Raw genomic sequence first — 53,528 nt, 5'->3', positions numbered from 1 at the left:
TTATTCTGTAGGCCTTTATATACCAGCCTCTGGATCGGTCAACTGATCTGAAAAATTCTTATCTGATCGGCATTAGCACTAAGTGCGGTTTTTTTTATTCGCTAAAGTACCAGTAAGCCTGATTTATCAGGTTGGTCATTAACATAAGGCGCTGTTCAGAGCTGATAAAGTGACGGTTTTGACTGGCGATCAGTTCGGTATGGTCGCATAACAGCTGGGCTGTCATTAGCTCATCGGCTGGCAAGGTTATTTGATCGCCATTGATAAACAGCAGTATATCGCTGGCAGGATCTTGCTGATAGTAACAGCAACGCAGGCCACCGGTGCGCGACAACACTGAGCCTTCTTCCAGATACTCTGCTATTTCATCACTGCCATAATGTGGATCAGGTTCGTTTAAATCCAGCTCATGCTTCGCCCGGGTGATCAGGCCGCCGAACCAGGCGGGTAGCTGTTGGCGATCGGCAATCAGCTGTTGTAGCAGCTGTTGTATGCTATCGAGCTCAGAATCGGTGATTTTGCCGGCGGAAATAGCGGCAGACCTGCCTGCGTCGGTAAAGCGCTGACCGGTAACATCGTGGTCAATCAGATAGTCTGCCAGGCCGGTAACCAGGTCTTTTTGCGCCGGGGCACGAAAACCTACCGAGTAATTCAGGCTGTTTTCAATACTGACGCCATCATGCGGACAACCTGGCGGAATATATAAAATGTCGCCTGGCTCGGTTATAACATCAATACAGTCGGTAAAGGGGCTAACCTGCAGCAAGCGTGGATGTGGACAAAGTTGTTGCAAACTGCTGTCAGGCATGCCAACGCGCCAGTGTCGCTTGCCTTCACCCTGAATAATAAACACATCATACTGATCCAGATGTGGACCGACACCGCCGCCGGGAGCTGAAAAGCTCACCATCAGATCGTCAATGCGCCAGTTGGGTATAAAACGAAACGGATCGAGCAGCTTGGCCGCGCCGGGGTGCCAATGATCAACAGCCTGCACTAACAGTGTCCAGTTTTTGTCACCATAGCTGCTAAAATCGGTGAACGGGCCGGTTTGCATGTCCCATTGTTGCGCCTTGCAGCTGACGATTCGGGATTCGATATCGTCTTCTGTGGCAAGGCCAGCCAGCTCGTCGGCCGTTAATGGATCAACAAAATTTTTAAAGCCGGCTTTAATCAGTAAAGGCTTTTTTTGCCAGTATTGATTGAGAAAGTCAGTGACCGTAAGCTTGCCTAAGTTCAACTGATACATAACATATTCCTGAGAAAAAAGGCGCTGATTTCAGCGCCTTGTTGTTAAGCCTTACTGCAGTGTATCGGTGATTTGTACCGCTGCACCAATGTAATTAGCCGGTGTTAGTAACTTAAGCTGCTGCTTAACCGGCGCGGGTAATTCCAGCTTATCAATAAACAGATGTAAGTCTGCCTGGTTAATACGCTTGCCACGGGTCAGCTCTTTTAATTTTTCATACGGTTGCTCTATGCCGTATTTACGCATTACGGTTTGTACCGGCTCAGCCAGTAGCTCCCAGTTTGCATCCAGCTCAGCTAACAGGTTTGCTGCATTTACTTCCAGCTTGCTGATACCTTTTAACGTTGCCTGGTAAGCAATCAGCGTATACCCAAAACCCATGCCCAGGTTTCGCAGCACGGTCGAGTCGGTGAGATCACGCTGCCAGCGTGATACCGGTAATTTGGCCGATAAATGGTTAAATAACGCATTGGCAATACCCAGGTTGCCTTCAGAGTTTTCAAAGTCGATAGGGTTTACTTTATGCGGCATGGTAGAAGAGCCAATCTCGCCGGCGATGGTACGCTGCTTAAAGTGACCCAACGCGATATATCCCCAGACATCGCGGTCAAAATCGAGCAAAATAGTGTTAAAACGCGCTATGGCATCAAACAGCTCGGCGATGTAATCATGTGGTTCAATCTGGGTGGTGAAGGCATTCCAGCTCAGACCCAGGCTGGTAACAAATTGTTCAGACAGCGCATGCCAGTCCAGTTGAGGGTAAGCAGATAAGTGCGCATTGTAGTTACCAACAGCACCATTTAATTTGCCTAATATTTCGACGTTGGCAATTTGCTCGCGTTGGCGCTTTAAGCGCATATAAACGTTAGCCATTTCTTTGCCCATAGTGGTAGGCGAAGCTGGCTGGCCATGGGTGCGGGCCATCATCGGTACTGTTTTGTGTGCTTCGGCTAACTGCTTAATGGCGTCGAGTAAGGCATCACATTGCGGCAGCAACACGGTATTGCGGGCTTCGCTTAACATCAGGCCATGCGACAGGTTGTTGATGTCTTCTGAAGTACAGGCAAAATGAATAAACTCACTTATTGCTGACAGCTCGGCGTTAGTTTGTACTTTTTCTTTTAGCAGGTACTCTACCGCTTTGACGTCGTGATTCGTGGTGCGTTCTATGTCTTTAACGCGTTGGGCATCTTCTAAACTGAAATTGTCGACAATATTATTTAACAGCTGATTGGCTTCAGCGGACAGTGCCGGTACCTCAGTGATAGCTGCAGTAGCGGCAAGCTGCTGTAGCCAGCGCACTTCAACCGTTACCCGGTATTTAATCAGGCCGAACTCACTGAAATACTGACGTAAATCGGTGGTTTTGCTGCCGTAGCGGCCATCTACAGGTGAAATGGCGGTAAGGGCGTTCAGTTGCATACGAGCTCCTATAGGCCTGGTGAGGGCAGTTGGGACAACATCTGTTGTGCCTGCGCCACCAGCTTGCGACGTTTAAAAATAAAGTTAAGACGGCTACCACCAGCCTGACGCCATAGTACGGCGCTACGAATAGCGGCTAACAACAAAGCGCGTACCTTATGCTGTACGGCGGTTTGTTTCAGTAAATCGGGTTGGCCATAAATCTGGATACGACTGCCCAGGCTGCTAATGCATTCGCTATAAATATCAGCCAGATTGGCTAGCATGTTGTCGTCGGTAATAGCAAAATGCTGTAACTGACGCTGCAAATGCTGCAGCTTATCACCGAGGGCTTTCAGCCGGGCCGGCGTTTTGTTTAATCTGCGCTCTAAAGCCAGCACGCCGACAACGTAGCGGGTGAGTTCGACATCCTTTTGTGGCTTGTCACCAAGCTGGTCGACTATCAGTTTTAAACCTGTAGTCAGGTTTTCAGCCTGGTTACCATAAATTTGTAGTGGCTCGTCAGCGCTTAATACTGCCACGCTGCTTAGCATAGTGGTTAAGGCTTCATTGCTGGTTTCAGCGCTACGTGCGACTTTTTGCACCAATTGTAACGCCTGGCATAAGCCGGCCAGGGCAATTATCTGGGTCGAAAGTGAATACTGCATAATCAGCTTATTGCCTCATCAATAATGCCACCACCCAAACAGACATCATCCAGGTAAAATACGGCTGACTGACCGGGTGTTACCGCTTTTTGCGCGCTATCAAACATCACCCTAATGCTGCCATCGGAATTTGGCGTAACTAAACAGGGAATATCGGTTTGCCGGTAGCGGGTTTTTACGCTGCAACGTAGCGGTTTAACTGGCCCGTTGCGGTCAGTCCAATGTAATTGGCTGGCAACCAGGCCTTGAGACAGCAGGCTGGGGTGGTCGTGGCCTTGCGCTACTACAAGCTGATTAGTGTCGACCTTTTTTGCAACCACATACCAGGGCTCTTCACTGCCATCCTTAGTTCCGCCGATGCCTAAGCCTTTACGCTGGCCAAGGGTGTGATACATCAACCCTTCGTGCCGGCCAATAATATCGCCGTCAACGCTAATGATATCGCCGGGCTGCGCCGGTAAATATTGCTGCAGAAAATCTTTAAATTTACGTTCACCGATAAAACAGATACCGGTGCTGTCTTTTTTATTTGCAGTCACTAAACCCTGTTGCTCGGCAATAGCGCGTACGGCGGGCTTTTCTAATTCACCCACCGGAAACAGCGTTTGCGCTACGTGTTCTTCACCTAGCGTGTAAAGAAAGTAACTTTGATCTTTATTGTTATCCAGGCCACGCAATAATTGCCAGTGACCATCCTGAAAGCGGCGGCGCACATAGTGGCCGGTAGCAATGTAATCTGCGCCCAATGCTTCGGCGGCAAATTCCAGAAAAGCTTTAAATTTAATTTCTTTGTTGCACATGATATCGGGATTGGGTGTGCGTCCGGCCTTGTATTCCGCCAGAAAATACTCAAACACATTATCCCAATATTCTGCGGCAAAGTTGACCTTGTGCAGCACTATGCCCAGTTTATCGCATACCTGCTGTGCATCGGCCATGTCTTCAGCTGCAGCACAGTATTCGTCGTTGTCGTCTTCTTCCCAGTTTTTCATAAACAGGCCTTCAACCTGATAACCCTGCTGCAATAGCAGGTAAGCAGAGACAGAGGAATCTACGCCGCCGGACATACCAACGATAACTTTTTTACTGCGATTTGCACTGATAGGATCTGACATAGCACCTTATTCAACAGGGCGAAAAAACAAGGCGCGGATTATACACTACTTTTACGCTCTGCGCATGTTATCGCGGCGGTTGAATAAGCTTAAGCGGCAAGCGAATACCTTGCTGATATAATGCTATCGCATCGCTAACCAGTTGACTGCGCAGTGGCAACGTCGATTTGGCAATCTGCGCACTGTCGAGCCAGTGTAGCGCCAGAATATCACTATCCTGTGGCGCATAGAAATGCGGCAACGCTTGCGGTTCAAAGACAAAATTGATCCTGACATAGCGGTGGCCATTGGCTGCCTGTAGCTGAGATAACCCCAGCCAGGCACAAGGTTGCAACTGCAGCCCGGTTTCTTCCTGTAATTCACGCGCCACGGCTGTAAGCAGATCTTCATCCGGCTCAACATGGCCGGCTGGCTGATTAAGCACTCGTTTACCGGTTAATTTATCGATCTCTTCTACCAGCAAAAAACGCTGCTGGTAGCAAACTATTGCTGCGACGGTAAGATGTAACGTATCCCTGCTCAATGCTATTTACCTTATAAGTTTGTCAGCGTGATAGTTTGGTATTCACCCGGTGCCAGTGAGCCCAGCTGCCACTGGCCGATTTGCGCCCGGATCAGACGCAGTGTTGGAAAGCCAACGGCAGCGGTCATGCGCCGAACCTGGCGGTTGCGTCCTTCTGTGATGGTAAGACTAAGCCAGCTGACCGGAATATTGGCACGTTGGCGAATGGGCGGAGTGCGTGGCCAAATCTCAGGCTCCTCAATACGACAGGCTTCGGCTGGTGCCGTAATACCGTCCTTTAACACTACGCCAGTGCGCAGCTGCTGCAGAGCAGCTGTACTGATATCACCTTCAACCTGTACCCAGTAGGTTTTTGCCATTTTATGCTTGGGATCGGCAATGCGGTGTTGGGTTTTGCCGCAGTTGGTTAACAGCAGTAAACCTTCACTGTCGCGATCCAGCCGGCCAGCGGCATAGACATCGGCTACCGGGATATAATCGGCTAATGTTACCCGTGGCGTTGGGCTGTTATCGGTGAACTGGCACAGTACGTCATAAGGTTTGTTAAACAGTACCAGTAGTGGCTGTCCGACTTTGGTCGTATTGTGTTTTTTCGTATATGGATTATTTTGCCGATTGTCTTTAACGCTACGGGAATTCACTGTTATTTGTTCTCTAAAATTTATAGCATTGCCCGGCTGAGCGCCAGCTGTCAGCCAGAGTGAACACTAAGCTGGATTTAAGCAGTTTTACTGCAACTATGACCAGTTTATTGTAGCGGGAAGTTGCCTATTTTATTCAATGTCATGCTGCTATACTACCGCCGCTTGCAACAAATGCGTTTAAAACATACACATCGCACGATCTCAGGTGCGACTGGCGCCACGCGTCAGCTGTTCGCAAACACTTTACAGGAATAAACATGTCAAAAGAAATTGCAAAAATTATTTACACTGAAACTGACGAAGCGCCGGCGCTGGCGACCTACTCATTACTGCCTATAGTTCAGGCGTTTTCTCAAGCTGCTGGCATTGCCGTTGAAACCCGCGATATTTCGCTGTCAGGTCGTATTATTGCTAACTTTCCGGACTTCCTCACGAGCGAGCAACGCATTGCAGATGCTTTGGCTGAACTGGGTGAGCTGGCTAATCAGCCAGAAGCCAACATTATTAAGTTACCCAATATCAGTGCATCTATTCCGCAGTTAAAAGCCGCAATTAAAGAATTGCAGCAACAAGGTTATGCATTGCCAGATTACCCGGCCGAGCCCAAAGATGACAAAGAACGTGATGTTAAAGCACGTTATGACAAAATTAAAGGCAGTGCGGTTAACCCGGTATTGCGCGAGGGTAACTCAGATCGCCGCGCGCCGGCATCAGTTAAACAATACGCGAAAAAGAACCCACACAGCATGGGAACCTGGTCTGCAACGTCCAAGTCTCATGTTGCCCATATGCAAAGTGGCGATTTTTACGGTAGCGAACAGTCAGCAACTTTTGCTGCTGCCGATACATTAAAAATTCAGCACGTTAGTACTGATGGCTCCATCAAGGTGTTAAAAGACAAAGTGGCGGTATTGGCCGGTGAAGTTATCGATGCTGCTGCAATGAGCAAAAAAGCGTTGCGTAGCTTTTATCAGCAGGAAATTGCTGCGGCCAAGCAGCAGGATGTGCTGTTATCACTGCATTTAAAAGCGACCATGATGAAGGTCTCTGACCCCATTATGTTTGGCCACGCGGTACTGGAGTTCTTTAAACCGGTATTTGATAAGCATGCCACGCTGTTTGCTGATATCGGTGTTGATGTAAACAATGGCGCCGGTGATATTTTTGCCAAGATTTCAGCGTTACCACAAGCAAAGCAGGATGAAATCCGTTCAGACATTAATGCCTGTTACGCTGCTCAGCCTGCGTTGGCCATGGTGAATTCAGACAAAGGTATCACCAATTTGCATGTGCCAAGTGATGTTATTATCGATGCATCTATGCCTGCGATGATCAGAAGTTCAGGCCAGATGTGGGGACCGGACGGCAAGTTAAAGGATACAAAGGCGCTAATCCCGGACCGTTGCTACGCCGGTGTGTATCAGGAAACTATCGACTTCTGTAAGAAAAATGGTGCTTTTGACCCGCGCACCATGGGCTCTGTGCCCAATGTTGGCCTGATGGCGCAAAAAGCCGAAGAATATGGCTCGCACGATAAAACCTTTGAAATTGCCACAGACGGTAAAGTACAGGTGCTGAACAATAACGGCGACGTTGTGTTTGAGCATGTAGTTGGCCAAGGCGATATCTGGCGTATGTGTCAGGTAAAAGATGCGCCAATTCGTGACTGGGTAAAACTGGCGGTAAACCGTGCCCGTTTAAGCGCCACGCCGGCGGTATTCTGGCTGGATAGCGCCCGGGCTCATGATGCTCAGCTGATCAGCAAGGTACAGGCGTACCTGAAAGAGCATGATACCAGCGGTCTGGATATTCAGATCCTGTCTCCGGTTGAAGCTACACGTTTGTCATTACAGCGGATGAAGCAGGGACTGGATACTATTTCTGTCACCGGTAACGTACTGCGCGATTATTTAACCGACTTATTCCCCATTCTTGAACTGGGTACCAGTGCAAAAATGTTGTCGGTTGTGCCGCTGATGAATGGTGGTGGCTTATTTGAAACTGGTGCCGGTGGTTCAGCACCTAAACACGTTGAGCAGTTTATCGAAGAGAACTACTTACGTTGGGATTCACTGGGTGAATTTTTAGCACTCGCTGCGTCTTTAGAGCACTTAAGCCAGGTAACAGGTAATGCCAAAGCCAAAGTGCTGGCTGATGCACTGGACAATGCGACGGCAAAATTCCTCGACAATGATAAATCACCACGGCGTAAGCTGGGTGAGCTGGATAACCGCGGCAGCCATTTTTATCTGGCGTTGTACTGGGCGCAGGCATTGGCAGCCCAAACTGCCGATACCGAGTTACAACAGCGCTTTAGTAAATTAGCCAACACTTTACAGCAACAGGAAGCAACGATAGTGGCTGAGCTGATTGCGGCTCAAGGTAAGGCGGTGGATATTGGCGGTTACTTCCGGCCAAATCCGGCACTGGTTTCAGCTGCGATGCGGCCAAGCAAGGTGTTTAATCAGGCCTTAGCTGACGCCTAATGCTAGTTAGCGGTACATAAACAAAAGCAGGCTTAAGCCTGCTTTTTTGTTTTTTGCGTCACACTGAGTGAAATTTACTCTGACAGATCACCGGGCAATTTAATATTCACAGCGTGTAAGCCTTTAGGGCCTTCTGACAAGTCGAACTCGACGTCTTGTCCTGCCTTTAGCGTGCGGTAGCCATCCATACTAATGGTTGAATAATGTGCAAAAATATCTTCGTCACGGCCATCTTCACGGATAAACCCAAATCCTTTGGCATTATTAAACCATTTTACTTTACCGGTAGCCATACAACTTACTTCCTTCTCTAAGTTAGCTAAATTCTGTATTCTTTGTCATGATAGTGGGAATGTTGCGTATCCCAACAACTACTGTAGATAATTTGTCCAGACAGTCAAGTTATTTGCAAAATTAAACTTAAAATTTACCTATAATTAACCGAAAGCTCCTTTGATGGAATACACAGGCATGGCTATAGTTTATGAGTGGCAATAAAGAATCGAACGTACAACATGGTGATTTGGAACAGCTGACCCGGCAAAAGGTCACGCCGCCACCCATGTATAAAGTAGTGTTGCATAACGATGATTACACGCCGATGGATTTTGTCATTGATGTGTTAAGCCGGTTTTTTAACATGCAATATGAACAAGCTACAGAAGTGATGTTAAAAGTGCATTATGAAGGTAAGGGCGTATGTGGAGTTTTTACTGCAGAAATTGCTGAAACTAAAGTGCAGCAGGTGACGCAGTACGCCAAAGAGCATCAGCACCCCTTGCTATGTTCGATGGAACGCGCATAAGGTTGTTACTGGCATGATTCTGGTGTCGTTACTCAGGTGGATTAGGAGTAGTGTATGTTGAATAAAGATCTTGAGTTAACTCTGAATTTGGCTTTCAGATTTGCGCGTGAGCGGCGTCATGAGTACATGACGGTAGAGCATTTGTTATTGGCTTTGCTGGACAACCCGGCAGCAGGCGAAGCTTTGCGCTCTTGCGGCGCCAATATAGAAAAGCTGCGCCATGAACTGGCCAGTTTTATTGATTCGACTACGCCGGTGTTACCAGAAGGCGAGATTGAGCGCGACACACAGCCTACGTTGGGGTTTCAGCGTGTGTTACAACGTGCGGTGTTTCATGTGCAATCATCCGGTAAGTCTGAAGTAACCGGCGCTAATGTATTGGTCGCTATTTTTAGTGAGCAGGAATCGCAAGCAGTTTATCTGCTGAAAAAAATTGATATTACCCGATTGGATGTGGTGAATTTTATTTCGCACGGCGTCACCAAAACAGAAAAGCTGGATCAGCACGACGAGCATGCGCAGGAAGAGGGCACCGAATCAGTTGCAGACGACAGCAAATATCTGGAAAACTTCACTGCTAATCTGAATATTCAGGCAAAGAATGGCTTTATAGATCCGCTAATAGGCCGCGAGCATGAAGTAGAGCGTGCAATACAGGTGTTATGCCGGCGTAAAAAGAATAACCCGCTGTTGGTAGGCGAAGCCGGGGTTGGTAAAACTGCCATTGCCGAAGGGCTGGCCTACCGGATAGTGCATAACGAAGTACCTGAAGTGATAGCCAATGCCACAATTTATTCGTTGGATATGGGAGCGTTGCTTGCTGGCACCAAATACCGCGGCGATTTTGAAAAACGGCTGAAGTCGTTGTTAAAAGAACTGGAGCGGGAAAAAGACGCCATCCTGTTTATTGATGAAATTCATACCGTAATTGGTGCTGGTGCGGCCTCGGGCGGTGTAATGGACGCCAGCAATCTGATAAAGCCATTGTTATCAAATGGCAAACTACGTTGTATGGGCTCAACCACCTACCAGGAATTTAAAAGCATTTTTGAAAAAGACACCGCACTGGTGCGCCGCTTCCAGAAAATTGATGTGGCTGAACCCAGCGTAGAGGATACCACCCGTATTCTGTTGGGGTTAAAAGAACGTTATGAGCAACATCACAACGTGCGTTACACACAAAAAGCCATACGTGCTGCGGCAGAGTTGTCGGCTAAATACATTAATGAGCGGCATTTGCCCGATAAAGCGATAGATGTTATCGACGAAGCCGGTGCCAGCCAGCGATTGTTACCCAGCTCAAAACGGAAAAAAGTCATTAATGTACCGGAAATTGAGCATGTGATTGCCAAGATGGCGCGTATTCCGGAGAAATCGGTATCGGCTTCAGACAAAGATGTACTGGCTAATCTGGATCGTAATTTAAAACTGGTGGTGTTTGGCCAGAACGAGCCCATTGAGGTGTTAACTTCGGCAATCCGGCTATCGCGCTCTGGTTTAGGCAACGAAGAAAAGCCGATTGGTAATTTCCTGTTTGCCGGCCCAACCGGGGTAGGTAAAACAGAAGTCACCAAACAGTTGGCTAAGGCTTTGGGTGTCGAACTGCTGCGGTTTGACATGTCAGAATATATGGAACGGCATGCGATCAGCCGGTTGATTGGGGCACCACCTGGTTATGTCGGTTTTGAGCAGGGCGGCTTGCTAACCGACGCGGTGTCTAAACACCCGTATTCAGTGGTGTTGCTGGATGAAATCGAGAAAGCCCACAGTGATATTTATAATATTTTACTGCAGGTGATGGACCACGGTACCTTAACCGACAATAACGGCCGCAAAATTGATTTTCGTAATGTGGTGCTGGTGATGACGACTAATGCCGGCGTGCAGGAAACCATCCGCAAATCGATTGGCTTTAAACAGCAGGATCATAGCCATGATGCCCTGTCTGAAATTAACCGCACCTTTAGTCCGGAGTTCAGGAACCGGCTGGATGGCATTATTTGGTTTCAACATTTGGCCGCTGACATTATTCTGCAAATTGTGGATAAGTTTGTTTGTGATTTGCAGGTACAGCTGGATAAAAAACAGGTGTCTATGGAACTGAGCAGCGCGGCAAGACAGTGGCTGGCAGATAAAGGCTATGACCATGCTATGGGAGCCCGTCCGATGGCAAGGGTTATTCAGGAGCAACTGAAAAAGCCGCTGGCAAACGAAATTTTATTTGGTCGTTTACTGCACGGTGGTGATGTTCGGGTAGAGCTGGTCGATGATCAGTTAAGTTTTGAATATCAAACCACAGAAGAAGCCGCGTTGGCAGACTAACCCGCCTATTGTTGCCCAATACAAAACACTAAACCCGGCATATGCCGGGTTTGTAATATTAACAGGTTATTTGAGCCGGCTTAACGCTGGCGGAACACGATACGGCCTTTGCTTAAATCGTATGGTGTTAACTCTACGGTTACCTTATCGCCGGTTAAAATACGGATATAGTTCTTACGCATTTTACCTGAAATATGAGCGATAACGACATGGCCGTTTTCCAGTTCAACTTTGAACATGGTATTTGGCAGGGTATCCAAAATGGTACCTTGCATTTCAATTACGTCTTCCTTCGCCATTCAGCGCACTTGCCTCTTAAATTTGGGTGAACCATAAAAAAACTGCGCAGATTGTGCCGAAATCGTCAGCATAAGTAAAGCGGCAAGCGCTTTTTTAGCCAAATGAGTGCCATTGTCCCTGAATAAAACGCTGTTGGGGTAAAAAAGCGGCCTTATATGCCATCTTGCGGCATTCATCAATTTGGTAGCCCAGATAGACCCACTGTTTTTGCTGCGCCGCCGCACACTGTATTAAGTACAAGATAGCCAGCAATCCGGGCGAGTAAGCTTGGACATCGGGGTGGAAAAAAGTGTAGACCGCTGAAAAGGCGTCAGCAGTGTCGTCCACTATGCTAACGGCCACCAGTTGCTGCTGATGGTATTGCTCCAGATAACGTACTGTTAACCAACTGCAATCAAGCATCGCCTCAAGTTGTGACCGCGTAGGGGGGAACATACTGCTGTCATGGTGTTTATAGTTGATATAAGCTGAAAACAGCGCAAAATAATCGCTACTGGCGCTGTCGCACAGTTTATAGTGCCAGCCGTCACGCGCAGCTTTATGTAGCAAACGGCGTTGGCTGCGGCTGGCGTTGAAGTCAGCATGGCTAATGCGCACAGACTGACAGGCACGGCAAGCCGGGCAGTGCGGTGTATAAACTTGCTCTCCACTGCGGCGAAAATTCAGTTGCAGTAATTGCTGGTACAGCCCTGCGTCAAGCGGTTGCTCAGGCAGTAAAAATACCAGTTGCTCCTGTTGCTCTGGCAGATAGCTGCACTGCGCAGGGGCTGTAAGGCCGAAACGCAGCTCATGCATCGAGCAGCTCCGGTGCCAGCGGGCCGGCCCGCCAGTGCGAAGCCGGTACCTGCTGCTTAGCACAAGCTTGCAGCAAAACAATATAATCTGGACGTGGCAAAGGGGTAGCGCCCAGTTGTAACAAGAACGGATTCGGCATCTGGCAATCAATCCAGCCTGGCGCAACCTGTTGTAAATGTTGTTGCAACACTATCAATGCCAACTTGGCCGTATCAGGCAGCCGGTTAAACATTGATTCACCACAAAACAGGCTGCCTACCTGCACACCGTATAAGCCGCCAACCAGTTTATCCTGTTGCCATACTTCAATACTGTGAGCATAGCCCTGCAAATGCAGTTGCAGATAGGCCTGCTGCATTTTCGGCAAGATCCAGGTGCCAGGTTGTTTTGCCCTGGGGGCAGCACAAAGCGCTATCACCTGAGCAAAGGCGGTGTTAACACTAAAATGCAGCTGATAGCGGTGCAGTTGTTTTTTTAACGTACGGTTGAGCTTGAGGCTGTCCGGAGCAAAAACGGCGCGTTGTGACGGGCTCCACCACAACAGGGGATCACCCTGGCTAAACCAGGGAAAAATTGCCTGTGAGTATGCGTTAAGCAGGCGCGCCGGTGATAAGTCGCCCCCCATCGCCAACAGACCATCAGGTTCTGTCAGCGCACTTTGCACAGCGGGAAAGCTGACATCGTGCGCGGATAACTCAGGTAGATAAATGGCCATAGCCGAAACAGTTTACTTGCTCAGTGCATCCAGATAACGTTCAGCATCCAACGCAGCCATACAGCCGGTACCGGCTGAAGTTATCGCCTGACGATAGATATGATCAGAAACATCACCGGCAGCAAATACGCCCTCAATGCTGGTTTGTGTCGCATTGCCGTCGCTGCCACTGTGCACTTTTAAATAGCCGCCATTCATATCCAGCTGGCCTTTAAAAATGTCCGTATTGGGTTGATGGCCGATGGCAATAAACACGCCCTGCAGAGCAAGCTGTTCATCAGCTTCACCCTTGGTCGATTTCAAACGTACACCGTTTACTCCCATATCATCACCAAGTACTTCGTCAAGTTCGCGGTGGGTATGTAACACGATATTGCCGTTGGCCACTTTTGCCATTAAACGATCAACCAGGATTTTTTCAGCTTTAAAGCTGTCACGGCGGTGCACTAAATGTACTTCGGCGGCGATATTAGACAAGTACAGCGCTTCTTCAACGGCGGTATTACCACCGCCAACCACGGCTACTTTCTGATTGCGGTAAAAGAAACCGTCACAAGTTGCGCAGGCCGATACACCGCGACCGCTATACGCCTGTTCAGAAGGTAAACCTAAATACTTGGCCGAAGCGCCGGTACAGATAATTAATGCATCACAGCTATATACGCCATTGTCACCGGTCAGGGTAAAAGGACGTTGCTGCAGATTAACGGTATGGATGTGATCAAACACAATTTCGGTATTAAAGGTTTCAGCATGTATGCGCATGCGCTCCATTAAGTCCGGGCCGGTTAAGCCGTGCGCATCACCTGGCCAGTTTTCCACTTCCGTAGTGGTAGTAAGCTGTCCGCCTTGTTGCATGCCCGTAATCAATACCGGGTTCAGGTTGGCGCGGGCAGCATAAACCGCTGCGGTGTAGCCTGCCGGGCCTGAGCCTAAAATAAGCAGGCGGCTGTGTTTTACATCTGACATTAAATTCTCCGAGAACATCACAATTAAGCCGGTTATGGCGCCGATTCTAAAGAATTGCAACCCCAAGCGAAAGTAGCAACAGATATTTAGTGCCGTGAATAATAGTCAAGATTAAACAACGGCAGCTGTAATTGGCCGCTAAATGCCGATTAAAATCTGCGCGAATGTAAAGGTGAGAGGCTTAATTTTGTTAACAAGCGTGATTTGTTGTAATTTACCTTAAGGTGAGTTCCTATAAAAGTTATTTTGTTTCTGATAGTTATATATATTTCCTGCAACAGGAAACTATCTTTAATTTATAATAAATTTGTAATTGATTTGTAATGTCAATCTGCAGTGGTTGGTTATTTTTTGTACCGCAGGATGCAAACGTATAACAAGGACAATAATAATTAACCTAGGGTAACATAATGAAAAAAATCACCACTTTGCTGGCTGTTGCGTCTGCCGGTTGCTTTGCATTAAGCCTCACCTCTGTAGCTGTCGCCGCAGGTATTAAAAAATCCGATCCTGCTGTGGATATTGCTGCACTTAATAATGATGACAGCGAAACGCAGTACATCATTAAATATAAGGATGAGATTATTCAAAATTCGGCGGGCGATAAAGCAGAGCCTGCACTGTTCTCCACTTTAAAGGCCGAAGGCGTATTGCGCAAGGCCAGCATTAAAGCGTTATCACATCTACCTTCCGTGAATGCCAGTGTGGCAAAGCTGACCGCGAAACAGCGGGCCTTACTGGCCAATGATCCGCAGATAGAGTACATCGAAGAAGACTCGAAGCGCTATCTGTTAGATGTCATTACACCGCTGGCGCAAACGACGCCTTATGGCATAAACATGGTGCAGGCAAATCAGGTTAGTGATTCCAGCGCCGGCAACACTAAAGTCTGTGTCATTGACACCGGTTGGACTTCAGGCCACGAAGATTTACAAAATTCAGGCGTAACCGGTTATTCGTTTTCCGGTCATGGCAACTGGTATCAGGACGGCAACGGCCATGGTACCCATGTGGCCGGGACTATGGTGGCACTTAACAACAACAGCGGTGTAGTGGGTGTTATCGGCTCTGGTCAGGCCGGCGTGCATATTGTTAAAATTTTCAATAACTCAGGAAACTGGACCACCGCATCAAACCTGATCACAGCAATTCAATCCTGTAAGGATGCCGGCGCCAAAGTGGTAAATATGAGCTTGGGTGGTGGTTCGTCTAACCAGACTGAAAATACTGCCATGACCAACTTTTATAATGGCGGCATGTTGTTAGTAGCTGCGGCAGGTAATGGTGGCAACACCAGCTTCTCTTACCCGGCGTCGTACAATGCGGTAGTGTCAGTAGCCGCGGTGAATTCCAGTGCCAGTCTGGCTAGCTTTTCGCAGCGTAACTCACAGGTAGAACTGGCAGGGCCCGGAGTAAGCGTAAATTCAACCTGGAATAACGGTGGCTACAACAGCATCAGCGGTACATCGATGGCGTCGCCTCACGTTGCCGGTGTTGCGGCACTGGTATGGAGTAACCATCCGCAATGTACTGCTGCGCAAATTCGTAGCGCTTTAAATGCTACTGCCGAAGATCGTGGCACTGCCGGCCGTGATACATCTTACGGCTGGGGTATTGTAAAAGCCAAAGCTGCGCACGATTATCTGACCAATAATGGTTGCGACGGTGGTGGCGGTACGAATCCTCCACCAACTGGCGGCGCGACCTTCCCGAACTTGTCTGGTACAACCGGCCAGTGGTTAAGAGGCAGCTATACCATTCCATCTGGAGTGTCTTCAGTTACATTCCAAATTTCCGGCGGTAGTGGTGATGCTGACTTGTATGTGCGCTATGGCTCACAACCAACGACCAGCAGCTATAACTGCCGGCCTTATTTGGACGGCAACAATGAAATTTGTACCTTTAACAACCCACAAGCAGGTACCTGGCATGTTGGTATCCGGGCATACAGTGCCTTTAGCGGCGTAACGTTCAGCTATCAATACTGATAAAACCAAACAGGCCGGAGTTATCCGGCCTGTTTTTTATAACGTTAGCTCAACCTAAGCGGACAGAACATAGTAGTAGATTGCAAAAAAGTGCAGCACGCTACCGCCTAGCACAAACAGGTGCCAGATAACGTGATGCAGGTATAACCGTTTCCAGATATAAAAAATGACACCCAGTGAGTAACATAAACCACCAGACAGTAATAACAATAAACCGCCGCTGGCGACATGGTTTAACATTGGCTGAATAGCGACAATCACCAGCCAGCCCATGCCAAGATACAGGCCTAACGACAGCTTTTTGTATTTCAGTCCGGTGGCCAGTTCAATAATAACGCCGGCAATGGCTATCGCCCAGATCAAGCCAAATAATGGTAAACCCCAGTTATCGCGCAAATTTATCAGCGTAAACGGCGTATAGGTACCGGCAATCAGAATAAAAATGGCGGCATGGTCTAACTGACGCAACCGGCGTTTTATGGTGGCATCACGCATAGCATGATACAAAGTAGAGCTGCTGTATAACAGTATCAGGCTACTGCCGTACACCAGGCTGCTGGCAAGATACCAGCTATCGCCGTGTTGCACTGACAAGGTTAACATTAACACTAATGCCAAGATGCTAAGTAAAGCGCCTATGCCGTGGCTTAACGCATGCAATAGTTCTTCAAAGTGAGAATAGGGCGTACTGGTCATATTGGCCGACTTCAGCTTGTGTCTGGAAACAGGTAGCGGCTAAAATAGCAGTTTTTCAGAAGAAGCGCTTGTTGTGCAGCAAAAACCGTTATTAGTAGTACTGGGGTATGTCTGGCCTGAACCCAATTCGTCGGCGGCCGGTTACCGAATGTTAAGTTTGCTGCAGCTGTTTTTACAACAAGGCTGGCAGGTGATCTTTGCCAGCGTGGCCGAACCTGGCCCGCATCGATACCCGCTGGCTGAACTGGGCATCTCAGAACAACGCATTGAGCTTAATGACAGCAGTTTTGAGCACTGGCTTAGTGTTCAGGCGCCCAGTGCTGTGATGTTTGACCGTTTTATGCTGGAAGAGCAATTCGGCTGGCGGGTTGAACAAGCCTGTCCACAGGCATTACGTATCCTGGACATGGAAGATTGCCATGCATTGCGGGATGCCCGCCAGCGCTGTTTTAATGCAGATAAAGCTGTCGATGCCCAGGCGCTGAATTCTGAGTTGGCACTGCGCGAAATAGCGGCAATTTACCGCTGCGATCTGACATTGGTGATCTCTGACTATGAAATGCAACTGTTGCAGCAGCACTATCAGGTACCGGCAGCATTGCTGTGTTATTGCCCGTTTTTAATCGATGCCAACCTGGCATCACCCCTTCCTGATTACACAACACGACGTGATTTTATTGCTATCGGCAATTTTCGCCATGCGCCTAACTGGCATTCTGTATTGTGGCTAAAGCAGCAGATCTGGCCACTGATTCGTCAGCAGTTGCCGCAGGCAGAGCTACATATTTATGGTGCCTATCCGCCGCCTAAGGCGACAGCCTTACACAATGCACGGGAAGGATTTCTGCTCAAAGGCTGGGCCGAAGATGCGTTAGTTGTTATGCAACAAGCCCGGGTATGTTTGGCACCGCTGGCCTTTGGTGCCGGTTTAAAAGGCAAGTTGCTTGATGCGATGCGCTGTGGCACACCTAATGTGACAACTGATACAGGCGCAGAAGGTATGACACTCAATGGCGAGTGGGGAGGCCTTATTGCGAAAGACAGCCAGGGTATTGCTGAAGCAGCGGTAGCCATATATCAGCAGCCTGAACTGTGGCAACGCTTGCAGATTACCGGTTTTAAGATAGTGCAGGAAAAATTTGCTCAGACCCAACATAGTGCGCGCATTTGGATGCAGCTAAGTCAAATACAGCAAGCGCTCGACAACCATCGCCAGGCAAACTTTACCGGCTTAATGCTGCGGCATCATGCTTATCGCAGTACAAAATTTATGGGGCAGTGGATAGAAGCGAAAACACGTCTGGCTGAACAGAGCAGCCAGACCCGTGTTGATTAGCGGCAACCTCTGGGTTGACGCTGGGCACCGGTGCGCTCGGCCCATACTGCAGATGCAGACTTACCGCCATCACCTTTGCTTTTCGGCGTTTTAGCAGCTTTAGTGCTTTTGGTTGCACTCTTGGCAGCTTCAGCTTTGGCTGCAGTAGCCGGTTTTTTAGCACTGGCGTAACTGGCGCCTAATTCAGCCAATTCAGCTAAACGGATATTTTTACCACCATCTACACTGAACCAGCCGGGCTTTTGCTCCAATTGCGGCGCTTTACCAAAGGCGGCAGTGTAAGCTGCGGTAAAATCGGCAACAACCTGATCTTTGTCCAATTTACTCATAAGGGTCCTTAACTGACATTATTTGCGCATGTAGCTCGCTATTTATACAACATTTTATAGCCATAACACAAATGTGCCGGATTTTTTTGCCGGTTGCAGTACAATAGCGCTATTAAAAACAGTGGAAAATCAGTCAATGATAGAACGCGACCAGCTAGTTAGCTTTCTTAATTCCGAGTTACAAAGTGACAAAATCCGTGATTATTGCCCCAATGGTTTGCAGGTAGAAGGTAAAACCAGCATTAACCGCCTGGTGACAGGTGTCACCGCCAGCCAGGCCTTGCTGGATGCGGCAGTTGCAGCTAATGCTGATGCAATACTGGTGCACCACGGCTATTTTTGGAAAAACGAAACCGCACAGGTAACAGGGATAAAAAAGAAGCGTTTACAAACGCTGTTGCGCCACGATATTAATCTGCTGGCTTATCATTTACCGCTGGATGTGCACCCAAAGCTTGGCAATAATGCCCAGCTTGGGGTGTTACTAAACGCCCAACATATCAGCGCCATAATGGCGGCAGAGCCGACCGGTGTGTTGCTGCAGGGCGAGCTTGCAGCCGGGCTGAATGTTGAGCAAATAGCACAGCAACTGGAAACGACCTTGCAGCGTAAGGTACTGCTGCACACTGCTGATATTAGCCTGACGGTTAGTAAATTGGCCTGGTGTACCGGCGGTGGTCAGGGTTATATCGAGCAGGCAGCGGCGGCCGGTGCGCAATTGTTTATCAGTGGTGAAGTGTCGGAACAAACCATTCATTTATCGCGTGAGTTGGGTATTCATTTTATTGCCGCCGGTCATCATGCAACAGAGCGATATGGCGTAAAAGCCCTGGGCGAGTTTATTGCCCAACAGTTTGGTCTTGATGTGCAATTTATTGATATTGATAACCCGGCATGAAACAAAAAACCGACCGTAGCTTTGACGGCATAGCCGCAAAATTCAGCCGCAATATATACGACAACAGCAAAGGTAAGTTGCGCCAGCACGTGTTGTTACGCGATCTTAATGAACTTGAGCTGCTGCGTCAGCCTTGCAACATACTCGATGTCGGTGCCGGGCAGGGCCAGTTGGCTTTGGCGTTGGCAAAACAGGGGCACAGTGTGCACCTGTGTGATATTTCCGCCGAGATGCTGCAAATGGCCAGACAACAGGCTGACGCTCAGGGCCTGTCCACAGCCAGCTTTCAGCAAATATCCTTGTCGGAGCTGGCCAGCAGCCAGGTGCAGCAGTATCGCTTAGTGCTGTGTCACGCTATGTTGGAGTGGCTGGCCGAACCGCAACTGGCACTGGCGCAGTTAAAACAACTGGTGGCACCGGCGGGCGTACTGTCGTTAATGTTTTACAACAAAGATGCCAAACGCTTTGCCAATATGGTGTATGGCAACTTTGACTATGTTGCTGCCGATTTACAGGTAAAAAAGAAGGTTAGTTTAAACCCGCAACACCCGTTGCAGCCTGCTGAGGTGTTGCAATGGTGCCAGCAGGCCGGCTTTACACTGCTTGGCAAAACCGGCGTGCGCTGCTTCCATGATTATTTGCGTGAACCGCAGCTGCAGCAAAGCCACTATCAGCAAATACTGGCGTTGGAGCTGCAGTACAACCGTACCGAGCCTTACGCTTCTTTGGGCCGCTATCAGCATTTACTGCTGAGGGCAGACTAATCAAACTCAAATTTGTACAGTAAATCAACGGCGTTATCCAAACTGTTTACCGCCTCCAGATATAAATTGCGCATGATCCGGTAGCGCAGGGTAAATTCGCCGACAGCATTAAAAATGCCATAACCATATTTAACCTGCAGATCGCGTGATAAATAACCGCTTACCGTAACCTGTGATTTGTCACCGGCGCCAGCCGTGTCCAGCGTCAGATCACGTACGCCAAAGGCTTCGCCCAGTTCGCCAATGACAGCACCGGTTGAAGATATAGACATGCCAATCAGGCTGGTCGTCAGGGCTGAACCGGCATTACCGGAGTCGCTGCCAATATCGCGGCCCATCAGTAAGTAGGCCAGCGCATTAGCCTGTGGTTTCGCCGGCTCGGAAAACAGCGTGATATTAGGCTGATCGGCCGGGCCGGTAACACGGATACCGGCAATCACATCGTCTTCCATATTGGCCGGATTGCGTATGGCTTCGACATTTAAAAAAGGTTGATCGGCCGGGCCGTTAAAGCTCATTTTTCCCTGACGGATCAGTAAATCCTGGCCATAAGCCCTAAAGGTACCGTCCTGCAGGCTGACATCGCCATTTACGGTGGGGTGTTGTTGGGGTTGCTGGCGCACTCTTAAATTACCGCTGAGACGGGTTTGCAGGCCAAAGGCTGATAATTGCACACGCTTGCCAAGTATGACATTAATATCGGTTTGCAAAGCAAAGGCCGTTTTTTCGGCGGTCGCTATCGGCTGTAGTTTGTTATCCAGCAATACCAAATCATCAGACAGCCCGACAGCAGTTTGCGGCAGGCTGTCAATGCTGATGCGGGCAAAAGGAATGCGCACTGTACCGCTAAGAGTAGTTAGCCCAGGCCTGGCGCTAACAATTAAATCCGGTGCAATTTGCAATCTGGCCTGCGGCACTTGCAGGCTTAGCTCATCGCCGGTGATGTTAAGCGTGGCTCGCCAGTCATCAGTTTGTGGCCAGAGTGCTTCGCCGTTTAAATGGATTTGGCCTTTACTGGTGCTGGCTAAACCTTGCAAACTGGCCTGCTGGCCGGCAAATTTCAGCTCCAGATTGGCATCAGTAACATCCACTGGTGCCTGTTGCCCGGCCAGTTTAAAGCCGCTTAGCGCCACGCTGCCATTAAGATCCGGCTTTGTTAAACTGCCTTTAAAGCGTAAGTCGCTGTTCAGCATGCCGGCAAGGTTGCTGTTTTGCTGCAGCAGTGGTTGTAAAAAGGCCAGGCTGAACTGTTGCAGTAACAGTCTGCCTTCTACATTACGCGACGACGATTGAACATCGCTGATGGTGGCATCAGTTTGCAAGCTGGCGTTGTTATACAGCTGTAGTTGCAAAGCACTGGTTAAGGTGTCTTTGGCCAGTGCTGCATTCAGGCTCCAGTTTTGCCAGCCAAGTTCCAGCGGTTGTTCAGTGTGATATTGCCATCTGCCTGTGCTGCCACTGAGTTTAAGCTGTGCTTGAGGCTGTTTGCCCTGCTGCCAATTAACAGCCACTTGTGCATCGGCGCTGCCTTCCAGCGCCATCAGCGGAGGCAAAAAGTGATCCAGTGTTGACAGGGTAAACTGCTGCAGAGCCAGGTCCAGTTCTATATGCTCTGCGCTGAGTTTGACTGCTTTAACCGCACATAAACTAGTCGGTTGCTGCTGCCAACAGTGTGGTTGGATAGTTAAACGTGCGTTAGCAAAGCGGTAATCCAGAGCAGTGCTGTCAGCCAGCTGCCAGGGTCCCAGCAGACTGTCAAGTTGCGCCGACTCCAGCGTGCCCTGCCAGTATTCGCCAGCTTTTAAACTGCCGCGCATTGCCATGCTGGCGTTGTGCTCTGGGCTACTTAGCTGCAGCGTCAGCTGATGGCGTAACTCTGTGCCGTCAAGTGTCAGGTTTAGTTCGTCAATACTTTGCTGCTGATAGGTGGCGTGCTTGGCCTGCAGTGACAGCGCGGTCGTCAGGTTTTGTTCACGGCTTAAACTCAGATCGGTCGCCAGCGTTAATTGCTGCAGACGGGCATCCTGCCACTGCAAATCGCGGGCATTCAGTTTACCGCTAAGCTGCGGTGCGTCGCGCTTGCCGCTTAGCTGAAAATTTGCACTGATAGCGCCGTTGGCACCACTTAAGGTTTGTTGCAAATCAGGTATGGCAATGTCCATGGCCAGTTGCCAGTCTTTATCCAGCGAACCTGTCAGTTGGATCTGGTTTTGTGCATGGCGCAGTGTCAGGCCGGGGGTAGTTAACTGATAGTCGCCTTGGCCGCTTAGATCCGCTGCCTGCAGAGCACCATCAAGCAACAGGTTATAGCCTCGTAAGCTACCGTTAAGCTGCAGCTGCGGTAGCGTTAGCTGCCAGCCACCGGATTGCGTCAGATCGCCGTTAAACTGCATATTGCCATCTAACTCGCCGTTATAGTCAGGCCAGAATTGACCTGGCTGAATTTGCGCTAACTGCAGACTACCGAGCCAACTGAGATGTTGCTGCCAATTTACCTCTGCTGTGGCACTAAGCCTACCGCCAAGGGTAGCCAGGTCCAGCTGTTCCACTGTGGCAGCGCTTAAGCTGCTATGGCCAGTTAATGTTATCTGGGCCGGTGGTAGTTGCTGACCACTTAATGCAGCAGCTGCGTTAAAACGCAATTGCTCCAGTTCGCCGTTGGCCTCAATTAACAGCTGTTGAAGTTGTATTTGTGCTGTATCACTAAGTGGCCATTGCAGCTGTGGCGCTGTGATTTTGGCCTGCAGCGGCAGGTTTGGCGCCAGCAGATTAAGCCATAACGACAGCTGTGCATCCAGCAGCTGACTGGCCTTGGCTTGCACGGTTAAATTACTCAGATCCCCATCCAGCGAAATATGCAGTTGCTGGCCGGCCAGCTCGGTGTCTTGCAGTAACAGCCGGATATCGGCTTGTAGCGGATAATTGCCGCTGGGATTTAACCGGCCGTAGGCATGCAACGTTGCCAGCGGGTGCTTAATATCAAGCTGTGTCAGGTTAAACTGCTCCGGCTGCAGTTGCAGGCTGAACGACAGTTCACTAAGAGTTTGTGGCTGTGGTTGTTGCAGCGTAAAGTCCGTCAACTTAAAACGATCAATAAACACATTAAGCGGCAGCCTGATATCTGCTAATTCTGGCACCTGATAGACAAAGGCGGTATCTGTCTGGCTAACAGCCGTGTCGGGTAGCACCAGGTCTACCTGCTGCCAGTGTGGCTGTATTAACTGAACTTTGTTGCCCCACAACTGAGCTGCGGTGCTGAACTGTTGCCATGTTAATTCACTGCCGGCAACCCGTACGCTGGCATCATTTAGCTGCAATTGGGTAATATCAATAGCAAAAGGCAACCAGAACCTTGCTGCAGCATGTGGCGGCTCCGTTTGCTGCGCCGGGGGGGAAGTCGCAACGTCAAGTTGCAGGCCTTGCAGGTTCAGTTGTTTGACACAAAGTGTCAAGCGTAAGAAGCAGCCGTTGTCTATCTGCACAGTGCTTTGCGCCAGAGTCAGTTTTATTGTGTCATCCTGCCAACGCACATCGTACAGGCTATTACCGCCCAGCACACTGCCTTCACTGCGCTCAACAGATAAACCGGCGACGGCATGTTGGGCCAGCCAAAGACTGAAGGTTAAACCGGCCGGTGTGTATAGCAAGGTTATCAATACGGCAATAAGCAGGGTGCAGGGCAGCAGCAGGGCTCGGTTTAGCCAGCTCAGGCTGCGTTTCAGCCAGCGCCTGGTGATAGGCAGGCTCATAACTCCGGCCCCAGGGCTAAATGCAGTTGAAAACCTTTGCCGGGTCCGTCCAGGCCCCAGGCAAAGTCAAGCCGCACCGGGCCGACCGGGGAGGCCCAGCGCACGCCCAGACCAACACCTTGTACCCAGTCTGGTGTGTCGTCCCAGGCACTGCCGTAATCACTAAATGCGGCCAGCCACCAATTACCTTTAACCCGGTATTGGTATTCCAACGCACCGGTTAGCATATAACGGCCACCGGTCAGCTCATCCTCGCTGTTACGCGGCGATACCGTTTCATAGCCATAACCGCGGATGCTGTTATCACCACCGGCAAAAAAGCGTAATGATGGAGGCAGTTGTGATAAGCCTTCCATCAGGATGGCGCCAGCATCAACGCGGGTAACAAAACGGTGATTGTCGCCGGCACTGCCAATCCAACCAAGGCGGCTGCGTAAGCGGACGAAACTGGCGTCTGAGCCCCAGGCTTCATCTGATACTTCAACGCCCAGCAATAAACGGTTGGCCGAGGCAGGCATAGCACCGCTGGTTTGCTCAGTACGGTTGTAACTTAAACCGGGCATGATCAGGCTGATACTGTCGTTCTGATCGGCCTGGACAAAGTCTTCATACAACCAGCGGACAGAAGCGGTACGATACCAGCCACTGCTTAGCAGCCAATGGCGCTCCAAAGCCAGGTTGGACTCGCGGCTTTGTGTGTCCTGATTATCTCGGTTACGAAAGCCCAGCTGCAGCTGATAAAAGTCGTTGGCGACACTGGCCAGCGGTAATTTGTAGGCAGCTTCGATGCTTTGTTCTATCTCTGACACCGCCAGTTTAGTGCTCAGGCTGTGGCCGGCTTTATTAAGCCAGGGTTTGTTCCAGTTAAGTTTTAGCCGGGCTTTTACATCAGTCGAGTAACCGATACCGGTTTCGATAATATTGCGCCGTTGTGGCTCCAGCGCTACATCAATTGGTAGGCTAAAGTCTTGCATCTGGCTCGTGTCACCCTGCACTAATATCGACGAGAACCAACCGGTCGCCGCAAGCGCCTGATTAAACTCGCCTAATTGACTGGCGAGATAGTAATCGCCGCGGTTAAACGGAATCAAAGAGCGCAAGCCGGTTTCGGCAATCTGATGGCCGCTAAAACTTATCGCGCCAAATTTGTAGCGCGTTCCGGAGTTAAAATGCAGCCGGACAAAAGCTTGTTGTAGCTCAGGTGCGACCTCAAGCCGGGCTACGTCAAAGTCGGCATCAAAGTAGCCTTTACGTAAAGCCAGACTTTTTAATGCACTTTTAAAACCATCATAAGCGCCATGATGCAGGATCTGGCCTGGCTTTGGCGCCTGAGTTGCCAGCAAGGTAGCAAAGTCAGCATCGGTAGCAGCGTCGCCAGTCAATTGGATATCGCTTTGGCTAATGCGCACGGGCTCACCTGCTGTTACGCTAACCTGCAGTATTGCCGGATTGGCGGGATCATGACTAACTCTGATGTCACTTTGGTAATAGCCCAAAGCTTGCAGGGCGGTATTGGCGTCCTGCTCTATTGTCGTTTGCAAACGCAGGCCGGGTGGATGATCGGTATCGGTGTATTTATGCAGATAAATCTTGATATTGTCGCGCAAGGCACCTGATACGCCCTCGATATGAAACTGATAGGGCGCTGCCGGCCAAGCGGGAAAACTTATGCTAAGTATGGCTGCCAGCACTGCAGTTATCAGGAAAGCCGGGGTAGACATTGGCGTGGAAAAATCCCGTATTAATAAAATGAAATAAAAGTGAATACCGGCGTTATTATGGCTCACAGTGCCTGCTAATGTATACCGCGGTGCATAAATCGAGACTGAACACGCTGTTATTCGCAGCATAATAGCGCTGTACGGTACAACTGCTGGTAAAACATCAGTTATACTGCAGCCACTGTATAAGCGGTAGTAAAACCGCGATTTGACAAGGGCAGTACTATGAAAAGTGTGGTTATCAGCGGCTCTGGCTTGTTTACGCCCGAGCAGATTATTACTAATGATGAGTTAGTGGCCAGCTACAATCAGTATGTTGATCAATTTAATACGCAACATGCCACCGCTATTGCTGGTGGTGAGATAGAGGCTCTGGAGCACTCCAGCAGTGAATTTATTGAGAAAGCCTCCGGTATCAAAGCGCGGCATGTGTTGTATAAAGACGGCATTTTGGACGCAGACGTAATGCATCCGCTGTTTCCGCGCCGCAATGAAGAACAAGCGCCGGAAATGGTAGAGATGGCGTTGTCGGCCGCTCGTGAAGCTATGGCGCAGGCGAATAAAACTGCAGCAGATATTGATCTGATTATTTGTGCCGCGTCAAATATGCAACGGCCTTATCCGGCCTTATCTATTGAACTGCAGCAATTACTCGGCGCGGCAGGCTACGCCTTTGATATGAACGTAGCGTGCTCTTCTGCTACCTTTGCAATCAGTAACGCTGTCAATGCCATCCGGGGCGGAGCGGCTAAAGTGGTGTTGGTAGTTAACCCGGAATTTGCCTCACCGCAGGTTAATTATCGCAGCCGCGACAGCCACTTTATTTTTGGTGATGTTTGTACTGCAACTATTATTGAAGCAGAAGACAGCTGCAGCGCAGACAATGCCTATCGCATTAACGGTATGCGGCTGAAAACCGAGTTTTCAAATAATATCCGCTGTGATGTCGGGTACACAGAGCATTGTTTTAGCGAAACTGATCCGCTGGTACCCTTTTTTAAACAGCAAGGTCGCAAGGTATTTAAAGAACTACTGCCGATAGTGGCGGATGTGATCCTGGCTGAGATGGCCGCTCAGCAGGTGGCGCCGGAGCAGTTAAAGCGTTTATGGCTGCATCAGGCCAACATCAATATGAATATTTTTGCGGCGAAGAAAATACTTGGCCGTGATCCCTTACCCGAAGAAGCTCCGCTGGTTCTGGATACCTATGCTAATACCGCTTCTGCCGGCTCGGTGATTGCTTTTCATAAATATAAAACCGGTCTGTCACGCGGAGACCACGCAATTTTATGCTCCTTTGGTGCCGGCTATTCGGTCGGTTGTTTGGTGCTGCAAAAATGCTGATAGTTTAACGGGCAGCCAGGCTGCCCGTTAGCTGGCAACTCAGAGCCTTACCACCGAGTTTTGATCATAGGATAGCGGTGATGGCTGGTAACTATCAGCAGCATCATCGTTAAGCCAGGTGCCGCCGTTAACCAGATAGCGGAATTGATAGTCGCGGTTTTTCGGCAAATTTAGCGTTGCAGTATAGTCGCCACTTTTACTTTTTTTCATCGGTAAAGCCTGTGGATCCCAGTCATTAAACTCGCCCAGCAAAGCAACTTGTTCAATATTCTCCAGCCGGTGGGCCGGCAGGGTAAAGGTTACTTTGCACAACGGTTTCGTTTTCAAATATTGCTTATTAATACTCATAATGTCACCCTCAATGCTAATGATTAACCGGTATACGTCTGTCAATGTCGGCAGTACATAATGCTCTGTTTTTGTGATTGATTTATGAACACTTTATGGCGTTGTCTACCTTAAGAAAAATTAGCGCTTGCAGCAAATACTAATTTTAAAGATCGATATAACTAAAATGGCAAAAGCACGCCGCCGCAAAATGATATAGCAGTTGTAACAAGATATTACTAACTAATGACGGTTTGCCCGCTTGATGCCAGAAGTAGCAGCGTGTTGTTAAGCGGCGAAAAAGTGTCAAAGCCTTATATTTAGCTAGCTGGCGCAGTTTGATATAGCTGTAGTTTTTATCAGCAACCTGGAATTGTCATCATATAGTTAGCCTGACAGATACAAAGCGTAACATTCTGTCGGTTACTTTACGCTGTTGTCGTTTTAGAATAAAGCCAGTGCAAGTTTAAAAAAATAACGTGGGAATCAACATGGCAGCAAAAATTAAAAAAATCCTGATACCTGTAGCTGTAGTAGCTGTTGCAATAGTTGCCGCTGGCAGCCTGAGCAGTTTGCGCAAACCGCCAGAGAAAAAAGAAGAACAACGGCAGACAATTTTAGTTACGGCGCAACCGATAGAGCAACAGGATATTGTTTATCGTATTCAGTCTCAGGGTACGGTTAAACCAAGGCTGGAAACCAGCCTGGTATCTGAAGTTAACGGCCGCATTGTTGATGTGGCAGACAGTTTTATTGAAGGCGGCTTTTTTAATGCCGGTGATTTATTGGTGCGGGTAGAGCAAGCGGATTACCTGACTAATGTAAAAGCGGCCGAAGCAAGTTTGGCTAACGCGCAGGCGGCGTTAGAAGAAGAAAAAGCGCGGGGCCGGGTAGCAGAGGAAGAGTGGCGCTCTTTTACTGATGGCACCGCGCCCGAGCTTGGCTTACGCCGGCCGCAGCTGGCTGGCGCCCTGGCGAATGTACGTTCTGCCGAGGCTGAACTGGAGCGGGCGAAACGTGACTTGGCCCGTACGGAAATTCGTGCACCTTATGCCGGTATGGTAAGAAGCCGGGCAGTAAACCTGGGGCAGTTTATCAGCCGTGGTACCAGTGTTGGCGTAGTGTACGGCACTGATATCGCCGAAGTCCGTTTACCTATTACTGATAATGACGCCGGTTTTATCCAGTTGCCACAATCTATCGATGATCCGGTTAAACCTGAGGTGATGTTAACGGCTGTCGTATCTGGGGTGATGTCGCAGTGGCCAGCCCGTATAGTGCGTACCGAAGGGGTTTTAGATGAACGCAGCCGGGTTATTTATGCTGTCGCGCAGATAGAAGATCCGTATCGGCGCAACACGTCCGGTGCGACACCGCTGCGGTTCGGCCGCTTTGTGCAGGCCCAAATAATGGGTAACGCCACCTCTGATGTGGTGGTTATTCCGCGGTATTTATTGCTGGCGCAGCAGCAGGTGTTGGTGGTTGATACTGAAGAGCAGCTGCAATTTCGTGATGTCGTTATCGAACGCTCTGATGAGCAATTTGCCTACATCCGCAGTGGCTTTTTAGACAGCGACCGTCTGGCGACATCTGCTATTGCTAACCCGCTGGCCGGTACGCAGGTGCGTATTGCCGGTACCGATAACGCTACCGAGCTGGCCGCTGATAAAGACGGCGGTGCTGCTGTGTTGACATCTCAAGTGAAGGAGTAACCCTATGGATACCAACAAGGGGTTAATTGCCTGGTTTGCCCGTAACAGCGTAGCCGCCAATCTGCTGATGGCGATTATTCTGGTTGCCGGTGTGTTTTCACTATTTACCATTAAAAAACAAATATTTCCGGAAATTGTGCTGGAGCAGGTGAATATCCGTGTACCTTATTTGGGCGCGGCACCACAGGAAGTTGAAACCGGCGTTATTGATAAAATTGAAGAAAGCCTGCGTGGCATTAATGGTATTAAGCGCATCCGGTCGACTGCAGTTGAAGGCCTGGCGACGGTACGTGCCGAAGTCGCCAACAACTACGACGTGCAGGAGGTGATGGACGAAATTAAAACCCAGGTGTCGGCTATTTCTTCGCTGCCCGAGCAAACTGAAAAGCCGGTAGTGTACCGGGTAAGGTTTCAAGCCGATGTGATGTGGTTATCGCTATACGGTGATGCCAACGAGCGTACTTTAAAAGAGCTGGCAAAAGATGTCCGTGACGAGCTGAAGAAGCTGCCGGGTATTAGCAAGGTCGATGTAATTGGTGCCCGCGAATATGAAATTGCGATAGAGCTGTCTGAGCTGAAGTTAAAAGAGTACGGTTTAACATTTGAGCAGGTGGTAAATGCTATTCGCGGCAGTTCAGTGGATTTGCCTGGTGGTTCGATCAAATCGGATAGCGGTAATATATTGCTGCGTACTAAAGGCCAGGCCTATTATCTGCAGGATTTTGAAGACATCGTTCTGTTAACTTTTGCCGATGGTACCAAGCTGACGCTAAAAGACATTGCCAGCGTTAACGATGGTTTTATCGACAGTGAAGATTTATCAACCTTTGATGGTAAAAACTCGGTATCAATCCGGGTTGGTGCAGTGGGCGATGACAATACTTTAAAAATTGCTGAGACGGTAAAAGCCTATGTTGAGCGTAAACAAAAGCAGTTGCCCTCATCGGTATCAATAGCGCATTGGGGCGATTCCAGTTATTACCTGCAAGGCCGGCTAGATTTAATGAGTAACAACCTGCTGATGGGTGCTTTTTTGGTGCTGTTGGCGTTAACCTTGTTTCTTGAGTTCCGCATTGCATTCTGGGTAATGGTTGGCATACCGGTGTGTTTCCTCGGCGCTATGGCAATGTTGCCACTGCCATTGTTCAATGTCTCTATCAACATGATCAGTTTGTTCGGTTTTATTCTGGTGCTGGGTATAGTGGTGGACGACGCCATTATTATTGGTGAAAGTGCCTACAGTGAAATTGAAAAACGCGGTAAATCGGCAGAAGCTGTTATCGCCGGGGCGAAAAAAGTGGCCATGCCAGCCACCTTTGGTGTGTTAACGACTATAGCTGCTTTTACGCCAATGCTGATGGTGGGCGGCGCCCAGGCGCCGATTTGGGGCTCAATAGCCTGGGTTGTGGTGCTGTGTCTGATCTTCTCATTGGTTGAGTCGAAAATGATATTGCCGGCGCACATTGTCAATATGGATACCAAACCCTGGGATCCTGAGCGTAAAGGGCTGTTTTACGGCCTGGGCCGCAGTTGCAGCAATATGTTAAAAGCCGTACGTCTGACTATAGCCGCGGCAATGCATCGTTTTGTTACCAAGCGCTATCAGCCATTTGTCGAACGTTGTATTGAATACCGCTACATTACGATGGCGGCGTTTTTCGCCATGCTGATCCTGATGTTTGGTGTTTTAAGTGGTGGCTTGGTGCGCTGGGTGTTTTTCCCGAATATTCCCAGTGACTTTATTAATGCCAATCTGATTATGCAGGAAGGCGCCTCCAACAAAGCTACCGTTAATGCATTGCGTGAAGCAGAAGCCGCATTAATGCGTGCCAATGCGCAGCTCAACGCTGAATTCGACGAAGATATAGTGAAACACCGGCTGATGTTTTTGCAGGGTGATACCGCTGGCCAGCTGGTGGTCGAGCTGGAAAAAAGCGAAGGTCGTGAAATTGACGGCTTTGAAATTGCCAACCGCTGGCGCCAGGAAATGCCGGATATCCCAGGCTTAAAAGCCTTTAAAATTAACGCTTCCACCGGTGGCGGCGGCGGGGCAGATATCGCGCTGCAACTGCGCGGCACTAATCTTGATAATCTGAAGCTGGCTACCGAAGAGCTTAAGGCCCGTCTGGCCGAGTATGCCGGTGTATACGATATAGAAGATAATTTGCTCGGTGGTAACGACGAGATAGTGTTACAGCTAAAACCTGAAGCCCATCTGCTTGGCTTAACCCTGTCAGATGTTGCCCGTCAGGTCCGCTACGGCTTTTATGGTGCAGAAGCGCAACGGGTACAGCGCGACGGCGAGGAAGTAAAAGTCATGGTGCGTTACCCGCGCGATGAACGCAGCTCTGTCGGTAGTTTAGAAAATATGCGTATTCGTACCAAAGATGGCGGCGAAATTCCGTTTGCCCAGGTGGCAAGCTATACCATGCAGCCAAGCTTTAGTGCGATTAACCGCGTTAACGGTGAACGGGCCGTGACTATTATCGCGGCGGCGGATAAAAGTAGCGTTGAACCGGGCAAGGTGGTTGGCGAAATGCGTAAGACTGTTATTCCTGAGATCACAGCCAAATACGAAGGGGTAACCGGCGAGCTTGATGGGGCCAGTCAGGATGAAATGGATGCTCAGGTCGATTTACTTAAAGCTGGTGTCTTTGCGCTGTTTTGTATTTACGCCTTGATGGCAATCCCACTTAAATCGTACAGTCAGCCGCTTATTATCATGAGCGTCATACCCTTTGGTTTAGTGGGCGCGGTAATAGGGCATATGGTGCTTGGGCTTAGCATGAGCATTATGTCGATCTTTGGTTTGGTGGCGTTGGCAGGTGTGGTAGTAAACGACTCGCTGGTAATGGTCGATTTTGTTAACCGTGCCCGCGAAGAGGGCATGTCAGTACGCCAGGCCGTGTCGCAGGCAGGTGCACAGCGTTTTCGGGCAATTTTGCTGACGTCTTTAACCACCTTTGTTGGTTTGGCGCCAATAGTGCTGGAGCGCAGCTTGCAGGCGAAAATCGTGGTGCCAATGGCGGTGTCGCTGGCATTTGGTATTTTGTTTGCCACCATTATTACGCTGCTGCTAATACCGGCGCTGTATGTGATCTTAGAAGATGTGAAAAACCTGTTCCGCAAAAAAGAGCATAAACAGGACACCCGTATAGGCGAAGTTATATCGAAATAAGCCGGTAATGCCGGCAGTAAAAAGGCCACGCAATGCGTGGCCTTTGTTTTTTCAGCGTTACAACTTAGTAAGCTTGGGTATGCACATCGCGCACAGCACGACCAGAAGGGTCGGTCATTTGTGCCATTTTAGCATCCCAGGCCAGGGCTTCCGGCGTAGAGCAAGCTACCGATTTACCGCCCGGTACACAAGAAATAGCACCGGCGTGCGGGAAGTGCTCTTCAAAAATCACCCGGTAATAATAGGCTTCTTTGCTATCTGGCGTATTTACCGGGAAACGGAAGCTGGCGGTGGCCATTTGTTGATCGGTCACTTCTTTTTCAGCGTGGGCTTTTAAGCTGTCAATCCAGCTGTAGCCTACACCGTCAGAGAACTGCTCTTTCTGGCGCCACAAAATTTCATCCGGCAGCACACCATCAAACGCCTTGCGTAAAATGTGCTTTTCCATCTTGCCACCACCACACATTTTGGCCTGCGGGTTTAAACGCATCGCAACGTCCATAAACTCTTTATCCAAAAACGGTACCCGGGCTTCAATACCCCAGGCCGACATGGCTTTGTTGGCGCGGTTGCAGTCAAACATATGCAGGCGGTCAAGTTTACGTAAGGTTTCTTCATGAAACTCTTTCGCGTTTGGGGCTTTATGGAAATACAAATAGCCACCAAACAGCTCATCAGAGCCTTCGCCTGACAGTACCATCTTAATACCCATGGCCTTAATTTTGCGGGCCATCAAATACATAGGGGTAGAAGCGCGGATGGTGGTGACATCATAGGTTTCCAGAAAGTAAATGACGTCGCGTAGCGAGTCTAAACCTTCCTGCACAGTAAAGTGCACAGTGTGATGCACAGTGCCGATAGCATCTGCCACTTTTTGTGCAGCAATTAAGTCCGGCGAGCCAGCCAGACCGACAGCAAAAGAGTGCAATCGTGGCCACCAGGCTTCGCTTTGTCCATCATCTTCAACCCGGCGCTTGGCAAATTGCTGGGCAATAACAGAAGTGAGTGATGAGTCCAGGCCACCAGATAACAGTACACCATAGGGCACATCAGACATTAAGTGGCTCTTAACGCTGTTTTCCAATGCGGTTTTCAGTTCGGTCAGGCTGGCCGGATTATCTTTTACCGCGTCATAGCTTTGCCAATCGCGCTGATAGTACTTGCGTAATTCACCGATTTTGCTGTCGAAGTAATGTCCCGGTGGAAATTCTTTAATTTGTTTGCATACCGGCACCAGTGCTTTTAACTCCGATGCGACAAACAGCTGGCCGTGTTCGTCGTAACCGTAATACAGCGGAATTATACCGATATGATCACGGGCTATCAGGTAACGGTTTTGTTCGGCGTCATACAAAATAAAGGCGAACATACCCTGCAGTTGGTCAATAAATTCAGTACCGTGCTCCAGATACAACGGTAATATCACTTCACAATCTGACTTGGTTTTGAATGGGTAAGCGGTAGCGAGCCCTTTTTCGAGCTGCTTATGATTATAGATCTCACCATTCACTGCCAGAATGTGATTTCGATTATCATTTATCAGAGGCTGGGCGCCATTTTCAGTATCTACAATCGCCAGGCGCTCGTGCACTAAAATGGCATTGTCGTTATTCCATACGCCAGACCAGTCTGGCCCGCGGTGACGTAATAACTTGGATAACTGTAGCGCCTGCTGGCGCAAGGCTTTAACATCAGTTTTGATGTCAAGCACCCCGAATATCGAACACATGATAACCTCTATTAAATTAATTCGAATAAACCCACTGGTTTAAACACATTCTGCACCCTAAATATTTCAACTTACACGTAGGCGGCAAGGCAATTTATCCCCTTGAACTTAGCTGTACTAAGTGATAGGGGTAAAGTGTCGCAGCCAACACCCGTGTAGGTTGAAAGATGACGGGGGCTTTTGGCAGTATGTACGGCTAAACGTACCCCTTGAATGTGCCACGCCATGCTAAAATTGCAAGCGCTTTTTCGCGCTTTTTGTAAGTAATTCATGCTGAGGGTTTTCAGCTACAGCAACAGATAAGACACTTATGCAAAAAACTGAAGTAAAAAACCGTTTTACGCCACCGGCTAACTGGAGCACAGCTTTGCTGTTGGCTAACCCGATATTTGCTGATCTCTGTCAGCGTTTTGGCTTGGCGCAGTTAACACAGTACCCGGATGTAGCCTGGCTTAATCAGCATCGGTCACAGTCTGCGGTTAGCTTTGTCGATAATGACGCACTAAGTGCCGACGGTCGTTATTATGAAGAATATATTTATGCAACTGCTCAGGTGCCTACCCGAAAAGACAACTGGCATGATTTCTTCGGAGCGCTGATCTGGAATTTATTTCCGCAAACTAAAGCCTTGCTTAACCAATTGCATATGGCTGAGATAGCACAGCATGGCTTAAAGCAGCGCAGTAAACTGCGCAATAAGTTAACCTTGTTTGATGAATGTGGCCTGCTACTTTGTCTGGAGCCACAGGCCGTGGCACATGCCGAACTGTTGCGACAACATCAGTGGCAGCAAAGCTTTATTACACAGCGCCAGCATTGGTGGCACAGCATAAGGCCAATGATATTTGGCCATGCCATTTATGAAATGGCAACCGCCCCCTTTATTGGTCTGACAGCAAAAGCGCTGTTTATTGAGGTGCCGGACGGCTTTAGCCAATGGCCTTTAACAGCTGCTTACAGTTTTATTGATAACAAATTGCATGAACAAATTGCTAACCAGGCGCTACTTATTGATAATCGACAGCTAACGCCTTTGCCGATATTGGGCGTACCGGGCTGGTATAACGAGAATGAAACCACCAGCTTTTATCATAATACAGACTATTTCCGGCCGCGGCGTAAAACCTAGCCGCTTTGCTAACAGGATGCTTGCATGATTGAAATTCAGGATTTAGCTAAGGCGTTTGCACTTAGTAAAAACAACAAGTTATCAGACACAGAAAAACAGGACGTACGGTACAGTAAAGATGCCTTTCATTCAGTGCGCAACGTCAGCTTCAGTTGCAACAGTGGTGAAGTACTAGGCCTGTTGGGGCCCAATGGTGCCGGTAAAACTACCACCTTGCGTATGTTGTCTACCGCACTTAAACCCGATGCCGGTTCAGTATTATTAAATGGTGTTGATGTATTAAAACAACCGGTAAAGGCGCGGCAACAGATCGGCTTTTTATCAGCCGATACCGGTTTGTACGGTAAACTGACCGCCTTTGAAAATATTGCTTATTTTGGCCGCTTGCACGGCATGAAAGAGCAAGCTTTAAAGCAGCGCATTGACGAGCTGTTCACGCTACTGAATATGCACGATTTTGCCAACCGCCGCGCTGACAGCATGTCGACCGGCATGAAACAAAAAACCGCCATTGCCCGTGCTGTGGTACACAGCCCTAAGGTGGTGATCCTGGATGAACCAACGACAGGTTTAGATATTATGACAGTACAAACGGTACTGGATTTTATTAAAGGCTTAAAAGCCTCTGGCACGCCGGTGATTTTCTCGACTCACCATTTGGATGAAGTGGCATCATTGTGTGACCGCGTAGTGGTTATCGACAAAGGCGTCAGCGCCTTTTCCGGCGACATTCGCCAGTTTAGAGCCCTGGCTGATAACGGCGATTTACGGGACGCCTTTTTGTCGGTGTTACAAGGTGGGATCAGTCAGCAACAGCAAGGAGCAGCGTAAATGTGGCAGGTTTATTTTAAAGAACTTACAGAACTGATGCGGGATAAAAAGACGCTGATTTTTGTTATTTTACTCCCTATCGCTATTTTCCCGGTGCTGTTTGCTATCGTTGGTGCGGTGATGGCCACCACGACAAATAAAGCCATGCAAGAGCAACACCGTTACGTGATTATTAACGAGCAGCAGGCGCCGGAATTTGCCGAAGCACTGTTTTATCATAAAAACTTCAAGAAAGTAGACACTTCGCTCAGTGCCGAGCAAGAGCTGATCAGTGCCATTCGCAACGACGAATTTGATGTAGCGTTGGTGATCCCGGCAGACTTTGCCAGTCGCAAAGCGGCGGTACAGCAAACTGAGTGGCAACTTATTTATAATAGTTCGTCGCAACTTGATTTTATGTATAACCACTTCAATGACTTACTAACTACTTATACCGAAGAGTTACAGCGCGGTGCCTTAAGCCAGCTTGGTGTCGATCCGGCAAACTTAAATGCCATTATTAAACCGGTAGAGCTGACCCGGGTTAATACCGCAGAGCAGCGCGAAAATCTGGGTGAAAGCTTAGGAGCCGTGCTTGCCTATGCGCTGGTGTTACTGTGTTTAAGCGGTGCTATGTATCCGGCGGTGGATATGGGCGCGGGTGAGAAAGAGCGGGGCACGCTGGAAACGTTATTAATATGTCCGATCAGCCGTACGTCGATCGTGTTAGGTAAATTTTTAACCGTGTTAACCACAGCACTGATGACCGCGTTGATAACCGTGGTTAGCCTTGGCGTCTGGGGGGCTATTATCAGTGCCTTTGCCGATTTATCCAAAGTGTCTGACGCTCTGGCGGCTATTTCGGTGCTTGATTTAGTGTTGATGTTCTCGCTGCTATTACCCACAGCAGCTATTTTTGCCGCCTTGTTGCTGGCTATCTCCATTTATGCCCGCACTTTTAAAGAAGCGCAAAATTATATGAGCCCACTAATGATAGTAGTGATAGTACCGCTGATGGTTGCCATGGCACCGGGTATGGAATTAGATGTTACCACTGCCTTAATTCCGTTAACCAATATTGCATTGGCCATAAAGGAGTTATTAAAAGGCACGGCAGACTATGGTTTATTGTCACTAATTTTTGCCTCTACCGCCGCCTTAGCCGCAGCGCTAATTGCCTATTGTGTGCATTGGTTCCAGCAGGAAAAAGTGCTGTTTCGTTAAGCTAACACGAGTTGCCAATTACACCACAACGCCAGCCTAATGCTGGCGTTGTTATTAGTAACAGTTCAAGTTCACAAATACTATTGATAATAGTTCTTAATAATATTAAAATGCCGGCGTACTGTTACCCGGAGTGCTGTTATGTACGTATGTTTGTGTAAAGCCGTTACCGACAAAGCCATTAAGCAAAAAGTAGCTGAAGGCGTATCGAGCATGCGTGAGCTGAAAATGTGCACCGGTGTTGGCAGTCAGTGTGGCAAATGCACCTGTCAGGCCCAGCAAATTTTACACAACGAATTAGTACGTCTGTCAGACAACAACCTCGATTTAGCCCAGCCCGCCGCATAAATTGCATTTATATTCTTATTTTTAGCATTTAAATTCCTTAACTATTCATTTCATTGATTATTCTGGTCATAATAACCGCCTTAATTTAGGCTAAGCTCAGGCTTGGTAAAATGGTGCTGGGGAATATCGTGATGGATAAAATTAAGCAGGTTGCTATTGTCGGTGGTGTGCACGGCAATGAATTTTCTGGTATTTATTTAGTTAAGCAATATCAGGCTCAGCCCGAACAGGTCAGCCGCAGCAGCTTTAATACCGAAATGGTATGGGCAAACCCGGAAGCGCACTATGCCAACAAACGTTACCTGCACAGCGATTTAAACCGCCAGTTTAAAAATGTCGATTTAGCCAACCCACAGCTTGCTAACTATGAACAAAGCCGCGCAAAAGTGCTGAACGCCCAATTGGGCCCAAAAGGCAATGCCCGGGTCGATTTACTGATCGATTTACACAATACCACCAGCAATATGGGCGCCTGTTTGATCCTTACCCAAGCCGGCCCGTTTTATAATCAACTGGCGGCTTACGTCAAAATGATGATGCCCGAGGCGATTATCTCGCGTGATGAAGATCATTTTGCGGCAGAAGAGCACGCATTAATGTGCACGCTGGGCCGCTATGGTGTGCTGGTAGAAGTGGGGCCGCAGCCGCAGTCAGTGATCCGTCAGGATGTGCTGGAACTGATGGACACAATGACAAAACACATTCTGGACTTTGTTCAGTTGTATAACACTAATAGCCTGCCAGTGTTGCCGAAACAGACTGAAGCCTTTCGTTATTTGCACAGCATTAAACTGCCGATGAACGACAAAGGGGAACGCCTTGGGATGGTGCATAAAAATGTGCAGGACAGAGACTATCAGCCGATAAATCCGGGCGACCCTATTTTTACGCTGTTTGATGGCACTGAAATTTACTACGACGGTGAAATAACTGTTTATCCGACTTTCATTAATGAAGCGGCTTACTATGATAATAATCTGGCGATGTCGCTAAATGAAAAGGTGCTGATCACGCTTGACTAAGCGACGGCGGAAAATAGCGGATCATAAATGACATTTATGTATAGTCGGATACTCATAGTATTAGTAGCGCTGGCTGCACAGGCGACCAGTGCTGCCGAGCCTGAAGCACCACTGCGCTTACTGACAGAGCATAGCCCGCCGGGGCAGTACCTCGATGATAACGGCCAGCTAAGCGGCGTAAGTGTTGAACTGCTTAAACTAATACAACAACGCCTGGCAGAACCGGCAACCATGGAGCTGATGCCGTGGGGCCGGGCATTAAGTATTGCCCGTAGCGATAATAATACCGGGTTATTTGAAACGGTACGTACTGCCGAGCGGGAAAACTGGTTTAAATGGGTCGGGCCTTTGCTGCATTACAACATCAGTTTGTACGGGATTAAACAACACCTGGGAAACGATGCTGCTGAAATTGAATTACCGGGTAAATTAATTGCCTGCAGTTACCGCAATACGGTCACTGCCGAAGATATAAAACGCTTTGGCTTCACTGAGCACCGCAATTTGGTTCTGACCAGAAGAACCGGTGAATGTTTAGACTTGCTGATATTGGGCCGCATTCATCTGATGTCGATCACAGAATATAACCTGGCTAACTATGCCGCACAGGTACAGGCGGCGGGTTTGGAGTTGGTGCCGGTACGTTACCTGACCGAGCGCAAAAGGTATCTGGCGTTTTCGCCAGACGTAGCCGACAGCCGGGTAGCACGCTGGCAAAAGGCGCTGGAGCAAAGTTACCGCGATGGGACTATGCGTAGCTTATACCAACCCGTGTATGCGGATGTTATCATTCAGCGTCTGGAACAGTTCGCGGCGCAGCAACAGTAAGCATCAGTTGCTGCGCTGGCGCGACAATGCAGATTAATTAAAGCTTAATCAAGTGTTGGCTGCAGCTTACAGTGTATCGTAATGCGCTTTTTTCTGAATAAGCTCAATGGCATAGTTATCCGGGTCGCGCACAAAAGCAATTTCCGTGCTGCCGCCTTTAACCGGACCGGGTTCGCGGCTTATTACGCCACCTTTAGCGCGGATCTTGTCACAAGCGTCGTATACGTTTTCCACTTCCAGTGCGATATGACCATAAGCAGTGCCTAAATCGTAGCTTTCTGTGCCCCAGTTGTAGGTCAGCTCCAGCACGGTATGTTCACTTTCATCGCCGTAACCAACAAAGGCCAGCGTGTATTTGTATTCGGTATTTTCCGACTGCCGTAATAGTTTCATGCCCAATACTTCAGTGTAAAAGGCGATAGATTTTTCCAGGTTTCCCACGCGTAGCATGGTATGTAACATTCTCATAAAAACTCCTGTTCGTGCACGGCGCGATAAGCGCAATATGGGGCTGTCAGGCAGTGCCACTCTTAGTGTTTCTGTCTGGCGCGGTAGTGGCGGAAATTGTAACACAGCCTTTATAACGGCTAAGCGCAGATACGTCTTTTCGCCACATCTTATCGATAAAAGGTAACAGCACTATGGTGGCTAACATAAACAGCCCCATGTGTTCCGACAGCGGTATAAAACGTTGCGAGCTGTTAAGCGCGGTATGTAACAAAATGGCGACCAGCACATTACCGGCAGTGCGGTTGTAAAAGAAGCTGAAAATGACCGACAAAAATATGCATAAACCTACTTTAGCAAACACCATCTGTGGTGGTTCATTATAGCTACCGTTAACAAACAGTGGGAAATGCCACAGGCCCCAGACAATACCTAACAATACTGCACTGACAAGCGGTGAAAAGCGCTGTTGCAGCGCCGGTAACAGCCAACCCCGCCAGCCGAGTTCTTCACCTATTGCCACCACCAGCAAGGTAAAAAGCACTGAGCGGATACTATAACCTAACCAGGTAAGCCAACTCAGATCTGCCATAATGCCAGCGGGCGCTTCACCTAGCAGATACGCAACCATCAGCCCGGCGACCAGCCAAAGTGCTGGCAGCAAGCTGGCAAACAGTAGCCACTTTACGCCGCGTGTTAGGCTCAGATAGCCACTGAATACCGGTGTTTCGCCGCCCAGCGTGGCCGCTACGATAAAAGCACCAATACCGGCAGATACGCCACTAAGTAGCAGATTGATTGGCGTGATACCGGGCGGCACCGCCTGCATAAAAGTAGCGGCGTTTATGCTGTCGCCGGTGAGCAGCATCGACAGATAGCTGATAAACAGCAGCATAAAGCTGCTGCCAAACCAGAGCCACCATTTACGACTATTTTGCAGGCAGCGTTTACCACGCAGGGCACTGAGCACAATGGCTGCAATAGCCGGGCCAAAGCCCATACCGGTGATAATTTTGCGTATTGCCCAATCGTCGTTAAACAATAAGCTGCCAAACCAGAATAGCCAGGTCCAGCCAAAGCTAAGCAGTAAAAACAGCATGATAGGGTAACGCTTGCTGGCCTGTTGTAGAACTGTCATAAGCTCTTCCTTTGGCGTTAACTAATCAGTAAAGCGCGGGCGATAGCGCGGTGTAAACGGGATAAGGCCGCCGCCAGATAAAGCGATAATGTCAGGCCAATGACGCCGGCTGGCAGGCTCAGTGGTAACCAGTACCAGTTAATATCAATGGCCAGTGCCGGCGAAAAGTAATGCAGCACAGGGTCGAGTAGTGGCGATAATATCAGTATAAAAGAGGCCAGAAACACCCCAACACAGCAGACAAAGTACAAGCTGCTAAGCGGCAATTGCACGGCGCTGTATAGGGTTATTTTCCAACCCAGCGGGGTAGATATATAACCAAGCAGTTTTTCGCGGATGCTGGTGCTGCGTTTTGCCATCAGAGCGATATCTGGCCGTCGTGGCATCCGCTCACCAAGCAAGCTGCTTATCAGTTTGCTTTCGAATAAGCCCAAATAGCGCTGCAGTTTAAGGTATAGCGCCAGTACGGGTAGGCCAACCCCGAGCAGCGACAGGGCCATAGTCGGTATGCCAACCAGCATAAACCAGGCAAAATAGGCCAGGCTAAGCGGCCAGGCAAGGAAGAAGTAGCCTAGTGCCTGGTAGTTGCGGCTATCAAACAATGGCTGAAAAAAGCCATTGGCACGGCGCGCTGCAGGTGTACCGGTTAAAAACTGTTGCGTTTGCAGCTCCAGTGCTATGTATTGCTGTGCCACCTCTGCTGGCGAGCCGTACTGGCTGGCGATGTCAGAAAAATTCAGCTCACTGTGCTCTGCCATGGCCTCTTGCAGGTGGTTTCTGGCGTCGTAAAGTGCATCCTGCATCAGCGCCGGGCTTTGACCGCTCAGGGCGTCTTCCAGTGCTGCCAGATAGTGTTCTAGTTGCTGTTGGTTAGTTGTCATAGTGTGACTGCCCATTGATTATGTTGTTGACCTGGATTTGTGTGGCGTGCCAGCTGGCGAGCCACTTCGCTAAGACTTTCTGGCCCAGTGGCGTTATGGTGTAGTACTTACGTGGCGGGCCACTGTCAGAGGTTTTTACCTCACAGTGAATTAATTGCCGTGCATGCAGGTTGCGTAGCACCGGGTAGATGGCGCCCGGTTTTTCATCATGCTGATGTTGCAACTGTTTGGTTATTTCATAACCGTACAAGGCTGTTTTGGCTTGTTCAAGAATTGACAACAGCACCAGCGATACCAGGCCGGAGCTGAGTTCTTTCTGAAATTTTTTGGTATGTTGCGTAACAAGTTCATCGTCATTGGCTCGGGTGTCATCTTGCATAAGGTTTCACGAGTATTGGCTTAACACTAGTGTGAAGTTATCACTAGTATTGTCCGGTCACTAGTATTAAGTTGTTACTAGATGTGTTTCCTTAATTGAATACAGATGGCAGAACGTATATTCGGGTCATATTATCCCTGATTCGCTTTACCGCAATGACATAGCCTTCATTCCAACGACAAGACTAAAGTGCTCAAAAAAATAACGACAACACGGTAGTGATACCGGAAAAAACTAAGCACACCTAAAGGGGAAGGACGACATGCAAAAGCTCAATGCTATAACAATCGCTATGGCAATAGCGTTTACATGGCCTGTTTTGGCGCAAGACGTTGAAACGACCACGGCTGCTACAGCAACAAAAGCCGAAAATAACAATACAGCCATTGAAGTGATTTCTGTTACTGCCACTAAGCGAAAAACCAAATTAATGGAAACGCCGGTGGCTATTTCGGCGTTAAGTGAAGCCCAGCTTAGGCAAAGCGGTGTCAATAACGTTAAAGACATTGCCGATTTAGTGCCGGGGCTGGATATTTCGACCGCGACCGATCAGGCCGCGCCGGTGATTTCAATGCGTGGTGTACGTTCTACCAACATTACCGAGCTTGGCGATCCTGCAGTAGGTGTGCATTTAGACGGTATTTACTCGCCACGGATGCAGGGCGCACTGGCGCTGATGTATGACGTAGAGCGGGTTGAGGCACTGCGCGGGCCGCAGGGCACTTTATTTGGCCGTAACTCTACCGTGGGTAGCATTAACGTTATATCAGCCAAGCCTGATTTCAGCGGTTTTGCTGGTAATATCAATGCCGAAGCTGGTCGCTTTAACAGTAAAAACCTCGGTGGTTTTGTTAACATTCCGCTTAATGACGAATTTGCTGTGCGCATCGCCGCCAAAGGTTTAAAGCGCGACTCTTACCTGGAAGGCTACTGGGACCCTAACCAGTATGACACCCGGCATCTGAACGACAAGGTACTAAACGCAGCGGTAATTTCAGAAGACTCCTATCAGGGCGTTGGTTCAACCGTAACCCAGCGGGAAAACTGGTGGATAGATGGTGCCGGTACTAACCCTGAGGCGCAGCGCGTGCGGGCGCTGACACCAGCCGACAAAAGCGACTTTTACAATAATGCCAATGAACACTCATTTCGTATCAGTACCTTATGGCAACCGGCGCACGGTCTGTTTAGCAACCACACGGTGTTTCAGCAATACGTCAACGACAGTGCCGGTACGCTGGATTTAGTCAATTGCGATCAGCTGCGTGGCCGCCCGGCGGAATTTGGCGGCGATTGCTCGTCATTTTTACCCAGCGATAATACCTATCAGGCCGTTGTTAACGTGCCCGGCAAACTGAATCTGGATATTACCTACCTGCGTAATACGCTGAACTACACGCTGAGTGATGAGATGAGCCTGGTATGGCAGCTTGGCTACGAGGACATGGACCGATCGTCGGCGCAGGACAGCGAAACCGGCTTAGATCCGTGGGACGGCGCTATCTATTTCCTTAAAGGTACCGGCGCCACTTCTTATTCGACAGAGTTGCAGTTACAGTCTGATGAGTTTGGCGATCTGGTATGGATTGCCGGTGTTAATTATTTCCACGAAAAGACCACCACACTGGGCTATTACGATAACCCGATGGATGACAAAGCGTTCTGGGATCAGCCGGATCGCTCTACCACAGCCTATGCGCTGTTTGGCCAGGCAACTTACAATATTACTGATGACTTGCATGCTACCTTTGGCTACCGTTACAGCCACGAAACCAAACAGGATAAAGGCGGCCGCACTTATCGCTGCTCGAACGCCGATGGCTGCGCGCCTGGTTGGTTAAACCGCACTGTACTTAATGCGTTACCGGTTGACCATTTTAACGACCCGGCACTTTATGCCTCGTACTTTGAGAACGACAATAAAGGCCAGTGGCGTAACCACGATTTCAGAATCGGCCTCGATTACAACCTGAGCGCAGATACCATGCTGTACAGCTATTTAGCCTCAGGCTTTAAAGCCGGCGGTATCGGCGATGTCTTTGAAGTCGTCAACGACAGGACAGGAGAGGTCAGCCGTTTTGAAACCCAGTTTGACCCGGAAAAAGTGCTGACGTTAGAGCTTGGTGCCAAATCCAGCTTTTTTAATAGCTCATTGAACCTGCAGGCCGCGTTGTTCTACACCGACTACACCGATATGCAGTATGCCTCTGTGGGCTCTATCGGCAATGTGGAACGTTTATCACCGGTGGAGGATGAAAACGGCGCACCGATCCTGGATGATAGCGGCATGCCGATACTGGATTATCAGAACCAGCCGGTGATTGCCTACTACACGCAAAACGTGCCGGGTTCCACCATTAAAGGCATTGAGTTTGAGTTTGACTGGAAGCCTTATCCGAGCGGCCGTATCAGCGGTTATGCTACCTGGACTCATGCCCGTGTTACCGACGATTGGCTCACCAAGTGGGATTACGACCCGGAGTACCTGTTTGGCTTGTCGTATGAAGACTCGATAGATCCACAAAACACCCTGCTTACGACCAATCTTAAAGGTAATGATCTGGCAATGACGCCAAGGTTTACCGCTAATGTCAGCTATACCCACAGCTTCGACTTAGGCCGGTTCGGCTATGTACATGGCTGGTTTAACCTGAGCTGGAAGGATAAGTCTTACACTACCATCTGGAATCTGGATAAGCATCTGGACGATATGGACTTTAGCGTCAGCGACGAAGCCGCACTGTACATTACCGATAAACGCGATGCCTACACCATGGTAAATGCGTCATTAAAATATGAACCACAAAGCCAGGCCTGGTACGCCGAAGTGTTTATCAATAACGCCACCGATGAGCTGGTGCAATACTGGAATAACACCGGCAAGGGTATTAACAAAGGCAGCTTTGGTATGCCACGTTACTACGGGATCCGCGCTGGTTTTAATTTCTAACCCCGTTGTTGTGTAAATGCAGTGCCCGCACAGCAAGATTTTGCTGCGGGCGTTTTATGCCGCAACAGGCAGAACAGCATGATGCAAATCTCATCTGGTCTGCCACTGCGGCATTGCTGTACTGCAGACGTATAGGATTTCACTATGTCTTTTGTTTCATATTCTGCCCTTACTAAAACCCTCTGTGTATGCTCAGCGCTGCTGGTTTGCCAATTTAACGCTAACGCGGAAAACCTTAGCTGGCCTAAAGCGCACACTGCGCTAAAGCCCGATCCGGCTATAGAACAACAGTTGGATGCGATACTTGCCAGCATGACGATTGAACAAAAAGTGGCACAACTCATCCAGCCTGAGATTGGTTATTTAAGCGTGGCACAGATGCGCAAATATGGTTTTGGCTCTTACCTTAATGGCGGCAACACTGCCCCTTATGGCCAAAAGCAAGCCGATGCTAAAACCTGGCTTAAGTATGCCGATGAAATGTATGCCGCCGCCATTGATAGCAGCGAAGATGGCAGTAGCATTCCTACCATCTGGGGTACTGATGCCATGCACGGCCATAGCAATGTGTATGGCGCGACCTTGTTTCCACATAACATTGGCCTTGGTGCAGCGCGCGATGCTGTTTTAATTCACAAAATAGGCCAGGCCACCGCGAAAGAAGTGGCGGCAACCGGCATTGAATGGATGTTTGCGCCCACGGTAGCGGTGGTGCGGGACGATCGCTGGGGCCGCACTTACGAGAGTTTTTCTGAACACCCGGACATTGTAGCCCGTTACGCCGGCCCTATGGTAACCGGGGTGCAGGGCGAAGTTGGCGATACATTTTTAACGGATTATCGCCGTATCGCCACTGCTAAGCACTTTATCGGCGACGGTGGCACCCAAAACGGTATCGACCGTGGCGATACTCTGGCCACAGAGCAGGAGCTGCGTGATATTCATGCCGCTGGCTATTACACCGCTATTGCAGCAGGTGTGCAGTCGGTTATGGCGTCCTTTAACAGCTGGAATGGCAAAAGGGTGCATGGCGATCGGTACCTGTTAACCGAGGTGCTTAAACACCAAATGGGCTTTGACGGCTTTGTTATCAGTGACTGGAATGCGCATAAGTTTGTTGATGGCTGCGATTTAGAGCAATGCGCAGCCGCCTTTAACGCCGGCGTAGATGTGATGATGGTGCCGGAACACTTTGAAGCCTTTTACCACAATACCCTGCAGCAGGTTAAAGATGGCGTTATTTCTGCTGCACGGCTCGATGATGCGGTAAGACGGTTTTTACGTGCCAAAATACGCTGGGGCGTGTTTAGCCGGGGTAAACCGTCCGGCCGGCCGGAATCGGCACAGCCGCAATGGTTTAATGCCAAAGAACATCGTGAATTGGCGCGGGAAGCGGTGCGAAAATCGCTGGTATTGCTAAAAAACAACGGTAATCTGCTGCCGCTGTCGCCAAAAAGCAAGGTGCTTATCGCCGGTGATGGCGCAGATAATATTGCCAAACAGGCCGGTGGCTGGAGTGTGTCCTGGCAGGGTACTGATAACACCAATGCCGATTTTCCTAATGCCACCTCTATCTATGCCGGATTACGTCAGCAAATTGCAGCAGCCGGCGGTAGTATCGAGTTAAATGTTGATGGACATTTTACAGACAAACCGGATGTTGCCATAGTGGTGATTGGCGAAGAGCCCTATGCAGAATGGTTTGGTGATATTCAGCATCTGGAATATCAGCACGGCAATAAACGCGATTTAGCGCTGCTTAAACGCTTAAAACAGCAGAATATCCCGGTGGTGACAGTTTTTCTAAGTGGCAGGCCGCTGTGGGTTAATAAAGAGCTGAATGCGTCTGATGCCTTTGTCGCGGCCTGGCTACCCGGCTCTGAAGGGCAGGGCGTTGCCGATGTATTACTGACCAACAGCGCAGGCGCTATTCAGTATGATTTTCAGGGCAAACTGAGTTTTTCCTGGCCCAAATTTGATGATCAATACCTGCTGAATGTCGGGCAGGCACAGTACGAGCCGCTGTTTGCTTATGGTTATGGCCTGACATATGCTGATGAGGTTGTGCTGGCGCCCTTATCTGAGGCAACACGGGCACAGCCAATACAAGATGCCACAGAGCAAACACCACTGTTTGTCAGAAACTTAGCCGAAGGCATGTTGTGGGCTTTGTCGGATAACAGCGCGGCGTTAAAACGGTTTAATACGCCCTCAGCGGTCAGTGCCGATGGTAAAAGTATCACCATGCAGTCTGTCAATTTAGCCTATCAGGAAGATGGCAGAAAATTTGTCTGGCAAGGCGCTGGCAATAAGGCCTCGGCCAGTTTGCTTTACGCCGATGCGCAGCTGATCACTGAAACTATCCGTAGCCAATTTTTACAGCTGAGTATCCGGCTTGATAGCAGCAATACGAAAAATGCCGGGGAAAAAGATCTGAAAATAGCGGCAATGTGCCAGCAACAAAACTGTTTACGCACGGTATCGCTGCAACCTGCGCTGCAAAACATGACAGCAGGCAACTGGTATAACATAGCGTTACCGCTGCATTGTGAAGGCGAAGCAGGCCCGGTACACTCGGCACAAGAGGCGGTGCGGTTTACTGCAACACAGCCGTTTAGCCTGGCCGTAGCAGATGTCGCTCTGGTTAACAGCGTAGCGTCATCCACTATAGTGCTGGCGTGTGCGCAGTCGCAGTAATGGGCTGGCCCGGCAACTCAGGCTGCCGGGCCGGTATTTACGTTAAAGGTTAGCGGTTGATAAAAATCGATTCGAAAAGGCAGCTGTTTTGGTTGTGCCAGTATTGTGGCTGGCTGGCCTATGCCTTACTTACTGAACTGATGATTAAAATGCCGGGGCAGGAGCCCTGGGTTATTCATCTGCCGCATCTGGTGCTCGACACCTGTTGCGGCTTTTTTATTACCTTGTGGCTGAGAAAACTCTATGCTGGCTTCAGTCGAAAACCTGCAGCTGTCAGTATCAGCCTGCATATTCTCAGTCTGCTGGCGGCCGCACTGCTGTGGACCCAGTTTAAATGGCACAGTTTGCAATGGATTTATGGCACCTTGTGGCAGCCGATGACCTGGTTCGACTTTGGCACCTGGACCTCCGCTTCTATGACGATGCTGGCGACCTGGACTGCCGGCTACTACGGTATAAAAGTGTATCTTGATAACGCCGAGCAGCGCCATCAGGCGGCAGAGGCGCTGCACCTGGCGAAAGAATCGCAGCTTAAGATGCTGCGCTATCAGTTAAACCCGCATTTTATGTTTAACAGTATCAATGCTATTTGTACGCTTATTTTAAAACAGCACAATGCTAATGCGGTGGCGATGCTGGAGAAACTGTGTGATTTTCTGCGTTACAGCCTGTACACCGATCCGCTGGAGAAAATAACCGTACAGGACGAAATTGCTATTCTGCAAACCTATGTCGATATAGAGCAGTGCCGGTTTCAAAGCAAACTAAACGTATTTATTAGCGCCGATAAGGCCTGTAGCACAGCACTGATACCATCGTTATTGCTGCAGCCGTTGGTCGAAAATGCGTTAAAGCACGGCATCGGGCAAAAAAGTAGCATTGTTATTGCGGTAAACTTTAGCTGTAAAGGCAACCGCCTGCACATTTGTGTTAGCGATACCGGTAGTGGTTTTGATCTTCAGGCCAAGGCCGCAACCGGTGTCGGAATGAAAAACTGCCAGGATAGACTGCAGCTGATTTACCCCGGCAGCAGCCAGTTTACGGTCAGTAATAACGACAATGGTGGGGCGCGGATCAGCATCGCTATCCCGCTGGAAACGACTGAGAGCACTAGATGAAGCCGCTTAAAACCCTGCTGGTAGATGACGAATACAGTGCTATTGAAGGGCTGGTCATCCGGCTAGCGGCGTTTTCGCAGATCAGCATTATTGGCCATGCCGCCAGTGTCGATGAGGCCATGGTATTGATCAGTCAATCTGCACCGGATTTAATCTTTCTCGATATCGAAATGCCGGGTAAATCGGGTTTTGAGCTGATAAAGCAGTTACAACCAGAAAACTGCCCGGCCATTATCTTTGTTACCGCCTTTCATCAATACGCGGTGAAAGCCTTTGAGGTGAGAGCGCTGGATTATTTGCTTAAACCGGTGAAACAAGAGCGGCTGGCCGAGGCGATTGCCCGGGTAACGGCTAACCTTGCTCAGCAGCCAAATAAGGCGGATATCCTGGAAGTGGCCGATATAGTGCAACAGGCCGGCACGGCACGACCGGCTGACACTACAACTTACCGCATTGAACAGGAAAAACTGCTGATCCAGGACGGGCACCACCCGGCGCAGTTAATCCCGTATCGGGACATTTTATGGATTGATGCCGCCGGTGATTATATGTGCGTGCACACCAACGCCGAGACCTTTGTCATGCGCGCCAGAATGAAAAGCCTGATTAACGAGGTATTACCCGACGGCTTTATCCGCATTCATAAATCAACCATTGTAAACCTGCAGCATGTTGCTAAGCTCGAGCCGTTAATAAACTCAGAGTACAAGCTGATTTTAGTCAATAATAAAGCGTTAAAAGTCAGCCGGACTTACAGTAAGCAACTTAAAGAAAATCTATCGGCTTAGCGGTTAAGCGCCGCCAGCTGCACAATGGTTACCGGCATTCTGGCCGAAATTGCGCAAAGTTAAACCCGCGCTCTGTTATCAAAGTGCGAGGCTGCAATAGGTGGCATTTATGAAAGTTTATGCGTTAGCGCTGTTTGTATTTTACCTGTCGGGCGTTCAGGCGGCGGATAAGTCAGCATCGGTTATCATCTTTGACATGCCGCATGGTGGCTGCCGTTTGCATGTTAAAGGTGATGGCTCTGCGCTGTTAGCCTATGGCGCTTTGCCAGCGCAAATAAGGGTAAAAGCCGGCACATTTCAACCCGATGTTGTTGTTAAAGCCTTTAAGCGTGTGGTTAAGGCGCAACCGGCAACCGGGCAATCTCAACTTGCCGGCTCTGTCAGTTTTGCTGATGCTGAGAAGCTCTTTTGGTTCAGTGATAAGACGCTAGCACAGGCGTATTTTCGTCAAGCGCTCGCCAACAAAGAGGCAGCCGCCATAACCGACCAAGCGGCAAACCCGATAGAAAACACCTGTAATCGGATATAGCAGCAGGCCTACGGATAAGTCTTGTGTTTGAATAACGGTGTTTATATCCAGGCGGTTACCAAAAGCTAACAGTGCTTTGTTAGACGGGTTAAGCCGTAATTGTCGCGGGCTAAATGTCGGCTGTACCGATATCTTATTGTAAGTTATCCGGAAGCGGTGTAGTGTTCAGTACATTAAATTTACAAAGACAGGTCAACCCATGCTTATGCACGGGTTGACCAGCCGAATAAGCGTTATATTTTCTGGAGCACGGAAAGAAATGGGTAGTGACTTAATGCTCTTTTGGATTGTCATCGGACTGATGATCGCTTCTGGAATATCTGGATCGTATTGTGGCTTTAAATTAAACGCAGCAACTCCCTTGAGCAAGATGGTGAAATGGATTGCTGTTAGTGCTGGTATTTCAATAAGTGTCGTCGCAGTTTACTTGTTAATTGAATATCCAAAAACGTCATATGGCCAAGCAGAAGAATATAACAAGTCACTTCATCGGACCGCTAACGCGGCCGTTGAGTGAAGCGTTAGCATGATGTGATGGTCTACTATTTTGAATGTGTTGCAACCGTCTTTTTCCTAATATAGGAATAGTGAGGATGAATGGCTACAATAATCCACATTTCAGATCTTCATTTATCTGAAGAACTTCTTTCATCAAAAAGTGAAGAGTTAAAATTTAAACATAGATATGGCCATGACATAAGAAGCTTCAAGGCTCTAGATAATTTTTTGAGAAAAGAGGATTGGGATATTCTAGTTGTTACTGGCGATATCTCTAGAATTGGAAATAAGAGTAGTTTTTTGCTAGCGAGAAACTGGCTAGAAAATGAATTTGATGATAGTGATATGAATGTTGGATTGAATTTGTCTAAGATGAAATCCAAATCCTATGTCATAGTCCCTGGAAATCATGACCGCTTTAATGGTGGAGTTGCTCAGAAAAATCTAGATAATTACTATCAACAGTTCGGCCCAAAAATAGAATCAGATACAGCCGTAGATGTTCAAGTTGATGGTGTATCAATAAGGTTTCACCTTTTTGATAGCACCATAGAAAATGGTGATTTTGGAACAGGGGAGATAGAGGAAAAAGATCTTGTAGAGCGAGATTTTTGTGGAGCAGACGTCAATTTGGCATTACTTCACCATCATTTTATTCAACCGCCGAATCACGAAAGAGAATATGGCAGTGAATTATTAAATTCTCATGACGTAGCTGCATACATGGTGGCGGCGGGATTTGATGGGGTTTTATTTGGACATACCCATAAGAGTTACTTAGAGCGGCATAGTTATGAAGTTTTGAAAAAAATAGTTGCCGACCAAAGAAAAGCAAAAGGTTTTATGGATAGGGTGAAAAGGCGTATTGTAAAGTTTCCGATAATAAAAAAATTGAACTTCGCATTTGAGCATAATAAAGAGGGCTCGTGTCTTGTTTCATATAAGAGGGAGAAAGCGAAGAACGGCCAATACCCCAATATGGCGTCATATTTTGACTATCTTTTTTTGAAAGGGAAAGGCTTTGACTTAGCAGGCCCTGAGGCGTTCAACTCTGTTAAGGGGTTTTACGATCAAATGGAGCGAATTTCTAGTGATGAAAAGATCGCTCCAATAATGACGAATGCCAATAAAAAGAAAGTACTTGTTTCACTCGCTCCAAGTCCATGCCAAGATGAGGTTGTTAGAAAAGGGTTTCATAAAATATGCATAGATAAAGATGGTGACGGAATTTCATATAGATTGGAACGGTTTGAATTTGATAATGTAAATTTTGTTATGGTTAACCTCTAATGAATCGCTCGAGGAGACGCCTTTGACATACGTCCGACGCTCCTCAACTCGAATGTTAGCATGAAAGGAAAGTACATGAGCACATTCAAATACAAGCCGTTTTATAAGTATGATGGCCCTACCCACTCTAATCCCTTGCGTGAAGAACTGTCGCCAGAAGAAACGAATGAACGCTTAAGGTGTTTTTTTGAAGATATTGTTCATTACTTTGATGAAAATATTGCTGTCAGTAAAGATGGTGATATTGTTTCGATTAGTGGTGATATCAAACAATCAGATTGTGATGGGCAGGTGAAGAAGTGCTTGAACAGCTTAGATTTATTTGCAAAAGAAGTATCGTGATATGTGGTAACAAAGCCCAGCAGTTCGCAGCCTTTGGCTGCCAGACTCGCTACGCTCACCGCTGTAAGTGGCGTTAGCACTCTCTTGAATAAATCGAACATAAGGATGTAAGTAATGAGTTTTGTCGGGGCAAGATGGTGGAAGTTCGATTTTCATACACATACACCAGCTTCTTTTGATTATGGAAAATCAGATAGTAGTTTAAAAGCATCGAAGACCGCTAAAGCTTGGTTGTTGGACTATATCGCCAAGGGCATAGAGTGTGTAGCAGTTACTGATCATAATTCTGGCGATTGGATTGATAGGCTTAAAGATGCTGCAGTAAACTTAAGAGCCGAAGGTTATTCAATTTTCGTCTTCCCCGGCGTTGAGATTACAGCTAATTCCAACATACATGTTCTAGGTGTTTTTGACCCACGTGCCACGTCAGCAGATATTAGTGCCGTTATCGGAGCATCAAAGTTTCGTGGTACAAAAGGGGATAGTGATTCGGTAGCTGAAGAAAGTGCTGAAAACGTAATAAGAGAAATCATATCAGCAGGTGGCGTTGCCATACCAGCTCATATTGATATGAAGGCAGGGCTTTGTCAGCAACATTCTTCTCACACAATTGGCCAAGTATGCAGGCATGCAAGTGCCGTTGAAATAATTTTCCCTGATCAAGAGCGAATTGATGCTCCTTTATCAAGATATACAAATTTAAATATCGACTTGCCGTCGATAATTGGCTCTGACGCACATCACCCCAATGATATTGGAAGGGCTTATACTTGGGTAAAAATGTCTACCCCTTCGATAGAAGGACTTAAGCTTGCTTTGGTGGACGGCTCATCTTCTATTATTCGTTCAGACAACGAAACAACAGATCCTAATAGCTCTTCCAATACACTGTTACGCTCCGTGACAGTCGAAAATGCTAAATATGCAGGGCGGTCGGCTCCTTTGAAAGTGGAATTCAACCCTTGGTTGAATTCAATCATAGGAGGACGTGGTAGCGGAAAATCCTCTATTCTTGAATTCATAAGACTCGGTATGGATAGAGCGAGAGACTTTGATTTATTGGATCGAGACAATGAAATTCGTAGATCTTTCGAGAGTTTTACCAAAATATCTGCTTCTAGAGATTCTGACGGGGTAATGCTCGTAAATACGAGAATCAATTGCGTTTATACGAGAGATGAAATTCACTACCTCCTGACTTGGACTAAGGAAAATAACCGCGTTTCAATTTCACGTTATGATGGCCAGCAATGGATTCCTGAAGAGGGTGGGTAATACCCCCTAAAAATAACTGACGTCAAAAGTAGAATTTTCTCGTAACATAAACGCAGGAGATTCTGCATGAAA

General features: G+C 48.6%; 45 protein-coding genes. 24 read left to right on the top strand and 21 right to left on the bottom strand.

Features of this window, described 5'->3' with window-relative positions; genetic code table 11:
- Positions 1 to 94: 94 nt before the first annotated feature.
- The 6 genes from MN202_RS18710 to MN202_RS18685 all read right to left on the bottom strand — a co-directional run bounded on the left by MN202_RS18710 (position 95) and on the right by MN202_RS18685 (position 5,513).
- Positions 95 to 1,249: a ribosomal protein uL16 3-hydroxylase gene (locus MN202_RS18710; protein WP_335737668.1), complete on the bottom strand. Its 1,155-nt coding sequence runs from the start codon at positions 1,247 to 1,249 to the stop codon at positions 95 to 97.
- Between the two features lie 51 nt (positions 1,250 to 1,300).
- Positions 1,301 to 2,671, bottom strand: coding sequence for an adenylosuccinate lyase (gene purB / locus MN202_RS18705; RefSeq protein ID WP_335737667.1), 1,371 nt, complete (start codon positions 2,669 to 2,671; stop codon positions 1,301 to 1,303).
- A gap of 8 nt (positions 2,672 to 2,679) precedes the next feature.
- A complete protein-coding gene (hflD, locus tag MN202_RS18700) occupies positions 2,680 to 3,318 on the bottom strand; it encodes a high frequency lysogenization protein HflD (protein WP_335737666.1) in 639 nt (212 codons plus the stop codon).
- Positions 3,319 to 3,320: 2 nt separating this feature from the next.
- Entirely contained in the window at positions 3,321 to 4,433 is a 1,113-nt protein-coding gene (mnmA, locus tag MN202_RS18695; RefSeq protein WP_335737665.1) for a tRNA 2-thiouridine(34) synthase MnmA, read from the bottom strand.
- A gap of 67 nt (positions 4,434 to 4,500) precedes the next feature.
- Complete coding sequence (locus tag MN202_RS18690; protein WP_335737664.1) at positions 4,501 to 4,956, bottom strand: NUDIX domain-containing protein; 456 nt, start codon at positions 4,954 to 4,956, stop codon at positions 4,501 to 4,503.
- A gap of 11 nt (positions 4,957 to 4,967) precedes the next feature.
- A complete protein-coding gene (locus MN202_RS18685; RefSeq protein WP_335737669.1) occupies positions 4,968 to 5,513 on the bottom strand; it encodes a pseudouridine synthase in 546 nt (181 codons plus the stop codon).
- A gap of 344 nt (positions 5,514 to 5,857) precedes the next feature.
- Here MN202_RS18685 and MN202_RS18680 point away from each other — a divergent pair, with 344 nt between their 5' ends.
- Positions 5,858 to 8,086 (top strand): NADP-dependent isocitrate dehydrogenase, encoded by a 2,229-nt coding sequence (locus MN202_RS18680; protein ID WP_335737663.1) that lies wholly within the window; start codon positions 5,858 to 5,860, stop codon positions 8,084 to 8,086.
- Between the two features lie 74 nt (positions 8,087 to 8,160).
- Here the strand turns inward: MN202_RS18680 and cspD are convergent, their stop codons facing one another.
- The gene (cspD, locus tag MN202_RS18675) at positions 8,161 to 8,379 is read right to left on the bottom strand and encodes a cold shock domain-containing protein CspD (RefSeq protein ID WP_335737662.1); all 219 of its coding nucleotides are present in this window, start codon (positions 8,377 to 8,379) and stop codon (positions 8,161 to 8,163) included.
- Positions 8,380 to 8,570: 191 nt separating this feature from the next.
- Here cspD and clpS point away from each other — a divergent pair, with 191 nt between their 5' ends.
- A complete protein-coding gene (clpS, locus tag MN202_RS18670) occupies positions 8,571 to 8,891 on the top strand; it encodes an ATP-dependent Clp protease adapter ClpS (RefSeq protein ID WP_335737661.1) in 321 nt (106 codons plus the stop codon).
- 54 nt (positions 8,892 to 8,945) lie between these two features.
- Positions 8,946 to 11,213 carry an ATP-dependent Clp protease ATP-binding subunit ClpA gene (clpA, locus tag MN202_RS18665; RefSeq protein ID WP_335737660.1) on the top strand — a complete coding sequence of 756 codons (2,268 nt, stop codon included), beginning with the start codon at positions 8,946 to 8,948 and terminating at the stop codon, positions 11,211 to 11,213.
- Positions 11,214 to 11,293: 80 nt separating this feature from the next.
- On the opposite strand, the gene infA is transcribed toward clpA, so the two are convergent.
- The 4 genes from infA to trxB form a co-directional block, all read right to left on the bottom strand.
- Complete coding sequence (gene infA / locus MN202_RS18660; RefSeq protein ID WP_019676586.1) at positions 11,294 to 11,512, bottom strand: translation initiation factor IF-1; 219 nt, start codon at positions 11,510 to 11,512, stop codon at positions 11,294 to 11,296.
- 94 nt (positions 11,513 to 11,606) lie between these two features.
- Positions 11,607 to 12,308, bottom strand: coding sequence for an arginyltransferase (locus tag MN202_RS18655; protein ID WP_335737659.1), 702 nt, complete (start codon positions 12,306 to 12,308; stop codon positions 11,607 to 11,609).
- A complete protein-coding gene (aat, locus tag MN202_RS18650; protein WP_335737658.1) occupies positions 12,301 to 13,023 on the bottom strand; it encodes a leucyl/phenylalanyl-tRNA--protein transferase in 723 nt (240 codons plus the stop codon). Before aat ends, MN202_RS18655 begins: the two co-directional genes overlap by 8 nt.
- Positions 13,024 to 13,035: 12 nt before the next feature.
- On the bottom strand, positions 13,036 to 13,992 hold the full coding sequence (gene trxB, locus MN202_RS18645) for a thioredoxin-disulfide reductase (protein ID WP_335737657.1): 957 nt from the start codon (positions 13,990 to 13,992) through the stop codon (positions 13,036 to 13,038).
- Positions 13,993 to 14,402: 410 nt separating this feature from the next.
- Here trxB and MN202_RS18640 point away from each other — a divergent pair, with 410 nt between their 5' ends.
- Complete coding sequence (locus MN202_RS18640; RefSeq protein ID WP_335737656.1) at positions 14,403 to 15,980, top strand: S8 family serine peptidase; 1,578 nt, start codon at positions 14,403 to 14,405, stop codon at positions 15,978 to 15,980.
- Positions 15,981 to 16,034: 54 nt separating this feature from the next.
- On the opposite strand, the gene trhA is transcribed toward MN202_RS18640, so the two are convergent.
- Positions 16,035 to 16,676: a PAQR family membrane homeostasis protein TrhA gene (gene trhA, locus MN202_RS18635; RefSeq protein WP_335737655.1), complete on the bottom strand. Its 642-nt coding sequence runs from the start codon at positions 16,674 to 16,676 to the stop codon at positions 16,035 to 16,037.
- Positions 16,677 to 16,749: 73 nt separating this feature from the next.
- Here trhA and MN202_RS18630 point away from each other — a divergent pair, with 73 nt between their 5' ends.
- Positions 16,750 to 18,012: a glycosyltransferase family 4 protein gene (locus tag MN202_RS18630; RefSeq protein ID WP_335737654.1), complete on the top strand. Its 1,263-nt coding sequence runs from the start codon at positions 16,750 to 16,752 to the stop codon at positions 18,010 to 18,012.
- Here MN202_RS18630 and MN202_RS18625 read toward each other — a convergent pair.
- Positions 18,009 to 18,341: a hypothetical protein gene (locus MN202_RS18625; RefSeq protein WP_335737653.1), complete on the bottom strand. Its 333-nt coding sequence runs from the start codon at positions 18,339 to 18,341 to the stop codon at positions 18,009 to 18,011. The genes MN202_RS18630 and MN202_RS18625 overlap by 4 nt on opposite strands.
- Before the next feature lie 136 nt (positions 18,342 to 18,477).
- Between MN202_RS18625 and MN202_RS18620 the strand changes: the two genes are divergently transcribed.
- Together MN202_RS18620 and MN202_RS18615 are read left to right on the top strand one after the other, a co-directional pair.
- Positions 18,478 to 19,239: a Nif3-like dinuclear metal center hexameric protein gene (locus tag MN202_RS18620; RefSeq protein ID WP_335737652.1), complete on the top strand. Its 762-nt coding sequence runs from the start codon at positions 18,478 to 18,480 to the stop codon at positions 19,237 to 19,239.
- Complete coding sequence (locus MN202_RS18615; protein ID WP_335737651.1) at positions 19,236 to 20,003, top strand: methyltransferase domain-containing protein; 768 nt, start codon at positions 19,236 to 19,238, stop codon at positions 20,001 to 20,003. The genes MN202_RS18620 and MN202_RS18615 overlap by 4 nt, the downstream gene beginning before the upstream one ends.
- Here the strand turns inward: MN202_RS18615 and tamB are convergent.
- Both tamB and tamA read right to left on the bottom strand, forming a co-directional pair.
- Positions 20,000 to 23,752, bottom strand: coding sequence for an autotransporter assembly complex protein TamB (gene tamB, locus MN202_RS18610; protein ID WP_335737650.1), 3,753 nt, complete (start codon positions 23,750 to 23,752; stop codon positions 20,000 to 20,002). The genes MN202_RS18615 and tamB overlap by 4 nt on opposite strands.
- Positions 23,749 to 25,539, bottom strand: coding sequence for an autotransporter assembly complex protein TamA (tamA, locus tag MN202_RS18605; RefSeq protein ID WP_335737649.1), 1,791 nt, complete (start codon positions 25,537 to 25,539; stop codon positions 23,749 to 23,751). Before tamA ends, tamB begins: the two co-directional genes overlap by 4 nt.
- A 159-nt stretch (positions 25,540 to 25,698) precedes the next feature.
- Between tamA and MN202_RS18600 the strand changes: the two genes are divergently transcribed.
- Complete coding sequence (locus tag MN202_RS18600; protein ID WP_335737648.1) at positions 25,699 to 26,817, top strand: beta-ketoacyl-ACP synthase III; 1,119 nt, start codon at positions 25,699 to 25,701, stop codon at positions 26,815 to 26,817.
- A 39-nt stretch (positions 26,818 to 26,856) separates the two neighbouring features.
- On the opposite strand, the gene MN202_RS18595 is transcribed toward MN202_RS18600, so the two are convergent.
- Positions 26,857 to 27,165 (bottom strand): isoamylase early set domain-containing protein, encoded by a 309-nt coding sequence (locus tag MN202_RS18595; protein WP_335737647.1) that lies wholly within the window; start codon positions 27,163 to 27,165, stop codon positions 26,857 to 26,859.
- Between the two features lie 470 nt (positions 27,166 to 27,635).
- Here MN202_RS18595 and MN202_RS18590 point away from each other — a divergent pair, with 470 nt between their 5' ends.
- Entirely contained in the window at positions 27,636 to 28,856 is a 1,221-nt protein-coding gene (locus MN202_RS18590; RefSeq protein ID WP_335737646.1) for an efflux RND transporter periplasmic adaptor subunit, read from the top strand.
- Between the two features lie 4 nt (positions 28,857 to 28,860).
- The gene (locus tag MN202_RS18585; RefSeq protein WP_335737645.1) at positions 28,861 to 32,034 is read left to right on the top strand and encodes an efflux RND transporter permease subunit; all 3,174 of its coding nucleotides are present in this window, start codon (positions 28,861 to 28,863) and stop codon (positions 32,032 to 32,034) included.
- Positions 32,035 to 32,098: 64 nt separating this feature from the next.
- On the opposite strand, the gene asnB is transcribed toward MN202_RS18585, so the two are convergent.
- Entirely contained in the window at positions 32,099 to 33,763 is a 1,665-nt protein-coding gene (gene asnB, locus MN202_RS18580) for an asparagine synthase B (protein ID WP_335737644.1), read from the bottom strand.
- 310 nt (positions 33,764 to 34,073) lie between these two features.
- Between asnB and MN202_RS18575 the strand changes: the two genes are divergently transcribed.
- The 6 genes from MN202_RS18575 to MN202_RS18550 all read left to right on the top strand — a co-directional run bounded on the left by MN202_RS18575 (position 34,074) and on the right by MN202_RS18550 (position 39,124).
- Positions 34,074 to 34,892 carry a DUF3025 domain-containing protein gene (locus MN202_RS18575; RefSeq protein ID WP_335737643.1) on the top strand — a complete coding sequence of 273 codons (819 nt, stop codon included), beginning with the start codon at positions 34,074 to 34,076 and terminating at the stop codon, positions 34,890 to 34,892.
- Positions 34,893 to 34,916: 24 nt separating this feature from the next.
- Positions 34,917 to 35,723 carry an ATP-binding cassette domain-containing protein gene (locus MN202_RS18570; RefSeq protein ID WP_335737642.1) on the top strand — a complete coding sequence of 269 codons (807 nt, stop codon included), beginning with the start codon at positions 34,917 to 34,919 and terminating at the stop codon, positions 35,721 to 35,723.
- Positions 35,724 to 36,926: an ABC transporter permease gene (locus MN202_RS18565; RefSeq protein WP_335737641.1), complete on the top strand. Its 1,203-nt coding sequence runs from the start codon at positions 35,724 to 35,726 to the stop codon at positions 36,924 to 36,926.
- 141 nt (positions 36,927 to 37,067) lie between these two features.
- A complete protein-coding gene (locus MN202_RS18560; RefSeq protein WP_335737640.1) occupies positions 37,068 to 37,274 on the top strand; it encodes a bacterioferritin-associated ferredoxin in 207 nt (68 codons plus the stop codon).
- Positions 37,275 to 37,405: 131 nt separating this feature from the next.
- Positions 37,406 to 38,296 (top strand): aspartoacylase, encoded by an 891-nt coding sequence (locus MN202_RS18555; RefSeq protein ID WP_335737639.1) that lies wholly within the window; start codon positions 37,406 to 37,408, stop codon positions 38,294 to 38,296.
- Between the two features lie 27 nt (positions 38,297 to 38,323).
- Complete coding sequence (locus MN202_RS18550) at positions 38,324 to 39,124, top strand: substrate-binding periplasmic protein (RefSeq protein ID WP_335737638.1); 801 nt, start codon at positions 38,324 to 38,326, stop codon at positions 39,122 to 39,124.
- Positions 39,125 to 39,190: 66 nt separating this feature from the next.
- On the opposite strand, the gene gloA is transcribed toward MN202_RS18550, so the two are convergent.
- From gloA to MN202_RS18530, 4 genes are read right to left on the bottom strand one after another with little or no spacing between them, the layout of a single operon-like run.
- Entirely contained in the window at positions 39,191 to 39,592 is a 402-nt protein-coding gene (gene gloA, locus MN202_RS18545) for a lactoylglutathione lyase (RefSeq protein WP_335737637.1), read from the bottom strand.
- Positions 39,593 to 39,638: 46 nt separating this feature from the next.
- Positions 39,639 to 40,709: a type II CAAX endopeptidase family protein gene (locus MN202_RS18540; protein WP_335737636.1), complete on the bottom strand. Its 1,071-nt coding sequence runs from the start codon at positions 40,707 to 40,709 to the stop codon at positions 39,639 to 39,641.
- A 17-nt stretch (positions 40,710 to 40,726) separates the two neighbouring features.
- A complete protein-coding gene (locus tag MN202_RS18535; RefSeq protein ID WP_335737635.1) occupies positions 40,727 to 41,590 on the bottom strand; it encodes a sensor domain-containing protein in 864 nt (287 codons plus the stop codon).
- Entirely contained in the window at positions 41,580 to 41,969 is a 390-nt protein-coding gene (locus tag MN202_RS18530; RefSeq protein WP_335737634.1) for a PadR family transcriptional regulator, read from the bottom strand. The genes MN202_RS18535 and MN202_RS18530 overlap by 11 nt, the downstream gene beginning before the upstream one ends.
- 262 nt (positions 41,970 to 42,231) lie before the next feature.
- Here MN202_RS18530 and MN202_RS18525 point away from each other — a divergent pair, with 262 nt between their 5' ends.
- From MN202_RS18525 to MN202_RS18490, 8 genes are all read left to right on the top strand, one after another.
- Positions 42,232 to 44,919 carry a TonB-dependent receptor gene (locus tag MN202_RS18525; protein ID WP_335737633.1) on the top strand — a complete coding sequence of 896 codons (2,688 nt, stop codon included), beginning with the start codon at positions 42,232 to 42,234 and terminating at the stop codon, positions 44,917 to 44,919.
- Between the two features lie 144 nt (positions 44,920 to 45,063).
- Positions 45,064 to 47,616, top strand: a complete 2,553-nt coding sequence (locus tag MN202_RS18520; RefSeq protein ID WP_335737632.1) for a glycoside hydrolase family 3 protein — start codon at positions 45,064 to 45,066, stop codon at positions 47,614 to 47,616.
- Positions 47,617 to 47,672: 56 nt separating this feature from the next.
- Positions 47,673 to 48,734 (top strand): sensor histidine kinase, encoded by a 1,062-nt coding sequence (locus MN202_RS18515; protein WP_335737631.1) that lies wholly within the window; start codon positions 47,673 to 47,675, stop codon positions 48,732 to 48,734.
- Entirely contained in the window at positions 48,731 to 49,522 is a 792-nt protein-coding gene (locus tag MN202_RS18510) for a LytR/AlgR family response regulator transcription factor (protein WP_335737630.1), read from the top strand. The genes MN202_RS18515 and MN202_RS18510 overlap by 4 nt, the downstream gene beginning before the upstream one ends.
- A 109-nt stretch (positions 49,523 to 49,631) precedes the next feature.
- Positions 49,632 to 50,051 (top strand): hypothetical protein, encoded by a 420-nt coding sequence (locus tag MN202_RS18505; protein ID WP_335737629.1) that lies wholly within the window; start codon positions 49,632 to 49,634, stop codon positions 50,049 to 50,051.
- Positions 50,052 to 50,648: 597 nt separating this feature from the next.
- Positions 50,649 to 51,839, top strand: coding sequence for a metallophosphoesterase family protein (locus tag MN202_RS18500; RefSeq protein WP_335737628.1), 1,191 nt, complete (start codon positions 50,649 to 50,651; stop codon positions 51,837 to 51,839).
- 75 nt (positions 51,840 to 51,914) lie between these two features.
- The gene (locus tag MN202_RS18495) at positions 51,915 to 52,181 is read left to right on the top strand and encodes a hypothetical protein (RefSeq protein WP_335737627.1); all 267 of its coding nucleotides are present in this window, start codon (positions 51,915 to 51,917) and stop codon (positions 52,179 to 52,181) included.
- A gap of 114 nt (positions 52,182 to 52,295) precedes the next feature.
- Positions 52,296 to 53,456: a PHP-associated domain-containing protein gene (locus MN202_RS18490; RefSeq protein WP_335737626.1), complete on the top strand. Its 1,161-nt coding sequence runs from the start codon at positions 52,296 to 52,298 to the stop codon at positions 53,454 to 53,456.
- The last annotated feature ends 72 nt before the right edge of the window (positions 53,457 to 53,528 follow it).

It is taken from the genome of Rheinheimera muenzenbergensis (assembly GCF_036984005.1).
In the GTDB taxonomy this organism is placed as follows: domain Bacteria; phylum Pseudomonadota; class Gammaproteobacteria; order Enterobacterales; family Alteromonadaceae; genus Alishewanella; species Alishewanella muenzenbergensis.
The sequence above is the reverse complement of the archived record's forward strand: the minus strand, read 5'-3'. Positions and strand labels throughout refer to the sequence as shown.

Coding starts and splice junctions, on each gene's coding strand:
- MN202_RS18710 (WP_335737668.1), bottom strand. CDS start 1,249: ATGTATCAGTTGAACTTAGGCAAGCTTACGGTCACTGACTTTCTCAAT.
- purB (WP_335737667.1), bottom strand. CDS start 2,671: ATGCAACTGAACGCCCTTACCGCCATTTCACCTGTAGATGGCCGCTAC.
- hflD (WP_335737666.1), bottom strand. CDS start 3,318: ATGCAGTATTCACTTTCGACCCAGATAATTGCCCTGGCCGGCTTATGC.
- mnmA (WP_335737665.1), bottom strand. CDS start 4,433: ATGTCAGATCCTATCAGTGCAAATCGCAGTAAAAAAGTTATCGTTGGT.
- MN202_RS18680 (WP_335737663.1), top strand. CDS start 5,858: ATGTCAAAAGAAATTGCAAAAATTATTTACACTGAAACTGACGAAGCG.
- cspD (WP_335737662.1), bottom strand. CDS start 8,379: ATGGCTACCGGTAAAGTAAAATGGTTTAATAATGCCAAAGGATTTGGG.
- clpS (WP_335737661.1), top strand. CDS start 8,571: ATGAGTGGCAATAAAGAATCGAACGTACAACATGGTGATTTGGAACAG.
- clpA (WP_335737660.1), top strand. CDS start 8,946: ATGTTGAATAAAGATCTTGAGTTAACTCTGAATTTGGCTTTCAGATTT.
- infA (WP_019676586.1), bottom strand. CDS start 11,512: ATGGCGAAGGAAGACGTAATTGAAATGCAAGGTACCATTTTGGATACC.
- MN202_RS18655 (WP_335737659.1), bottom strand. CDS start 12,308: ATGCATGAGCTGCGTTTCGGCCTTACAGCCCCTGCGCAGTGCAGCTAT.
- aat (WP_335737658.1), bottom strand. CDS start 13,023: ATGGCCATTTATCTACCTGAGTTATCCGCGCACGATGTCAGCTTTCCC.
- trxB (WP_335737657.1), bottom strand. CDS start 13,992: ATGTCAGATGTAAAACACAGCCGCCTGCTTATTTTAGGCTCAGGCCCG.
- MN202_RS18640 (WP_335737656.1), top strand. CDS start 14,403: ATGAAAAAAATCACCACTTTGCTGGCTGTTGCGTCTGCCGGTTGCTTT.
- trhA (WP_335737655.1), bottom strand. CDS start 16,676: ATGACCAGTACGCCCTATTCTCACTTTGAAGAACTATTGCATGCGTTA.
- MN202_RS18625 (WP_335737653.1), bottom strand. CDS start 18,341: ATGAGTAAATTGGACAAAGATCAGGTTGTTGCCGATTTTACCGCAGCT.
- MN202_RS18620 (WP_335737652.1), top strand. CDS start 18,478: ATGATAGAACGCGACCAGCTAGTTAGCTTTCTTAATTCCGAGTTACAA.
- MN202_RS18615 (WP_335737651.1), top strand. CDS start 19,236: ATGAAACAAAAAACCGACCGTAGCTTTGACGGCATAGCCGCAAAATTC.
- tamB (WP_335737650.1), bottom strand. CDS start 23,752: ATGAGCCTGCCTATCACCAGGCGCTGGCTGAAACGCAGCCTGAGCTGG.
- MN202_RS18600 (WP_335737648.1), top strand. CDS start 25,699: ATGAAAAGTGTGGTTATCAGCGGCTCTGGCTTGTTTACGCCCGAGCAG.
- MN202_RS18595 (WP_335737647.1), bottom strand. CDS start 27,165: ATGAGTATTAATAAGCAATATTTGAAAACGAAACCGTTGTGCAAAGTA.
- MN202_RS18590 (WP_335737646.1), top strand. CDS start 27,636: ATGGCAGCAAAAATTAAAAAAATCCTGATACCTGTAGCTGTAGTAGCT.
- MN202_RS18585 (WP_335737645.1), top strand. CDS start 28,861: ATGGATACCAACAAGGGGTTAATTGCCTGGTTTGCCCGTAACAGCGTA.
- asnB (WP_335737644.1), bottom strand. CDS start 33,763: ATGTGTTCGATATTCGGGGTGCTTGACATCAAAACTGATGTTAAAGCC.
- MN202_RS18575 (WP_335737643.1), top strand. CDS start 34,074: ATGCAAAAAACTGAAGTAAAAAACCGTTTTACGCCACCGGCTAACTGG.
- MN202_RS18570 (WP_335737642.1), top strand. CDS start 34,917: ATGATTGAAATTCAGGATTTAGCTAAGGCGTTTGCACTTAGTAAAAAC.
- MN202_RS18565 (WP_335737641.1), top strand. CDS start 35,724: ATGTGGCAGGTTTATTTTAAAGAACTTACAGAACTGATGCGGGATAAA.
- MN202_RS18560 (WP_335737640.1), top strand. CDS start 37,068: ATGTACGTATGTTTGTGTAAAGCCGTTACCGACAAAGCCATTAAGCAA.
- MN202_RS18555 (WP_335737639.1), top strand. CDS start 37,406: ATGGATAAAATTAAGCAGGTTGCTATTGTCGGTGGTGTGCACGGCAAT.
- MN202_RS18550 (WP_335737638.1), top strand. CDS start 38,324: ATGACATTTATGTATAGTCGGATACTCATAGTATTAGTAGCGCTGGCT.
- gloA (WP_335737637.1), bottom strand. CDS start 39,592: ATGAGAATGTTACATACCATGCTACGCGTGGGAAACCTGGAAAAATCT.
- MN202_RS18540 (WP_335737636.1), bottom strand. CDS start 40,709: ATGACAGTTCTACAACAGGCCAGCAAGCGTTACCCTATCATGCTGTTT.
- MN202_RS18535 (WP_335737635.1), bottom strand. CDS start 41,590: ATGACAACTAACCAACAGCAACTAGAACACTATCTGGCAGCACTGGAA.
- MN202_RS18530 (WP_335737634.1), bottom strand. CDS start 41,969: ATGCAAGATGACACCCGAGCCAATGACGATGAACTTGTTACGCAACAT.
- MN202_RS18525 (WP_335737633.1), top strand. CDS start 42,232: ATGCAAAAGCTCAATGCTATAACAATCGCTATGGCAATAGCGTTTACA.
- MN202_RS18520 (WP_335737632.1), top strand. CDS start 45,064: ATGTCTTTTGTTTCATATTCTGCCCTTACTAAAACCCTCTGTGTATGC.
- MN202_RS18510 (WP_335737630.1), top strand. CDS start 48,731: ATGAAGCCGCTTAAAACCCTGCTGGTAGATGACGAATACAGTGCTATT.
- MN202_RS18505 (WP_335737629.1), top strand. CDS start 49,632: ATGAAAGTTTATGCGTTAGCGCTGTTTGTATTTTACCTGTCGGGCGTT.
- MN202_RS18500 (WP_335737628.1), top strand. CDS start 50,649: ATGGCTACAATAATCCACATTTCAGATCTTCATTTATCTGAAGAACTT.
- MN202_RS18495 (WP_335737627.1), top strand. CDS start 51,915: ATGAGCACATTCAAATACAAGCCGTTTTATAAGTATGATGGCCCTACC.
- MN202_RS18490 (WP_335737626.1), top strand. CDS start 52,296: ATGAGTTTTGTCGGGGCAAGATGGTGGAAGTTCGATTTTCATACACAT.